Source organism: Streptomyces antioxidans, from assembly GCF_000968685.2.
Lineage (GTDB): Bacteria > Actinomycetota > Actinomycetes > Streptomycetales > Streptomycetaceae > Streptomyces > Streptomyces antioxidans.
The window spans coordinates 1-57,671 of the sequence record NZ_LAKD02000118.1 but is presented as its reverse complement, the minus strand read 5'-3'; the positions used below and the strand labels follow the sequence as shown (position 1 = coordinate 57,671).

The following is a 57,671-nucleotide window of genomic DNA, read 5'->3' as shown; positions in this document are numbered from 1 at the left end:
GGAAGCTGGTGCCGCACAGCGGCAGCACATCCAGGTCGGCGATCAGCTCGTCCTGACTGATGCCGAAGGCCCGGGCGACGTCGGCGACGCGGGCGCCGGGGCGCTCACGCAGATACGTCACCAGGGAGAGCATCCGCCGGGTCTGGTCAATGGCGTTTCCGGCCATGGTGAAGTCGGTCCGTCCCCTCAGCCTTTGGCGACCGCGCGCAGCCGGTCCACGACATCCGCCCGCAGCTCCTCGGGCGCCAGTACGACCACGTCCGGGCCGAACTCCACGAGCCAGGCGTCCAGGCCATGCCCGTACGGAATCTCCAGTTCGTCCCAGCCGTCCCCGGCCGCCCGGGTGGACAGCGCCTTCGCCCGCAGCGGGTAGCCGTGGCCGGAGCGCAGCCGGATCCGGGCGGTGCCGTTGGCGGTCTCGCCCGCCCAGCTCTCCACCGTCTCCCGCACGGTGACGTGGTCGGGCACCTCGGCGGTGAACGCGCCGGACCGCAGCCGGACCCGGCCGGTGATCCGGGAGAGCCGGAAGACCCGCTCGGCGGCGCGCTCACGGTCCCATCCGGCGAGGTACCAGTGGCCGCGCCAGCACTCCAGGGTCCAGGGCTCGACCTGCCGCTGCTCGGGGCGCGCGGCGTTCGCCTTGCGGTAGTCGAAGGAGACGGGGCGGCGGTCGCGGCAGGCGAGCATCAGTGGCTCGAAGGCGCTCTCATGGACCGGGATGCGCGGCTCCAGCGCGCTGTGCCCGGGTGTGTCGTACGGATCCTCGGCGACCGGCATCCCGGCGGCGCGCAGCTTCTGCAGTGCGCCGCTGGCGGCGCCCGCGAGCCGGGCCTGCTGCCAGACCTTGGCGGCGAGGCCGAGGGCGGCGGCCTCCTCGGCGTCGAGGGTGATCGGCGGGAGGCGGTTGCTGTCCCGGCGGGCGAGGTAGCCGGTCTCGCCGTCGATGCCCTCCACCGTCTCGATGACCAGGCCGAGTTCGCGCAGATCGTCCTTGTCGCGTTCGAACATGCGGCTGAACGCTTCATCATTGGCCGTGCCGGTCTGGAGGTACGCCTCTATGGAGCCCCGCAACTCCCGTTTGGTCAGCGGTCGCCGCGTTCCCAGCAGGCACAGGGCCAGGTTCATCAGCCGCTCGGCCTTGGCAATCGCCATCGACGCCCCTTCTTCGTGACCTTACGAACGTGACCGTACCGCTACCGGGAGGCGCGGCAAAAGCCGAGGGCCCGCTCACCCGCAAAAGCCGAGGGCCCCTGCTCACCAGCAGGGGCCCTCGGTGCGACGGACGGCCGTCTCAGACGGAGACCAGGTCGCAGACGAAGATCAGCGTCTCGCCCGGCTTGATCCGGCCACCACCGGCGCCCCGGTCGCCGTAGCCGAGGTGCGGCGGGATGATGAGCTGGCGGCGACCGCCGACCTTCATCCCCTGCAGGCCCTGGTCCCAGCCGGTGATGACCTGGCCCACGCCGAGCTGGATCCGCAGCGGGGTGCCGCGGTTGTAGCTCGCGTCGAACTCCTCACCGGTGCTGAAGGAGACGCCCACGTAGTGCACGGCGATGTTGTCGCCGGCCTTGGCCGCGGGCCCGTCGCCCTCCCAGATGTCCTTGATCTCCAGCTCGGCCGGCGGCTCGCCGCCCGGGAAGTCGACCTCGGGCTTCTCGATGCTCACGAAATTGCTCCTTGTGACGTGGTGGGCAACCCGCACAGGCTACAGAACCGCCAGGATGTCCACGGAGAACACCAGCGTCGAGTTGGCGGGGATGCCCTTCTGCGCCGCCTTGCCGTAGCCCAGGTCCGGGGGCACGACGATCAGCACCCGACTGCCCACCTTCTTCCCCGTCAGCCCCTGCGACCAGCCCTTGACGACCTGCTGGAGCGAGAACTGGGCGAGCTCGCCGCGCTTGTAGGTGGAGTCGAACTCCTTGCCGCCGTCCCACAGCACGCCCTTGTACTGGACGAGCAGCGCGTCGGTCTTCTTGACTTCCTTGCCGTCACCCTCGATGACGTACTCGGAGACCAGCTTCTTCGGCGCGGACTTCTTGGGGACGGTGATGCTGGGCGCCTTGCCGTCGGTGTTGGCGGACACCTTGGGCAGGTCGGCGTCGGTCTGCTCCACCTTGCGGCCCTTGGCCGAGCTCTTGGCGTCATAGGCGCCGACGAGGTCGAAGACGAAGACCAGCGTGTCGGTGCCCTTGATACCGGCCTGCGGCTGGCCCTGCTTGCCGTACGCGTACGCGGGCGGGACGGCCATCTCCAGCCGGCTGCCGAGGTTACGGCCCAGCAGTCCCTGGTCCCAGCCCGGGAGGACCTGGCCCTTGCCGAGGGGGAAGGCGGCGGTCTTCTTCTTGTCGAAGGTGTTGTCGATGACCTTCCCGGTGTCCCAGATCTGCGCCAGGTAGCTGACCTGGAGCCAGTCGCCCTTGACCGTCTTCCTGCCGTCGCCCTGGCTGATCGTCTTGACCGCGAGGTCCTTCGGGGGCTTCCCCGTGCCCTTGGCGACCTTCGGCTTCTCACCGAACTTCTTACCGGCGGTGATGGCCGGCACCGGGCCGGAGACGATCTTGCCGGTGGGGGCCGGTGAGGGACTCTGGTTCGTCGGCTCCTGGGACGGCTTGGTCTTGTCGGACCCTGATTCTTCGTCACCGCAGCCCGCGAGTGTCAGCAGGCCCGCGGGCACGGCAAGGAGTACGGAGCGTCGACGCACGGAGTCCTCGTTAGGTAGATCTTGCGATGGCCAGTGCGCGTCACTCTACGACGTGACTCGGGCCCCGTCCGGAGAACGCACGGGGCCCGAGGGGAAGGTAAGCCGTACGCCGGTCACATACCGGCGATCAGCTTCTCCACGCGGTCGTCGACCGAGCGGAAGGGGTCCTTGCACAGCACGGTGCGCTGCGCCTGGTCATTGAGCTTCAGATGCACCCAGTCGACGGTGAAGTCGCGGCGCTGCTCCTGGGCCCGGCGGATGAAGTCGCCGCGCAGCCGGGCGCGGGTGGTCTGCGGTGGCACCGACTTGCCCTCGAAGATCTTCAAGTCGTTGCAGACCCGGGCCGCCTGACCGCGCTTCTCCAGCAGGTAGTAGAGCCCGCGGCGGCGGTGGATGTCGTGGTAGGCGAGGTCTATCTGGGCGATCCGGGGATGCGACATGGTGATGTTGTTCTTCGCCCGGTACTGCTCGATGAGCTGGTACTTCATCACCCAGTCGATTTCGGTGCCGATCCGGTCGAGCTCCTCGGTGCGGATCGCGTCCAGGGTGCGGCCCCACAGCTCGAGGACGCGCTCGACCATGCCGGTGCGGATGCCCCGGCGCTCGCAGAAGTCGACGGCCTTCTCGTAGTACTCCTGCTGCACCTCCAGGGCGGACGCCTCGCGCCCACTGGCGAGCCGCACCTTGCGCTGCCCGGTGATGTCGTGGCTGACCTCGCGGATCGCCCGGATGGGGTTCTCCAGGGTCAGGTCACGCATCACCGTGCCCGCCTCGATCATGCGGAGCACCAGGTCGGTGGCGCCGACCTTGAGCAGCATGGTGGTCTCGGACATGTTGGAGTCGCCCACGATGACGTGCAGCCTGCGGTAGCGCTCGGCGTCGGCGTGGGGTTCGTCGCGGGTGTTGATGATCGGCCGGGAGCGGGTGGTGGCGGAGCTGACGCCCTCCCAGATGTGCTCGGCGCGCTGGCTGACGCAGTAGACCGCGCCGCGGGGGGTCTGGAGGACCTTGCCCGCGCCGCACAGGAGCTGTCGCGTCACCAGAAACGGGATGAGAATGTCGGCGAGCCGGGAGAACTCCCCGTGCCGTGCCACCAGATAGTTCTCGTGGCAGCCGTAAGAGTTGCCCGCGGAGTCGGTGTTGTTCTTGAAGAGATAGACGTCGCCCGCGATTCCCTCCTCGTGCAGGCGGCGCTCCGCGTCCACGAGCAGACCTTCGAGAATGCGCTCGCCCGCTTTGTCGTGGGTGACCAGCTCGGTCACGTTGTCACACTCGGGTGTCGCGTATTCCGGGTGTGAGCCCACGTCGAGATAGAGGCGGGCGCCGTTGCGCAGGAAGACATTGCTGCTGCGGCCCCAGGAGACGACACGGCGGAAGAGGTACCGCGCCACTTCGTCAGGAGACAACCGGCGCTGTCCCCTGAATGTGCACGTGACGCCGTACTCGTTCTCCAGCCCGAAAATGCGGCGGTCCATGCCTGAACATTACGCCTGATGGCGTGCTCTGAAACCGGGTTCGGGGGCACGGTTGCGATCATTTTCCGTACGGGGTTCATCCGGTGTTCGGTACGAGGCCGGCTGGACGGCGGCGCGCGGCCCGTCCAGGAGGAACCGCTGGGCCGCCAGCAGCACCGCCAGGGCGGCCGCGCCACCGGCCGCGGGGACCGCGAATCCGGGGGCCACGCCGCCGAGCTGGACGGCGGGTCCGGCCACGGCGGTGCCGGCCGCGTTGCCCACCACGAAGGTGGTCACCAGCCAGGAGAACGCCTCGGTGACCGTGCCGGACGGGGCGTGGCGGTCCACGACGACGAAGGCGCAGGCGAGCGAGGGGGCGAGGAACACGCCCGCCACCCCGGCGAGGACGGTCATCGTGACGACGCCCGGCACCAGCGTCAGCGGCAGATAGCCCAGCGCCAGCGCGGCCACGAGCAGCCGCAGCCGCCGTTCGGGCGCGCCGGGCCAGGTCCGGCCGCCGTAGACGACGCCGCCGACCAGCGCGCCCACCCCGAGGGCGGAGAGCAGCGCGCTGGAGACCGCGCCGCCGCCGTGCTCGTCGGCGTACGCCACGGCGGCCACCGCGATGGCGCCGAGGGCGAGCCCGATGAAGAAGAACGAGCCCAGCAGCACCAGCAGCCCGGGCGAGCGCAGCGCGCCCAGCCAGTGGGCCTCGCGCGGCGCGGAGCGCCACTGCCGCGAGGGCCGCGAGACCACGACGGAGAGCGCGCCCGCGACCCCGATGGCGTTGATGACCAGCAGCGCGGCCGCCTCGGACCACATGGCCACGGACAGGGTGACCAGCAGCGGGCCGACGGCGAACATCACCTCCTGGGCCACGGCGTCCAGCGCGTACGCCGCGTGCACCTGGTCCTCGCGCCGCAGCACGGTGGGCCACAGCGCCCGCAGCCCGCCCTCCAGCGGCGGGGTGAACAGCCCGGCGATCAGCATCGCGGCATACGCCACGGGCAGCGGCTCGAGCCCGACGACGGCCAGCAGGACCATGCCGAGCGCGGAGACCACGGCGGCGGGGAGCATCACCCGGGGCTGGCCGAGGCGGTCCACGGCCCGGCCGAGCAGCGGCTGGCCCACCGCGTTGGCCGCGCCGTAGACGGCGGACAGCGCCCCGGCGAGGGCATAGCTGCCGCCCTCTGCGCGGGCGAAGAGCAGCACGGCGAGTGCGGCGGTGGCGTTCGGCAGCCGTCCCATGAGCGTGCCGGTGAGCAGCCGTGCCGCGTGCGGGGTGCGCAGCAGTTCCCCGTAGCCAGCCGCCATTGCCTGCCCCTTCCTGCGGATTCTGGTGAGTGCCGGTCCGCCGGGTTGTCGCGAGCGAGTCGCGGGTCGTGATCGACGTTGTACGTATAACGTCTGGCGTCATACGTACCATGGCCGCGGTCGCGGGTCCACCGCTCGCGTACCGAAGGCAGACCCGGAGGCGGACGGAAAGCGGACCGGAAACGGACCCGGAAACGGACCGGAGACAGACCGGAGACGGACCGGCCGCAGACCCGGAAGCGAACCCGGAAGCGGACCGGAATGAGCGAGCAGCCTGCGGCGAGCCGTACGGCGACCGAGGGGAGCCGAGGCAATGGCGGCAAGCACGGACCGCCCCCACCCGACGGGCGACCCCAACGGGAACGCCCCCGGGGCCACGAGGCCGCACGGCGGGCGGGGTGGCGGGGCCGCCGCCAGCGGGGCTCCGGGCGGTGAAGCCGCGGCCCACGGTGGCGGGACGCCGCCGGGCGGCGGCGAGACGGCCGCGGGCAGCGGGACCACGGTCGACGGGGCGGGTGGCGAGACGCCCCCAGGCGAGGAGACCGCAGCGGGCGGGGGCGGGACACCACCGGCGACGAAGCTCCGGCGGGCAGCGGCGGGGTTCCGGACGGTGGGGCCGCGGCAGGCAGCGGCGGGGCGGGGCCAGGTGGCGGGGGCGCAGCTGGAGGCAGCCGGACGCCCCCAGTCAGCGAGCCCCCAGCGGAGGGCGGCGGGATGACTCCCGGTGGCGGGGCGACCGCGAGTGGCGGGGCCGCAGGCGGCAGTGGGACGCCCTCAGACGGCGGGGCCGCAGCGGGCAGCGGCCCGGGCCGCGGCGGAACGGGCGCGGGTAGCGCGGCCGCAGGCGGCGGGACGGCTCCGGGCAGCGGGGCGGGTCGCCCGGGCGCGGGGCGGGCTACTAGCCGGGACGTGGCGCGGGCGGCGGGCGTGTCTCAGGCGACCGTGTCCCTCGTACTCGGGGAGAAGTGGCCCGGACGGGTCTCCGAGCGCACCGTGGCGGCCGTGCGCGCCGCCGCGCGGGACCTCGGCTACCGCCCCAATCTCGCGGCCCGCAGCCTCCGCCTGGGCCGCACCAGGACCGTGCTGCTGGTGGTGCCCGCCCTGACGACCGAGTTCTTCGCCCGCGTCTACACCGGCGCCGAGCGGGTCGCCGCCGACCACGGCTTCGGTGTGGTGCTCTATCCGTCCCCTGAGGGCGTGGGCCCGGCCCGGGATCCGTTCGACTCGGCGCGCGCCTCGCTGGACGGGGTGATCGCCTCCTCCATGGCGGCCGACGCGCTGGTCGCGGTGCGCGGCGGCGGACTGCCGCTGGTGATGCTCGACAGCGACCCGGACGACGCCGCCGCGGCGGCCACGGTCAACCTCGACATCGCGGACGGGGCACGGCAGGTGGCCGAGCATCTGCTGGGACTCGGGCACCGCCGGGTGGCCCATCTCGCGGCGGCGGTGGACTCCTGGACCTTCCGGGTCCGCGCCCGGGCCCTGAGCGAGGCGTTGGACGGGGTCCAGGGCGCCGCGCTGAGCGCCGAACCGGCGGGGCTGAGCGTCGAGGAGGGCCGCCGCGCCGCCGAACGCGTCCTGGCCCGCCCAGGCCCCCGGCCGACCGCCCTCGTCTGCGACGACGACATCCTGGCCGCGGGCGCCTGCAAGGCGGCCCGGCGGCTGGGGCTGCGGATCCCGGACGACATCTCGGTGACGGGCTTCGACGATCTGGCCCTGGCCACGGCGGTGGAACCGGAGCTGACCACGGTGCGGCTCTCGGCGGAGGCGGTGGGCGCGGCGGGTATGCGGGCCCTGATGACGCTCCTGGACGGCGAGTCACCCCAGGCCACCGTGCTCCCCGTCACCCTGCTCCCCCGAGGCTCCACGGCCCCTCCCCCACGACCCTGACCCAGCCCGGGTCCGGTCCACCACCCCCACTGCCCAAGCGAGCACGAAGGACCCTGCGGCCCCCTTCGGGCGTGGCCGCACGCCGGGGCCCACCGGCCAGGCCAGGTCGTATCCGTAGGCACGGCCTCCGGCCGGGCCGGGTGTGCGCGCCACCGGACTGCCAGCCTCAAGAAACGGGCCCGCGTATGCCCGCGGTCCGTGACCGCGGCCTACGCGGGCACGGACTGGCTCCGGACCGGCCCCACAGGCCGCTGCCCAGGACACCGACCCACCAGCCAAGGGCACGCCATTCCCGGCCAGGACACGCCCCTGGCCAGGCCGAGTGCGCGCCGCCGCACGGCCAGCAGCGAGGGGCGGGCCCGCGTGTGACCCTCGTCCGCCACCGCGCCCCCACGGCCCTGGCCCGCCCCCAGGTCCGCCACCGCGACCCGCGCGGACACGGACTGACCGCGGAGCGACCACCGCAGCCCGTTGCAGACCCGACCGCACGACGGGGGCACCCACCCACCGGCCAAGTCCCGCCGGGCCCCGCCGGACCCGGTCGCAAGCCCGGTGTGTGCGCCGGTGTGCGTCAGGTGCCAGGGGCCGTCTCGCTCTCGTGGTCCATAACGTCACCGCCGCCCCGATGAGTGCGTGGGCCGGGGCGGCGGTGGCGGGGAGAGCGGGAGGCGGGTGGGTCAGTCCTCGGAGTCCGAGGAGGGCTCCTCCGGGGACTCGGGCGACGCCTCCGCGTCGGCGCCGCCCTCTCCGGGCTCCATGAGGCGGGAGAGCTGGCCGCCCAGGACGCGCTTGAACTTGCGCTTCTGGGGGCGGGTGCGGTCCAGGACCGCGACCTCGAGATGCTCGGCGGTGAGGCTGCGCTCCCCGCCGTTGTTGTCACGGGAGAGCGAGTCGACGGCCAGCTTGAGGGCCTCGGCCAGGGTCATGCCGTCCCGGTGGCGCTGGTCGAGATAGCTGCTGATCTGGTCGGCGTTCCCACCGACGGCGACCGAGCCGTGCTCGTCCACGATGGAGCCGTCGTGCGGAAGCCGGTAGATCTGGTCGTCCTCGGGGCCCTCCCCGACCTCGGCGACGATCAGCTCCACCTCGTACGGCTTCTCGGCGGCGCTGGAGAAGATCGTGCCCAGGGTCTGGGCGTAGACATTCGCCAGCCCGCGGGCCGTGACGTCCTCGCGGTCATAGGTATAGCCCCGCAGATCGGCGTAGCGGACACCGCCGATGCGCAGATTCTCGAATTCGTTGTACTTACCGACCGCCGCGAAGGCGATCCGGTCATAGATCTCGCTGACCTTGTGCAGCGCACGGGACGGGTTCTCCGCAACGAAGACGATGCCGTCGGTGTACTGCAGCACGACCACGCTGCGGCCGCGCGCGATGCCCTTACGGGCGTATTCCGCGCGGTCGGCCATAGCCTGCTGAGGAGAAACATAGAACGGCGTCGTCACCGGCTGTCCGTCCCTTCTGTCATTGGCGAATGCATTCCGGTTGGACCGTCCTGATCAGAGCAGGGCGGCGCGCGGGCCGTCCGGCTCTTCGAGGCGCCGTTCATGGATGGCGCGGGCGAGTTCGGACACCTCGTCCTCGCTGAACCTCTTGAAACCGTCCTCGGTGAGGGAGGTGATGATCGGATAAATACGGCGGGCGAGATCCGGCCCTCCGGTGGCCGAATCGTCGTCGGCGGCGTCATAGAGCGCCTGGAGAACGGCCGTGGCGGCCTGCTCCTCGGTCGAATCCTCGCGATAGAGCTTCTTGAGCGCGCCCCGGGCGAACATCGAGCCCGAGCCGGTGGCGGCGAAGCCGCGCTCCTCCGAACGCCCCCCGGTCACGTCGTAGGAGAAGATGCGGCCCTTCTCCCGGTCGACGTCCCACCCCGCGAAGAGCGGGACCACGGCAAGGCCCTGCATCGCCATGCCGAGGTTGCCGCGGATCATGGTCGACAGCCTGTTCGCCTTGCCCTCGAGCGAGAGCACCGTGCCCTCGACCTTCTCGAAGTGCTCCAGCTCCAGCTGGAAGAGCTTGACCATCTCCACCGCGATACCGGCGGTCCCCGCGATCCCGACCGCCGAGAACTCATCGGCCGGGAAGACCTTCTCGATGTCACGCTGTGCGATGACATTGCCCATGGTGGCGCGGCGGTCACCGGCGAGCACCACACCGCCGGAGAAGGTCACCGCCACGATGGTGGTGCCGTGGGGGGCCTCGACGGCGCCCTGCACCGGGGGCAGCGGGCGGTTCCCCGGAAGCAGCTCGGGCGAGTGATCGCCCAGGAAGTCCATGAACGACGAGGAGCCGGGCGTCAGGAAGGCAGCCGGCAGACGCCCTGTGCTACGAGTGTTGGCTTCCACACGTTTCCTTCCACCAGATCTTGAAATGATGCACGGACCATACCCCTGGCCATGGAAGTCATCCGTCCTGCGTCCCACCGCGGGGACGCAGGACGGAGGAGACGCGCCTTACTGCCCGCCCTTCTGGACGAAAGACCGCACGAAGTCCTCCGCGTTCTCCTCGAGCACGTCGTCGATCTCGTCCAGCACGGAGTCCACGTCGTCCGAGAGCTTCTCCTGCCGCTCCTTGAGGTCGTCCGCGGCCTGTGCGTCCTGCGTCTGCTCCTCGACCTCCTCGGTCGAGCGCGACGCCTTCTGCTGCCCGCCGCCGGTGTCCTTGGTCGCCATTTCCCTCACCCCGCTCGGTTCGCCCGCTGATTCGATCGGTCTCAAGATCAGACCCTACAAGGAGGGTCCGACATCGGCCTCCCACTCGCTACAACGCTCGGAGGCCACCTCGATGATTCCCGGCCCAGGGGCATTTCAGCCTCCGGACAGCACCCGGACCAGGTCCTCGGCCGTGCGGCAGCGGTCCAGCAACTCCTTGACGTGGTTGCGGGTGCCGCGCAGCGGCTCCAGGGTGGGAACCCGTTGCAGAGAGTCACGGCCCGGCAGATCGAAGATCACCGAGTCCCAGGAGGCCGCGGCCACGTCGTCCGCGTACTGCTCCAGACAGCGGCCGCGGAAGTAGGCGCGGGTGTCCTCCGGGGGCTTGTTCTGGGCCCGGGCGATGTCCTGGTCGTCCAGCAGCCGCTTCATCTTGCCGCGGGCCACCAGCCGGTTGTACAGGCCCTTGTCCGGGCGCACGTCGGCGTACTGCAGGTCCACCAGATGGAGCCGGGCCGCGTCCCACTCCAGGGCGTCGCGGCGGCGGTAGCCCTCGAGCAGCTCCCGCTTGGCGACCCAGTCCAGCTCGCCGGAGAGGCTCATGGGGTCGCGCTCCAGCCGGTTCAGCACGTCCTCCCAGCGGGCCAGGACGTCCCGGGTCTGCTCGTCGGCGTCCGCCCCGTAGCGGTCCTCGACGTATTTGCGGGCGAGCTCGAAGTACTCCATCTGGAGCTGCACCGCGGTGAGCGTACGGCCGCTGCGCAGCGTGACCAGACGGCGCAGCGTCGGGTCGTGCGAGACCTGGTGCAGGGTGCGCACCGGCTGGTCCACCGCGAGGTCCACGGCGATGAAGCCGTCTTCGATCATCGACAGCACCAGGGAGGTGGTGCCCAGCTTGAGGTACGTCGACAGCTCGGAGAGGTTGGCGTCGCCGATGATCACATGGAGTCGGCGGTACTTCTCGGCGTCGGCGTGCGGCTCGTCGCGGGTGTTGATGATCGGGCGCTTGAGCGTGGTCTCCAGGCCGACCTCGACCTCGAAGTAGTCCGCCCGCTGGCTGATCTGGAAGCCGTGCTCATGGCCGTCCTGGCCGATGCCGACGCGGCCCGCGCCCGTGACGACCTGGCGGGAGACGAAGAAGGGCGTCAGGTGGCGCACGATGTCCGAGAAGGCGGTCTCCCGCTTCATCAGGTAGTTCTCATGCGTGCCGTAGGAGGCGCCCTTGTTGTCGGTGTTGTTCTTGTAGAGGTGGATGGGCTGCCCGCCGGGCAGCTCGGCGGCGCGCAGCGCGGCCTCGGCCATGACGCGCTCGCCGGCCTTGTCCCAGAGCACCGCGTCCCGGGGGTTGGTGACCTCGGGGGCGGAGTACTCGGGGTGGGCGTGGTCCACATAGAGCCGCGCGCCATTGGTGAGGATCACATTGGCCAGGCCGATGTCCTCGTCCGTGAGCTGGCTGGCGTCGGCGGACTCGCGTGCGAGGTCGAATCCGCGGGCGTCCCGCAGCGGGTTCTCCTCCTCGAAGTCCCAGCGGGCGCGGCGCGCCCGGTGCATCGCCGCCGCGTAGGCGTTGACGACCTGGGATGAGGTGAGCATGGCATTGGCGTTCGGGTGCCCCGGGACGGAGATCCCGTACTCCGTCTCGATTCCCATTACGCGCCGTACGGTCATGCGGCCCTCCTTGCCCGGCGCCGCCCCCGGCTGGGATCGGCGCTCAAGTACCGCTGCGCTCCCGGTCCATCTGCGGCCTCCGATCCCCCGTGCCGCGATACTGCGGTACCAAAGAGCCTAGAGGGGCCAAGCGGTGCTGCGGAGATCATTACAGTCATTGCTCCGGTCGGGCTCGTAGGACTCGTACGAAGAATGCGGTCCGAAAAGCGCATCCGGCTGCGGATGCCCCGTCCAGGACATCCGCAGCCGGACCGCGGTGTTACAGGTACTGACCGGTGTTCGCCACCGTGTCGATGGAGCGTCCAGTGTCCGCGCCCTGCTTTCCGGTGACCAGGGTGCGGATGTACACGATCCGCTCGCCCTTCTTACCGGAGATCCGGGCCCAGTCGTCCGGGTTCGTGGTGTTGGGCAGGTCCTCGTTCTCCTTGAACTCGTCCACGCAGGCGGCGAGCAGATGGGAGACGCGAAGGCCCTTCTGGTTGTGGTCCAGGAAGTCCTTGATCGCCATCTTCTTGGCGCGGTCCACAATGTTCTGGATCATGGCGCCGGAGTTGAAGTCCTTGAAGTAGAGGACTTCCTTGTCGCCATTGGCGTAGGTGACCTCCAGGAAGCGGTTCTCCTCGGACTCGGTGTACATCTGCTCGACCACCGACTGGATCATCCCGCCGATCGCGGCCTTCGGCGATCCGCCGTGCTCGGAGAGGTCGTCCGTGTGGAGGGGCAGGGACTCCGTCAGGTACTTCGAGAAGATGTCCTTGGCGGCCTCGGCGTCCGGACGCTCGATCTTGATCTTCACATCGAGGCGGCCGGGGCGCAGGATCGCGGGGTCGATCATGTCCTCACGGTTGGAGGCGCCGATGACGATCACGTTCTCCAGGCCCTCCACGCCGTCGATCTCGGAGAGCAGCTGGGGGACGATGGTGTTCTCCACGTCCGAGCTGACCCCGGAGCCACGGGTGCGGAAGAGGGAGTCCATCTCGTCGAAGAAGACGATGACGGGCGTGCCCTCGCTGGCCTTCTCCCGGGCGCGCTGGAAGACCAGCCGGATGTGCCGCTCCGTCTCGCCGACGTACTTGTTGAGCAGCTCGGGGCCCTTGATGTTGAGGAAGAAGCTCTTCCCCGCGGGCTTGCCGGTGACCTCGGCGACCTTCTTGGCAAGGGAGTTGGCCACGGCCTTGGCGATCAGCGTCTTGCCGCAGCCGGGCGGGCCGTACAGCAGCACGCCCTTGGGCGGCCGCAGTTCGTGCTCCTTGAAGAGATCGGGGTAGAGGTACGGGAGCTCGACCGCGTCGCGGATCAGCTCGATCTGGTTTCCCAGACCGCCGATCTTGTTGTAGTCGATGTCCGGCACCTCTTCGAGGACGAGCTCCTCGACCTCGCTCTTCGGCACCACCTCATAGACATAGCCGGACCGGGACTCGAGCAGCAGGGCGTCACCGGGCCGGATGGTGGTGCTCAGCAGCGGCTCCGCCAGCCGCACCACCCGCTCCTCGTCGGTGTGCCCGATCACCAGGGCGCGCTCGCCGTCCTCAAGGACTTCCTTGAGGGTGACGATGTCCCCGGCGCGCTCGAACTCCATGGCCTCGACCACATTGAGCGCCTCGTTGAGCATGACCTCCTGGCCGCGCTTGAGGTCGTCGAGCTCGACGCTTGGGCTGACATTCACCCGGAGTTTACGGCCCCCGGTAAAGATGTCCGCCGTACCGTCCTCGTTCGCCTGCAGAAAGGCCCCGAAACCGGCCGGCGGCTGGGCGAGCCGGTCGACCTCCTCCTTCAGGGCCACGATCTGGTCGCGGGCCTCACGGAGTGTGTTCGCGAGCCGCTCGTTCTGTGCGGAGACTCCCGCCAGATTGGTCTGCAGCTCGACGATCCGCTCTTCGAGAATCCTCGTATGACGCGGAGAGTCGGCGAGCTTGCGGCGCAGGACGGCGATTTCCTGCTCGAGATAGGCAACCTGGCCGGCAGGGTCGTCAGACCCCCGCCCCGGCCGGATGCCGCGGTTGATGTCGTCGTCGTGGGCTGCCACGGTCCTCACCTCCTCCAAGGGGAGCTGGACGCTTCCTGACCCTACCTGGGCCGGTGCGGGTTGAAACCCCTAGATCACAAACCCGGTCGGCGTGTGTCCGATCTTCACCCTTGCGCACTCCCTCACGCCAGGTGAATACCCACCCAACAACATCGGAAAGCGAGCGGTTGTATCGTCGACACGGTCAACACCCGCCAGGGTTGGCGATATTTAGACAATGTTGAATGGCGTATCGAAGGAACAGGAGGGGGCACACCGTGCGGAACGAGGAGCTCGGCGGTCTTGAGGTCTGGATCGACCAGGATCTGTGCACCGGGGACGGAATCTGTGCCCAGTACGCTCCCGAGGTCTTCGAACTCGACATCGACGGTCTAGCTTACGTCAAGAGCGCCGACGATGAGCTGCTACAGGACAAGGGCGCGGCCGCCCCGGTGCCCGTGGCCCTGCTGACCGAGGTCAGGGATTCCGCCAAGGAGTGCCCCGGCGACTGCATCCATGTACGCCGCGTCACTGACCGGGTCGAGGTCTACGGACCCGACGCGGAGTGACCCACCGCGAGTGCGGAGTGACGCACCGCGAGTAACCGCTCACACACTCCCCGGGACCGGCAGCGCCTTAAGGACGAACTTTCCGTCCCGCCACTGCCAGTTGACCTTGCGCTGCAGATCCGGACAGCACCGCGGGACTTTGGCCGACGAGTATCCCAGCAAGGTGGCCGAAACCTTCTTTCCGCGCACCGCGAAATCGCTGATGCTCATCCCCTCCTTCGGATCCACGAAGGTGGCCACCACACGGGGCTCGGCGCCCGCGTGGCCGGCCGGCTGGGAGAGCACATAGACACCGCTGGGCGGGGTGCCGAAAGCGGTCGCGCAGCGCACCACGGCGACGGTCTCCGGCCGCCCGTCCCCGTCCAGGTCCGCGGAGCCCCGGTCGATGACGTCGGGCCGGGTCCGTCCGCACTTCATGGGATAGTCCGCGGCTCGGGGGTCGGGGGCCTCGGCGGCGGGGAGCCTCCCGGTGCCCGGTGCGGAGGCGGCGGTCGAGGTGGTGGCCTTGGCGTCGGAGGGCTGGAAGAACGACCCTCCGGCGATGACGGCGGCCACGGCGGCCGCGGTCGCCACCCAGTGCACCGGACGGGGTTGGGTGTGCGCGAGATCCGGGCCCAGAGGCTGCACGCGGGATGACTCCATGTGAGGGGCTGAGGCGGGAGGTGATCCGCATCGTGCCACATCTCACAGGGCGCGGCCACCGCCCTCACGCGGGAATTCGGTGGCCACGCCCAGCCGTTGTGGCGCCGGTCGGGGTCCCGGGAGGCCGCCGGACGGGCCCCGGGTGAGGCTGCCTGACGGCCGTCAGGCGTCGCCGGAGGGGGTGTCCTGGCCGCCGGAGGGGCGCCCGTCGCCTCCCGAGGCGCCCTTGGCGGTACCGGCGTCCCCGGCAGTGCCGGTGTCCCCGGCGGCACCGGCGTCCTTGGCGGTGCCCCAGCCCACGTAGTCCTCGCCGTACGCGCCCTTGGCGGGCCTGCGGCGGCGCATCGGGGGCTCCACACCATCGGCGAGCCGACGGGCGGTGAGCAGGAAGCCGGTGTGGCCGATCATGCGGTGGTCCGGCCGGACCGCCAGGCCCTCCACGTGCCAGGTGCGCACCATGGTCTCCCAGGCCGACGGCTCGTTGAAGGTGCCGTGCTCGCGGATGGCCTCCACGGTGCGGGCGAGCTGGGTGGTGGTGGCGACGTACGCGCACAGGATGCCGCCGGGGACGAGCGCCTTGGACACCGGCTCCAGGCACTCCCAGGGGGCGAGCATGTCCAGGATCACGCGGTCCACGTCGGTGTCGCTGAGGTTGTCCTGGAGGTCGCCGACGGTGAGCCGCCAGGCGGGGTGCGGGGCGCCGAAGTAGCGCTCGACGTTCTGCGCGGCGATCTCGGCGAAGTCGGCCCGGCGCTCGTAGGAGTGCAGCATGCCCTGGTCGCCGATGGCCCGCAGCAGGAAGGTGGAGAGCGAGCCGGAGCCGACGCCCGCCTCGACGACGCGTGCGCCGGGGAAGATGTCGGCCATCGCCAGGATCTGCCCCGCGTCCTTGGGGTAGACCACGGCGGCACCGCGTGGCATGGACAGGACATAGTCGGGGAGCAGGGGGCGCAGCGCGAGATACGCGACGTTTCCCGTGGTGCGCACGACGGTTCCCTCGGGGGCGCCGATCAGCTCGTCATGGGGGAAGGATCCCTTGTGGGTGTGGAAGTTCTTCCCTGACTCGAGCGTGAAGGTGTAGTGGCGTCCCTTGGGGTCGGTGAGCTGGACCTGGTCCCCGACCTGGAAGGGCCCGCGACGGCGGGCGGCACCGGTCGGTTCGGACATGTGAACAGCCTACCGGGCACTTCGCCGTGCCCGGACCACGCCCGGGGGCCTCAGGAGGGGCCCGAGGAGGTCCTGGCCATGGCCGCCACGAAGGCGCGCTCGACATCGGCCGTGGAGAGCACCCCGTAGATCTCGCCGGTCTCCTCGACCACCAGGTACTCGGTGGCGGGGGTGGCCCGCAGGGTGTCCAGCAGCTCCTCGCCGGTGAGCTCGGCGGAGACCCGCATGCCGTCCTTGAGGTCCTGGGCGAGACCGCTGACCGCGACCCACGGGCGGCGGTGCTCGGGGACCCCCACGATGGCCGCCTCCCGCACCACGGCGGTCGGGGCCCCATGGCCGTCCACCACGACCAGGGCCCGGGCCCCGGCCTCGTTCGCCCGGCGCAGCGCCTCCGAGAGCGGGGTGTCGGCCGCCACGGGGACGGCGCGCCGGGTGAGCGTACGGGCGCGCAGGTCCGGCAGCCGCTCCCGCAGCCGGGCCATCCGCAGGCTGTTGCCCGCGCCGGTCCAGATGATCGCGGCGAGTATGGCGGCCAGCAGCGCGTCGGTGAGCGAGTCGACGCTGCCGAAGCTCTGGGGCTCCTCGCCGAGCCCGCCCGCCTGGGTGAGCAGCGGCAGTCCGACGAGCACCGCGACGGCGAGCGCGCGGCCGCTCCAGGCGGCGGCGACGGTGCCGGTCATGGGTCTGCCGCTGAGCTTCCAGACGACGGCGCGCAGCATCCGGCCGCCGTCCAGGGGCAGCCCGGGCAGCAGGTTGAACGCGGCCACGATCAGGTTGGAGATCATCAGCCCGGCGAGCAGCACCCCGGGCACCGTGCCGGGCTCCACGACCATCATGCCGAGGTAGAACACGCCCGCCAGGACCAGGGAGAGCAGCGGGCCGACGAAGGCCAGCACGAACTCCCTGCCGGGGGTCTCGGTCTCCTTCTCGATCTCCGAGACCCCGCCGAAGAACTGCAGCTGGATCCGGCGCACCGGCAGCTTGAAGCGGAGCGCGGCCACGGTGTGGGCGAGCTCGTGCACCAGCACCGAGGCGTAGAAGGCCACCGCGAAGAAGAGCGAGACCAGATAGCGGGCGGCGCCGAGCTCGGGCAGCACCCGGTCGAGCTGGCCGCCGAAGACCCAGGTGATGAGGGCGGCGACCAGGAACCAGCTGGGCGAGACATACACGGGCACGCCGAAGGGGCGACCCATGAGAATGCCGCCGCCCACCTCACGCGGGCGCGGCCGCTTGCCGCCCTCGGGCTCGGTCGCGCGGTCCGATTCCCCGTTGTCGGACTGCCGCTGCCCGCTGTTGTCCACGGTGTCCCCTCGTCGGATGCTCGGTCGCACCCCTCTTTTTGGTACGTTCCCCACGATCATGCAGTGCCGGGGGCTCGAACGTCGATGGTATGCGTCCGGCTGTCGGTGGCGGGTCGTAGGGTCTTCGCCATGGGAACCACCACGGGAACCACCACCGGGAAGGCCGAACCCTCCGACGGGCCGCCGAAGTCCGGCCCCGCCGCCTCGTTGTCGCCCTCACGGGCGGCCGATTTCATGCGGTGCCCGCTGCTTTACCGCTTCCGAGTGATCGACAGACTGCCGGAGAAGCCCAGCGCGGCGGCCACCCGCGGCACGGTGGTCCACGCGGTGCTGGAGCGGCTGTTCGACGCCCCGGCCGCCGACCGCACCGCCCCGCGGGCCCGGTCGATGGTGCCGGGTGAGTGGGAGCGGCTGCTGGCGGCCAAGCCGGAGCTGGCCGAGCTGTTCCAGGAGGAGGACGGCGCTCCGGCGCCGGACCGGCTGGCCGAGTGGCTGACGGGGGCCCAGACGCTGGTGGAGCAGTGGTTCTCGCTGGAGGATCCGACCCGTCTGGAGCCCGCGGAGCGCGAGCTGTTCGTGGAGACGGAGCTCGAGTCCGGGCTGAGGCTGCGTGGAATCATCGACCGGATCGATATCGCCCCCACCGGTGATGTGCGGATCGTGGACTACAAGACGGGCAAGGCCCCCGCGCCGCAGTTCGCGGGCGAGGCCCTGTTCCAGATGAAGTTCTACGCCCTGGTGCTGTGGCGGCTGCGCGGGGTGATCCCGCGCCGGCTCCAGCTGGTCTATCTGGGCAGCGGGGACGTGCTGACGTACGACCCGGAGGAGCGGGATCTGCGGGCCGTGGAGCGCAAGGTGCTGGCGCTGTGGGAGGCGATCCGGCTGGCCACGGAGACCGGCGCGTTCGTGCCGCGGCAGACCAAGCTCTGCGGCTGGTGCGACCACCAGGCACACTGTCCGGAATTCGGGGGTACGCCGCCGCCTTATCCGCTGGCGGTGGTGCCCGTACAGAATTTGAGGCAGTCGCGCAGCGCCCCCTGAGGGTGGCGGTGGGAGACGGGCAAGAAGAGAGGTGCCGCGCAGCGCCCCCTGAGGGTGGCGGTGGGAGACGGGCAAGAAGAGAGGTGCCGCGCAGCGCCCCCTGAGGGTGGCGGTGGGAGACGGGCGGGCAGAATGGACGCGGTCTAGGAGAGGGAGTTCCCGTGGCGATCCGCGTCCTACTGGTCGATGATCAACCGCTGCTGCGCACCGGATTCCGGATGATTCTGGAGGCGGAGCAGGACCTGGCGGTCGTCGGTGAGGCCGGGGACGGTCTGCAGGCCCTCGATCAGGTGCGGGCGCTGCAGCCCGATGTGGTCCTGATGGACATCAGGATGCCGCGGATGGACGGTGTGGAGGCGACCCGTCAGATCACCGGTCCGGGGCGGGACGGCCCGGCCAAGGTGTTGGTGCTGACCACCTTCGACCTGGATGAGTACGTGGTGGAGGCGCTGCGCGCCGGGGCCAGCGGCTTTCTGCTGAAGGACGCGCCCGCCACCGAGCTGGTGCAGGCCATCCGGGTGGTGGCGGCGGGCGAGGCGATGCTGGCGCCCAGCATCACCCGCAGGCTGCTGGACAAGTACGCCGGGCATCTGCCGTCGGGCGACGAGCCGGTGCCGGACACCCTGCACACGCTGACCGAGCGCGAGGTCGAGGTGCTGAAGCTGGTGGCCCGGGGGCTGTCCAACGCGGAGATCGCCGCCGATCTGTTCGTCAGCGAGACCACGGTCAAGACGCATGTGGGCCATGTGCTGACCAAGCTGGGGCTGCGCGACCGGGTGCAGGCCGCCGTCTACGCGTACGAGAGCGGGCTGGTCCGCCCCGGCGCGCAGTAGGCGTCACCGGGGCGGCTCGGGCGGGGCGACCGGGCCATCAGCCGGTCGTCCGTCAGTCCCGTCAGCCCCGTCGGCCCGTCAGCCGCCGCTCGTCTTGCCGATCTCCCACAAGCGGAAGACCGTCGAGGAGTCCAGGGTCCACTGCAGCCCGGTGATGTCGTCCTGGGCCACCGCGTACTGCTTGCCCTGCCACAGCGGGAGCATCGGCACCTGGTCGGCGATGATGTCCTGGATCCGCTGGAAGTCCCCCACCGCGGCCTCACGGCTGGGCTGCTCGGCGGTGGCGGGGATGAGCTGCGCGGTCAGCCGCGGCGAGGTGTAGTGGTTGGACAGGACGTTCCCGGCGCCGAAGAACGGCGCGACGAAGTTGTCCGGGTCCGGGTAGTCGGGCACCCAGCCCTTGGAGAAGGCCAGGCCGTCCCTCAGGGTGCAGGAGTAGACCCTGCTGGTGCCGTCCTTGAAGGAGCACCTCTCCGCCGCCTCCGGCCGCGGTGTGGTGCTGCCCTTGGGGAAGCTCAGCAGCGACTGGAAGACGTCGTTGAAGAGCAGCCAGGAGCCCGGGTCGTGGCCGGACGCCGGGTCGGTGGCCAGCACCTCGTCCGACATCCCCATGACCACGTGCTCGCCGGAGCCCGCCGCGCCCCGTCCTCACTGCCGCAGCCGGTGAGCAGGGCGGCGGCCAGTCCCGCGCCGAGGGGAGCTGCCAGCCACTGTTCACGTTTCCTCAACGGTTGTTCCTCACACACTCGATGTCTGGCCGTCCAACCCCCGTAAGTGGTCCCCCGTGAGTGGTCCCCCGTGAGTGGTCCCCCGTGAGTGGTCCTCAGTCGCCCTTGCCGAGCTCCCACAGCTGGAGCATGGTCGAGGAGTCGAAGGCGTACTCGGCGCCGATCACGTTCCCGCGGGCGGCCACGTACGTATTGCCCTGCCACAGCGGAAGGTAGGGCACATCGCTGGCGATGGCGTTCTGGATCGACTGGTAGTCCTTGTCGGCGAGGCTGCGCTGGGCCTCCTGCCGGGTCTTGGGGATCAGCTCGTCCTGGATGGTGTCGTTGTGGTAGGGCGAGTTGAGGAAGTTGTCCTTGGTGAGGAAGGGCGCGATGTAGCTGTCGGGGTCCGGGAAGTCGGGCAGCCAGCCCATCCCGGAGACGGAGAACTGGCGCTTGATGAGCGCGGGGCGGAAGTCCCGCCACGGGTAGCCCTTGGTCGTGACGGAGAACAGTCCGCTGGCGTTGAGCTGCTTGCTCAGCTCCTTGAACTCCCCGGCCGTCTCCGGGCCGTAGTGGTCGGTGGTGTAGGCCAGCTTCAGCTTCACCGGGGTGCTGATACCGGCGTCCCGCAGCGCGCGCTTGGCCTCTTCGAGGTCCGGGTCGCCGTACTCGTTGTGGAACGAGTTGATGTGCGAGGAGATGCTGGTGGGGATCATCGAGTAAAGGGGCTCGGCGGTCCGCCTGTACACATCGCGCACCAGCGCCTGGCGGTCCACGAGATGGGCGATGGCCTGCCGGACCGCCTTGTTCTTCACCACCGGGTCGGAGGTGTTGAACACCAGATAGCGGATGCCCTGGCCGGAGGACTCGAAGAGGCGGACGCCCTTGACGTCGCCCTTCTTGAGCTTGTCGATCTGCTCCGGCGAGAAGCCGCGGTGGACCACGTCGATATCGCCCTTGACGAGCGCCTGCTCCATGGCAGGGGCGGAGTCGTAGAACCGCATCTCCACCTTGTCGCTCTTCGGCTCCGCAGCGCCCTTGTAGTGCGAGTTCTTGGTGAAGACGACCTTGACCAGGCGGTTGTCGCGCACCTCGGTCTTGGCGCTGTACGGGCCCGACCCGGTGGTCTCGAAGCCGTTGCGCAGCGCGTCCGGCTTGTACTCCTCGCTGTCCAGGATCGCGGCGGCCGGGGTGGTGAGCTTGGACGGGAACGTCGCGTCCGGCTGCGAGAGGTGGATGACGATCTCGCGGTCACTGGGGGTCTCGATCTTGTCCACGTTGGACAGCAGCGACTTGGTGCCGTTGGGGTCGTCGATGCGCAGCACTCGCTCGAGGGAGAACTTGACGTCCTTCGAGGTGAGGTCGTGGCCGTTGGAGAACTTCAGCCCGTTGCGCAGGGTGCAGCGGTACTGCTCGCTCTGTCTGTCCTGGAAGCCGCATTTCTCTGCCGCGTCGGGTATCGGCTCGGTTCCCGAGCGGGGCAGCCGCATCAGCGTCTGGAAGGTGTTGTGCAGCACGCTCCAGGACGCGAAGTCGTAGGCCAGGGCGGGGTCCAGCGGCGCGGGCGCCACCTTGGACGCCTCTATGCGGTCCGTGCTGCCCAGGACGAGCGTATTGCCGTCCGAGCCCGAGCCGTCGGCACCCCCGCACGCGGCGAGCGTGGAGATCAGGAGGCCGGCCACGGTCGGCAGCACCAGCGACTTGCGCGTCATTGTCGGGAGTCTCCCTGCCATCGATCAACACTCGCGACGAGATTAGTCCGCGGTGCCAGTAATGCTCAGACACAACGAAGTTGAGGCGATATCACGCACCGATAACGAGCGATCATTGACCGATATCCGGATGTGACCACGATTCGTACCCCATGCCACCAATCCGGACACAAGGGCATGCCCAAATCACACCAGACGGGACGCGCGACAGCCGGGCATCGCATCCGTCTACGGGATAATACAGTGATAAACATCACGCTCTGTTGTCGCCAACAGAACGTGAAAAGTACGCCCGAGCTATTCATTCTGCAATTTACAGAAATGCGCTCGGTGCGTGATCAGTGCACCGTCGTGACCAGAGTGCGCAGGAAATCGAGATCGACTTCTTCGAGCGAACCGATGACCGTACGCCCCGCCGCGGGCTCGATCGACACCACGGACGGCACCGCGATCACCCGGCACCCGGCCGCCTCCGCGGCCCGTACGCCCGTGTCGGTGTCCTCGATGACCACGCACCGCCCCGGCTCGGCGGCCAGCCCGGCCGCGGCGAGCAGATAGGGGTCCGGATGCGGCTTGGTCCGCTCGACATCGTCACCCGCGACCGTCAGGGCGAAGTGCTCAGGGCCGAGCGAGCGCAGCACGCGGTCCATCACCCGCCGGTGGGAGGCGGAGACCAGGGCGGTGGGGATGGAGTGCGCGGCCAGCTCGGTGAGCAGCCGGCGGGCGCCGGGCAGCAGCGGCACGGTGCCGTCGATCAGCTCGGTGAAGCGGCTGTTGAGCAGGCCGGTGAGCTCGGCGAGGGCGATCTCGGCGCCGGTGGCCTCGATCAGGAACTGGGCGCTGCGCGACATCGGACCGCCCACCACGACCTGGCGGTACTCCTCGGCGAGCGCGTGCCCGAGTTCGGCGAAGATGGAGACCTCCGCGTCCCACCAGATGCCCTCGGTGTCGACCAGGGTGCCGTCCATGTCGAGCAGAACGCCTTGCAGAGCCGAGCCTTCGGCCGTACGAGTGTCGACGGCGGGGATGCTGCTGGTCATCCAAACACCTCCGGATAAGGGGCACGAAGGCCGGCCCCCTTCCGCTGGTGGGAAGGCGACCGGCCTCTACCGGATCGACCAGTCTACGTCGCGCCGCGCCGATGCGCCTCGTGGCGACCGTAAGGCGCTCACGAACGGCCGCCCGACGGCTACCGCGCGTTGAAGTACTTCGCCTCCGGGTGGTGGATCACGATGGCGTCCGTGGACTGCTCGGGGTGGAGCTGGAACTCCTCCGAGAGCTTCACCCCGATCCGCTCCGGCCCCAGCAGATCGGCGATCTTCGCGCGGTCCTCCAGGTCGGGGCAGGCGCCGTAGCCCAGCGAGAAGCGCGCGCCGCGGTACTTCAGCGCGAACATGTCCTCCATCTCGCCCGGGTCCTCACCGGAGAAGCCCAGCTCGGCGCGGACCCGGGCGTGCCAGTACTCGGCCAGCGCCTCCGCGAGCTGGACGGACAGGCCGTGCAGCTCCAGATAGTCCCGGTAGGAGTCGGCGGCGAACAGCTCGGCGGTGGCCTCGCCGATCTTCGAGCCGACGGTCACCACCTGGAGCCCGACGACATCGGTCTCACCCGACTCCTCGGGCCGGAAGAAGTCGGCCAGACACAGCCTGCGGCCGCGGCGCTGGCGCGGGAAGGTGAAGCGGGTGCGCTCGCTGCCGTCCTCGTTCAGCAGGACCAGGTCGTCGCCCTTGGAGACACAGGGGAAGTAGCCGTAGACGACGGCCGCCTCGAGCAGGTTCTCGGTGTGCAGCTTGTCGAGCCAGCCGCGCAGCCGCGGACGGCCCTCGGACTCCACCAGCTCCTGGTAGCTCGGCCCCTCGCCGGTGCGGGCCTGTTTGAGCCCCCACTGGCCCTTGAACAGCGCGCCCTCGTCCAGCCAGGAGGCGTAGTCGGCCTGCTGGACGCCCTTGACCACGCGGGTGCCCCAGAACGGCGGGGTGGGCACCGGGTTGTCGGTGGCCACGTCGGAGCGGGACGGGCCCTCCGGCTCCGGCTCGGTCACGGACACGTCCCGCTTGGGCACCCGGCGCTGCTTGAGCTCGGGCAGGGTGGCGCCGGGCACGCCGCGCTTGACGGCGATCAGGGCGTCCATGAGCCGCAGCCCCTCGAAGGCGTCGCGGGCGTAGCGCACCTCGCCCTCGTAGATCTCGTGCAGATCCTGCTCGACATAGGCCCGGGTGAGCGCGGCGCCGCCGAGGATCACGGGGAACCTGGCGGCCAGCTTGCGCTGGTTCAGCTCCTCCAGGTTCTCCTTCATGATCACGGTGGACTTCACCAGCAGCCCGGACATGCCGATCACATCGGCGGCGTGCTCCTCGGCGGCCTCAAGGATCGCGGAGACCGGCTGCTTGATGCCCAGGTTGACGACGTTGTAGCCGTTGTTGGACAGGATGATGTCCACGAGGTTCTTACCGATGTCATGGACGTCGCCGCGGACGGTGGCGAGCACGATGGTGCCCTTGCCCTCGTCGTCCGACTTCTCCATGTGCGGCTCCAGATGGGCGACCGCGGTCTTCATGACCTCGGCGGACTGGAGGACGAACGGCAGCTGCATCTGGCCGGAGCCGAACAGTTCGCCGACCACCTTCATGCCCTCGAGCAGCGTCTCGTTGACGATGTCGAGGGCGGGGCGCTCCTGCAGGGCCTCATCGAGGTCGGCCTCCAGGCCGTTGCGCTCGCCGTCGATGATGCGGCGCTTGAGGCGCTCCTCCAGGGGCAGCGCGGCCAGCTCCTCGGCCTTGCCCGCCTTGAGGGACTTGGCGGTGGCGCCCTCGAAGAGCCCCATCAGCTTCTGCAGCGGGTCATAGCCCTCGGCGCGGCGGTCGTAGATCAGGTCCAGGGCGGTCTGGACCTGCTCCTCCTCGAACCGCGCGATCGGCAGGATCTTGGAGGCGTGCACGATCGCCGAGTCCAGGCCCGCCTTGACGCATTCGTCGAGGAAGACGGAGTTGAGCACGATGCGGGCGGCCGGGTTGAGGCCGAAGGAGATGTTGGACAGGCCGAGGGTGGTCTGGACGTCCGGGTGGCGCCGCTTGAGCTCGCGGATCGCCTCGATGGTGGCGATGCCGTCCTTGCGGGACTCCTCCTGGCCGGTGCAGATGGTGAAGGTCAGGGTGTCGATGAGGATGTCCGACTCATGGATGCCCCAGTTGCCCGACAGGTCGGCGATCAGCCGCTCGGCGATCTCCACCTTCTTCTCCGGCGTGCGGGCCTGGCCCTCCTCGTCGATGGTCAGCGCGATGAGGGCGGCGCCGTGCTCGCGGGCGAGCTGGGTGACCTTGGCGAACCGGGACTCCGGGCCGTCCCCGTCCTCGTAGTTGACGGAGTTGATGACCGCGCGCCCGCCGAGCTTCTCCAGCCCGGCCCGGATGACGTCGACCTCGGTGGAGTCCAGGACGATGGGGAGGGTGGAGGCGGTGGCGAACCGCCCGGCCAGCTCCTCCATGTCCGCGACGCCGTCCCGGCCCACGTAGTCCACGCACAGGTCGAGCAGATGGGCGCCCTCGCGGATCTGCTCGCGGGCCATCTCCACGCAGTCGTCCCAGCGGCCCTCCAGCATGGCCTCGCGGAACTTCTTGGAGCCGTTGGCGTTGGTGCGCTCGCCGATGGCCAGGTACGAGGTGTCCTGGCGGAACGGCACGCTCTGGTAGAGCGAGGCGGCGCCGGGCTCGGGGCGCGGGGTGCGCTCGGTGGGGGTCAGCTCGCGGACCCGCTCGACGACCTGGCGCAGATGCTCGGGCGTGGTGCCGCAGCAGCCGCCGACCAGGGAGAGCCCGTACTCGCGGACGAAGGTCTCCTGGGCGTCGGCCAGCTCGCCGGGGGTGAGGGGGTAGTGGGCGCCGTCCTTGCCCAGCACCGGCAGGCCGGCGTTGGGCATGCAGGAGAGCGGGATCCGGGAGTGGCGGGCGAGGTGGCGCAGGTGCTCGCTCATCTCGGCGGGGCCGGTGGCGCAGTTGAGGCCGATCATGTCGATGCCGAGCGGTTCGAGGGCGGTGAGCGCCGCGCCGATCTCGGAGCCGAGCAGCATGGTGCCGGTGGTCTCGACGGTGACCGAGCAGATCACCGGGAGGCTGGCACCGGTGGCGTCGAGGGCGCGGCGGGCGCCGATGATCGAGGCCTTGGTCTGCAGCAGGTCCTGGGTGGTCTCCACCAGGAGGGCGTCCGCGCCACCGGCGATCATGCCTTCGGCGTTGGCCTGGTAGGCGTCGCGGAGGGTGGTGTACGGGGCGTGGCCGAGGGTGGGCAGCTTGGTGCCGGGGCCCATGGAGCCCAGCACCCAGCGCTGGCGTCCGTCGGCGGCGAACTCGTCGGCGACCTCACGGGCGATCCGGGCGCCGGCCTCGGAGAGCTCGTGGACGCGGTGGGGGATGTCGTATTCGCCGAGCGCCGCGTGGTTGGCACCGAAGGTGTTGGTCTCGACGCAGTCCACGCCGACGGCGTAGTACGCCTCGTGGACCGAGCGGACGATGTCCGGGCGGGTGATGTTGAGGATCTCGTTGCAGCCCTCGAGCTGTTGGAAGTCGTCGAGACTGGGCTCCTGCGCCTGGAGCATCGTCCCCATCGCGCCGTCGGCGACCACCACGCGGGTGGCCAGCGCTTCGCGGAGCGCGTCGGCTCGGGCGGCGGATGTGGGCGATGGCGTATGAGAGGCCATGGATGTGCTCCCTGGGGTGCGACGGCTGTCGGCTTTGCGCCCTCCCCCGGGGACGGCGCACCACGCCAGGGTAGCTGCCAGTGGTCATTTCACGATGGTCGGTCCATCAGCCGGGATGGGCACGGCCGATCGGGTCGCGGCGAATCCATCGACCGCCGACACATAGCTGCCAGGTACCAGCAGTCGACATGGACCGATAGTGTTCAGCATTGTCGAACCGCAGTCAGGAGGTTGGCGATGGCCCGGAACATCCAGTCGCTGGAGCGCGCCGCCGCGATGCTACGCCTGCTCGCCGGTGGTGAGCGACGTCTGGGACTGTCCGACATCGCCTCCACCCTGGGACTGGCCAAGGGCACGGCGCACGGCATATTGCGCACCCTCCAGCAGGAGGGCTTCGTCGAGCAGGACGAGGCCTCGGGGCGCTATCAGCTCGGCGCGGAGCTGCTGCGCCTGGGCAACAGCTATCTGGACGTCCACGAGCTGCGCGCCCGGGCCCTGGTGTGGACCGACGACCTGGCCCGCTCCAGCGGCGAGAGCGTCTACCTGGGCGTGCTGCACCAGCAGGGCGTGCTGATCGTCCACCATGTCTTCCGGCCGGACGACAGCCGCCAGGTGCTGGAGGTCGGCGCGATGCACCCGCTGCACTCCACGGCCCTGGGCAAGGTGCTCTCCGCCTACGACCCGGTCGCGCACAGCGAGGTGACCGACGGCGACCGTAAGGCGTTCACGCCCCGCACGGTCACCGGGGAGCGCGAGTTCGAGGGGGTGCTGGACCTGACCCGGGCGCGCGGCTGGGGCTGCGACGTGGAGGAGACCTGGGAGGGCGTGGCATCGGTCGCGGCGCCCATCCACGACCGGCGGCGGCTCCCCGTGGGCGCGGTGGGGATCACGGGCGCGGTCGAGCGGGTGTGCGAGAGCGGGGAGCTGCGCTCGGAGCTCGTGGCCGCCGTGAGGGATTGCGCGCGGGCCGTCTCCAGGGACCTGGGCGCCCTGCGTTTCTGAATCGCGCCAACGCATGGGGATCTGCTCCCATATCCCCGCATGACCTGCTGCATCACGGTTTCACATACCAGCGATTTTTCCTTCACACGACCCTTGACGGGGTCTTCGGCGTGAAGAAAACTGCCGTTCATCGGTCGGCATTGTCGAACACCTGACGACAATTTTCGCTATGGTGGACTCGCCGCGGGCCGACCAACGCCCTCCCACGAGGGCGCGGACCACCGGAGAGACCCGGGGGTTCGCCTTCCCCTGGACGAAGGACAAAGGAGTCGCGGGTGTCCAGCTCCGACATCTTCATCGGCGAGACCATCGGTACCGCCGTTCTCATTCTGCTCGGCTGCGGTGTCGTCGCCGGCGTTGTCTTGAAGCAATCCAAGGCGTTCGCGGCCGGATGGGTCGCCATCACCCTCGGGTGGGGCTTCGCCGTGCTCACCGGCGCGTATATCTCGGCACCGCTCTCGGGTGCCCATCTGAACCCGGCGGTGACGCTCGGCCTGGCCATCGAGGGCGGCACCGAGTGGAACGATGTGCCCGTCTACATCCTCGGCCAGATGCTCGGCGCCGTGATCGGCGCGTCGCTGGTGTGGGTCGCCTACCTCGGCCACTTCCACGCCCATCTCACCGATCGTGAGATCGTCGGCGGCCCGGGCGCCCAGGACACGGTGGCGGCGGACAAGCAGCAGGCCACCGGCGCAGGTCCGGTGCTCGGCATCTTCTCCACCGGCCCCGAGATCCGGAACACCGCGCAGAACCTGGCCACCGAGATCGTCGCCACGACCGTGCTGGTGCTCGCCATCCTCACCCAGGGGCTCAACGGCGACGGCAAGGGCCTGGGCGTCATCGGCATCATGATCACCGCCTTTGTGGTGGTCGGCATCGGTCTCTCGCTCGGCGGCCCGACCGGTTACGCCATCAACCCGGCGCGTGACCTCGGTCCCCGGATCGCCCACGCCCTCCTGCCGCTGCCCAACAAGGGCGGCTCGGACTGGGGCTATGCCTGGATCCCCGTCGCCGGCCCGCTCATCGGCGGTGCCATCGCGGGCGGGATCTACGAGATCGCCTTCGCCTAGTCCACCCCACCACCCGCAGGAGAGCAGCAGATCATGACCGACACCCACACCACCAGCGCCTCGTCCCACGGCCAGGGACCGTTCATCGCGGCCATCGACCAGGGCACCACCTCCAGCCGCTGCATCGTCTTCGACCGCGACGGCCGGATCGTCTCGGTCGACCAGAAGGAGCACGAGCAGATCTTCCCCAAGCCCGGCTGGGTGGAGCACAACGCCACCGAGATCTGGGAGAACGTCAAGGAGGTCGTCGCCGGCGCCATCGCCAAGGCCGGGATCACCGCCAAGGACGTCAAGGCGATCGGCATCACCAACCAGCGCGAGACCACCCTGCTGTGGGACCGCAAGACCGGTGAGCCGGTGCACAACGCCATCGTCTGGCAGGACACCCGCACCGACGCCCTCTGTCGCGAGCTCGGCCGCAACGTCGGCCAGGACCGCTTCCGCCGCGAGACCGGCCTCCCGCTGGCCTCCTACTTCGCCGGTCCCAAGATCCGCTGGCTGCTCGACAACGTCGAGGGGCTGCGCGAGCGGGCCGAAGCGGGCGACATCCTCTTCGGCACCATGGACTCCTGGGTCATCTGGAACCTGACCGGCGGGGTCAACGGCGGCGTGCACGTCACCGACGTCACCAACGCCTCCCGCACCCTCCTGATGAACCTCCACACCCTGGACTGGGACGAGAAGATCCTGTCCTCGATCGACATCCCGGCCGCCGTGCTGCCGCGGATACGCTCCTCCGCCGAGGTCTACGGGCACACGGCCGAGGGCGTCCTGGCGGGCGTGCCGGTCGCCTCCGCGCTCGGCGACCAGCAGGCGGCCCTGTTCGGCCAGACCTGCTACTCCGAGGGCGAGGCCAAGTCCACCTACGGCACCGGCACCTTCCTGCTGATGAACACCGGCGAGAAGCCGGTCAACTCCTACAACGGGCTGCTGACCACCGTCGGCTACCGGATCGGCGACCAGAAGCCGGTCTACGCCCTGGAGGGCTCCATCGCGGTCACCGGTTCGCTGGTGCAGTGGATGCGGGACCAGATGGGCCTGATCAACAGCGCCGCCGAGATCGAGACCCTCGCCAGCTCGGTCGAGGACAACGGCGGCGCGTACTTCGTGCCCGCCTTCTCCGGCCTGTTCGCCCCGTACTGGCGGTCCGACGCGCGCGGTGTGATAGCGGGCCTGACCCGCTACGTCACCAAGGCGCACATCGCCCGCGCCGTGCTCGAGGCCACCGCCTGGCAGACCCGCGAGATCGTCGACGCGATGACCAAGGACTCCGGGGTCGAGCTCACCGCGCTCAAGGTCGACGGCGGCATGACCTCCAACAACCTCCTGATGCAGACCCTCTCGGACGCCCTGGACGCACCCGTGGTGCGCCCGATGGTCGCCGAGACCACCTGCCTCGGCGCCGCCTACGCCGCCGGTCTCGCCGTCGGCTTCTGGCCGGACACCGACGCCCTGCGCTCGAACTGGCGCCGGGCTGCCGAATGGACCCCCCGAATGGACACGGACGTCCGCGACCGCGAGTACAAGAACTGGCTCAAGGCCGTGCAGCGGACCATGAGCTGGATCGAAGACGAGGAGTAATCAATGACCACCCTGCAGAGCGTTCCGTCCTCCCTCGGAACGCACCCGGCTGCCGGTTCGAACCCGAGCCGAGCCGAAACCCGGGAACAGCTCTCCAAGGCGACGTATGACCTCCTGGTGATCGGCGGCGGCATCCTGGGCATCACCACTGCCTGGCACGCCGCGCAGTCCGGACTGCGGGTGGCGATGGTGGACGCCGGTGACTTCGCCGGCGCCACCTCCTCGGCCTCCTCCAAACTGCTCCACGGCGGCCTGCGCTACCTCCAGACGGGGGCGGTCAAGCTGGTCGCCGAGAACCACTTCGAGCGGCGCGCGGTCTCCCGTACCGTCGCCCCGCACCTGGCCAACCCCCTCACCTTCTACCTGCCGGTCTACAAGGGCGGTCCGCACGGCGCGGCCAAGCTGGGCGCGGGCGTCTTCGCCTACTCGGCACTCTCCGCCTTCCGTGACGGCGTGGGCCATGTGATCGGCGCCGAGCGGGCCGCGCGCGACGTCCCTGAGCTGCGCACCGACGGCCTCAAGGCGGTCGCGGTCTACGGCGACGGGCAGATGAACGACAGCCGCATGGCCCTGATGACGGTCCGGGCGGCCGTCGAGGCGGGTGCCACCGTCCTCAACCACGCCGAGGTCCTCGGCCTGCGCAAGAACGACGGCCGGGTCGCCGGTGCCGAGCTCAGGGACCGCACCGACGGCACCGAGTTCGGGGTCAGCGCCCGTCTGGTGCTCAACGCCACCGGCCCCTGGGTGGACCACTTGCGCCGGATGGAGGACCCGGGCGCGGCGCCGTCGATCCGGCTGTCCAAGGGCGCGCACCTGGTCCTCAAGCGCACCTCCCCCTGGCACGCGGCGCTGGCCACCCCGATCGACAAGTACCGCATCACCTTCGCCCTCCCCTGGGAGGACATGCTGCTGCTGGGCACCACGGACGAGGAGTTCGAGGGCGACCCGGCCGATGTCGCGGTCAACGAGGCGGACATCTCCCAGATCCTGGACGAGGCCGCCTTCTCCATCCGCGACCAGCAGCTCTCCCGCGATCTGATCACCTACTCCTTCGCGGGCCTGCGGGTGCTGCCCGGCGGCCCGGGCGACACCGCCAAGGCCAAGCGGGAGACCGTGGTCACCGAGGGCAAGGGCGGGATGCTCTCCATAGCCGGCGGCAAGTGGACCACCTTCCGCCACATCGGCCGCACCGTGATGCAGAAGCTGGCCGAGCTGCCGGGCCGGCCGCTCGCCGACGACATGGAGCCGGTCAGGCAGCTGCCCCGGCACATGCCGCTGCCGGGCCTGGCCAATCCGCACGCCGTCGAGCACCGGTTGCTGGTGGACGGCGGCACCCCCGGCCCGCGCATGGCCGCCGACACCGCCCGCCATCTGGCGACCCACTACGGCTCGCTGTCCTTCGACATCGCCCGGCTGGCCGGCGGCGACCCGGCGCTCGCGGAGCGGATCCACCCGGACGCCCCGGAGATCTGGGCGCAGGTCGTCTACGCCCGGGACTACGAGTGGGCCCGGACGGCGGATGACGTCCTGCGCCGCCGCACCACCCTGACCATCCGCGGCCTGGACTCCGAGGACATCCGGGGCCGGGTCGAGGATCTGCTGGCCAAGCGACCCTGACCCCCGCGGGGCCGCCTCCCAGGTCCGGGCGGCCGGGTGAGAAGAAACGTCTTCTCACCCGGCCGCCCGGACTGCTAGTTTGAAGCGGCAATCATGTCGAGGAGCTCGATGAGGGGGTGAGCGCGCGATGTCCTTCCAGGAGCACGCCATCTCGCTCACCGCCCGCCGCCATATCGATCTGCACCGCGTCTCCAGCGCGATCTGTCAGGGCCGCTGACGGCTTTCCCGCCGCCCGGCCCTTTCTCTTTGCTCACATCTCTTTCGTACCTTTCTGCCTGGAGACCTCCCGATGCTCGGCTCACGCCGCGGTTATGCCGTTTTCGTTGCCATCACCGCCCTGTCCCTCGCCGCCACCGCCTGCTCCTCCTCCGGTGCGTCCGGCGCGGGCAGTTCCACCCCGCACTCCGGCGGCCAGCTGACCTTCGCCCTGGCCTCCGACCCGATATGCGTCGACCCGCAGCAGCAGGGCAACAACGACGCGATCTACCCCGCCCGGCAGTTGGTGGACTCCCTCACCGACCAGGACCCCAAGACGGGGAAGATCGTGCCGTGGCTCGCCAGGAGCTGGGAGGTGAACAAGGACGCCACCACCTTCACCTTCCACCTCCGCCGCGGCGCCACCTTCAGCGACGGCACCACGGTCGACGCCCGCGCCGTCAAGGACAACTTCGACGGCATCGTGCGGCTCGGGGCCAAGTCGGTGCTGGGCGCCAGCTATCTGGCCGGGTACGAGGGCACCACCGTGGTCGACAAGGACACCGCCCGGGTGCGGTTCAAGGAGCCCAACGCGCAGTTCCTCCAGGCCACCTCCACCTTCACGCTCGGCCTGCTGGCCCGGTCGACGACCCGGCTCCCGGCGGCGAAGCGCTGCACCGACCACATCGTCGGCTCCGGCCCCTTCACCCTCACCGACTACACCCCGAACAAGTCGGTCGAGGAGCGCCGCCGGCCGGGCTACGCCTGGGGCTCGTCGCTGTGGCGCAAGAAGGGCCCGGCCTATCTGGAACGGATCTCCTTCAAGGTGGTCCCCGAGTCCGGGGTGCGCACCGGCTCCCTCCAGTCCGGGCAGGCCGACGCCATCGGGGGCGTCGCGCCGCAGGACGAGGACGGGCTGAAGGGCACCGGCTTCACCCTGCTCAGCCGGGCCAACCCCGGTGTGCCGTTCGCCCTGACGGTCAACGCGGACCGCCCGCTCACCCGGGACGCGAAGGTCCGCGAGGCCATCCAGCTCGGGGTGAACCGCCGGGAGGTGGTCGACACCGTCCTCAGCCGCCGCTACGAGCCGGCCACCAGCTCGCTCGCGTCCACCACCACCGCGTACAAGAACCTCGGCGACCAATTGCGCCACTCCCCTGACCGGGCCCGGAAGCTGCTGGACGAGGCGGGCTGGAAGCCCGGGCCCGGCGGCATCCGGGTCAAGGACGGCCGGAAGCTCTCCCTCAAGGTCGTCTGGGCCACCAACTTCGGCCCCAACCAGACCGCGCTGGAGCTGATCCAGCAGCAGCTGAGGAAGATCGGGGTGCAGATCACCCTGAAGTCCAGTTCCATCGGCGACTATGTCGAGGTCCGGCAGAAGGGCGACTACGACTACGCCTGGGGCAACACCACCCGGGTCGACCCCGACATCCTGCGCACCTCATTCTCCGGCCACGGCCTCAACCTCTCCCGGCTGCACGACAAGGCGCTCGACTCCGTGCTCGACCAGCAGTCGGCCACGGCCGATCCGGCGCGGCGCGCCAAGCACGCCGCCCGCGCCCAGGCCCTGGTGGTGGAGAAGGGCTACCAGGTGCCGGTCTTCGAGCTCACCACCGTGATCGGCGTCGGGAAGAACGTCCACGACCTGGACTTCGAGGCGTCCTCCCGGCTCCAGTTCCACGACACCTGGCTCTCCTGAGCGCCGTCGTCCCTCCCGAAGAGCGCCGTCCCTCCCGAACGGCGCCGTCCAGAACCCTGACGAGCGAAGAGAAGCGAACCCATGCCGCGCTACCTTGTGCAGCGGCTGCTCCAGGCGGTCTTCGTGCTGTGGGCGGCCTTCACCACCTCCTTCGTCGTGCTCTATCTGCTGCCCGGCGACCCGGTGTCGATCATGGCTTCCGGGGGCGGTGACACCAACGATGTGAGCCCCGGGCAGATCGCCGAGCTGAAGCGGACCTACGGCTTCGACAAGCCGCTGATCGAGCAGTACGGCGACCGGCTGTGGCACGCCCTCCAGGGCGACTTCGGGATCTCCGTCCAGAACGGCGGCCCGGTCACCCGGCTGATCGCCGACCAGCTGCCCGCGACCCTCCAGCTCACCTCGGCCGCGCTGCTGCTGGCCACCGTGGCGGGCGCCGGCGTCGCCCTGGCGGCCACCTACACCCGGCGGCGCTGGCTGCGGCAGGCCCTGCTGTCGCTGCCCGCGCTGGGCGTCTCGGCGCCGACCTTCTGGGTGGGTCTGATCCTCGTCCAGGTCGTCTCGTTCCGCTGGGGACTGCTGCCCGCGATCGGCAACGAGGGGTTCCAGAGCCTGATCCTTCCGGCGATCACCCTGGCCGTGCCCGCCGCCGCCGTGATCGCGCAGGTCTTCGCCAAGAGCCTGCGCACCGCGCTGGCCGAGCCGTATGTGGAGACGGCGCTGGCGAAGGGGGCGAGCAGGCGGAGGGTGCACTTCGGACACGCGCTGCGCAACGCCGCCGCCCCGCCGCTGACCGTGGCCGGACTGCTGGTCGGCAATCTGCTGGCGGGCTCGGTGATCGTGGAGACGGTGTTCTCCAGGACCGGTGTCGGCCGGGTCACCGCCACCGCCGTGACCGCCCAGGACATCCCGGTGGTGCAGGGTCTGGTGGTCTTCGGCGCGCTGGCCTTCGTCCTCGCCAACCTGGCGGTGGACCTGGTCATTCCGCTGCTCGATCCGCGGATCACCGGCGCCGCGGCCCCGGCGGTGACCCGATGAGCCGCCGCCGCGCCGCCGCGCGGTACTGGGTGCGCAGACCGGGTCTGGTGGTGGCGGTGGCCGTGCTGGTCGCGATGCTCCTGGCGGCCTTCTTCCCCGGCCTGTTCACCGGGCGGGATCCGCTGTCGGGGGTGCCCGCCGAGCGTCTTCAGCCGCCCAGCCTCCACCATCTCTTCGGCACCGACCAGTTGGGCCGGGACCTGTTCTCGCGGGTGGTGCACGGCTCGGCGCTCTCGCTCAAGGCCACCTCGCTGGCGGTGGCGGTGGGCCTGGTCGCCGGTTCGGCGCTGGGGCTGACCGCGGGCTATGTGGGCGGGCTGCTGGACGACGCCCTGATGCGGATCGCCGACGTCCTGCTCGCCATCCCCAGCCTGCTGCTCTCCCTGGCCCTGGTGACCGCGCTCGGCTTCGGCACCGTCAAGGTGGCCGTCGCGGTGGGCGTGACCAGCGTGGCCGGGTTCGCCCGGATCATGCGGGCGGAGGTGCTGCGGGTGCGCGAGGCCGCCTATGTCGAGGCGGCCCGGTCCTCGGGTTCGCGCCCGCTGTCGGTGCTGCTGCGGCATGTGCTGCCGAACGCGTCCGGGCCCGTACTGGTCTACGCGGCCGTCGAGTTCGGCACCGTGGTGCTCGCCGTCTCCGCGCTCAGCTTCCTGGGCTACGGGGCCGAGCCCCCGGCACCGGAGTGGGGCTCCCTGGTCTCCGGCGGCCGTGACTACCTCGCCACGGCATGGTGGCTCACCACCCTGCCGGGCCTGACCATCGCCGCCACCGTGCTGGCCGCGGGACGGGTCTCCCGCGCGCTGGACGGCGAGGCCGAGGAGGCGTCCCGATGACCACCACCGCACCCCTGCTGTCCATCCGCGGGCTGAAGGTCTCGTACCGCACCGGCGGCGGCTCCCCGCCCGCCGTGCGCGGGGTGGACCTCGACATCGCCCCCGGTGAAGTGGTCGCCCTGGTCGGCGAGTCCGGCTCGGGGAAGTCCACCACCGCGCACGCGGTCATCGGTCTGCTGCCGCCCGGCGGCCGGGTGGACGGCGGCCGGATCCTCTTCGACGGCACCGACCTGGCCGCCGCGGGGGACCGTGAGCTGCGCGCCCGGCGCGGCCGTGACATCGGGCTGATCCCGCAGGACCCGATGGTCTCGCTCAACCCGGTGCAGCGGATCGGGCGGCAGGTCGCCGAGGTGCTGCTGATCCACGGCCTGGCGGACCGGGCGTCGGCCCCCGCCGAGGCCGTGACGATCCTGGGGCAGGCCGGGCTGCCGGATCCTGAGGTCCGGGCCCGGCAGTACCCGCACGAGCTGTCCGGGGGCATGCTGCAGCGCGTGCTCATCGCGATCGCGCTGGCGGCGCGCCCCCGGCTGGTGATCGCCGACGAGCCGACGAGCGCGCTGGACGTCACCGTCCAGCGGCGGATCCTGGACCACATCGAGACGCTCACCAGCCGGGCGGGCACGGCCGTGCTGCTGATCACCCACGATCTGGGGGTCGCGGCCGACCGGGCCCGGCGGATCGCGGTCATGTCGGAGGGCGGGATCGTGGAGACGGGACCGGCCCGCGATGTCCTCACCGCGCCCCGCCATCCGTACACCCGGCGGCTGCTGGCGAGCGCGCCGAGCGTGACGACGGCACCGCCGCGGACACGGGAGGCGGCCCCTGCGGAGACTCCCGAGGCCGCCGATCTGGTCACGGTGGAGGGCCTGGTCAAGGTGTTCGCACCGCGCGGCCGGGCGGCGGTCCGCGCCGTGGACGGAGTGGACTTCCGGATCCGGCGCGGTGAGAGCTTCGCCCTGGTCGGGGAGTCCGGTTCGGGGAAGTCCACCACGGCCCGCATGGTAGCCCGGCTGACCGACCCCACCGAGGGCCGGATCCGGTTCGACGGGCAGGACATCACCGGGCTCTCGGGCCGTGGGCTGCGCCGGCTGCGGCGCCGGGTCCAGCTCGTCTACCAGAATCCGTACTCCTCGCTCGACCCCCGCCGGTCGGTGGCCGACACCGTCACCGAGCCGCTGCGCGCCTTCCGGGTGGGCGACCGGGCGGCCCGGCTGCGGCGCGCGGCCGAGCTGCTGGACCGGGTGGCGCTGCCCGCGGCCACGCTGCGCCGCAGACCGGGTGAGCTCTCGGGCGGCCAGCGGCAGCGGGTGGCCATCGCCCGGGCCCTGGCCCTCAGCCCCGATCTGGTCATCTGCGACGAGCCGGTGTCGGCCCTGGACGTGTCGGTGCAGGCGCGCATCCTGGAGCTGCTGGCGGAGTTCCAGCGCGATCTGGGGCTGAGCTATCTCTTCATCTCCCATGACCTCGCCGTCGTACGGCAGATCGCCGACCGGGTGGGGGTGATGCGCGACGGGAAGCTGCTGGAGACGGGCACGACGGATGAGGTCTTCGCCTCGCCCTCCCATCCGTACACCGGGGAACTGCTCGCCGCGATCCCCGGCGGGCGCCATGCGGTCTCCGTCCGATCCGCCTGAAGCCCGATCCGCCCGACGCTGGAAGGACACCATGAAGTTCTCCGTACTCTCGCTGATCAGCCACGCCCCGCATCCCCTGACCGGTGAACTGCCCTCCGCCGCCGAGCGGTTCGAGGACGTCGTGGAGACGGGGGTGGCCGCCGAACGGCTCGGCTTCGACGCGTACGCCGTCGGCGAGCGGCACGCCGGGCCGTTCCTGTCCTCGAGCCCGACGGTGGTGCTGGGCGCGCTCGCGGCCCGCACGTCCCGGATCCGGCTGCTCACCGGTGTGACCGTGGTGGCGATCCTGGACCCGGTGCGGGTCGCCGAGGACTACGCCACGCTGGACCAGCTCTCCCGGGGCCGGATCGAGCTGGTGGTGGGCAAGGGCGCGGAGGCCGGGCACTTCGACCTCTTCGGCCTCGACGAGGACCGGCAGTGGGACCTCCAGGCCGAGAAGTACGAGCTCCTGCGGCGGCTGTGGAGCGAGGAGAAGGTCACCTGGAAGGGAGAGTTCCGGCCGCCGCTGAAGGACGTGACGACCGTGCCGCGCCCCTACGACGGGCTCCCCAGGATCTGGCACGGCTCGGCCACCAGCCGCAACTCACCCGAGCTGGCCGCCAGACACGGCGATCCGCTGTTCACGGCGAACGCCATCCAGCCGCGCGAGGCGTACGCGGAGCTGATCCGCCACTACCGCGAGCGGTTCGAGGCGTACGGGCACGATCCGGCGACCGCGCGTGTGGCGGCCGGGTCCGGCGGGCTGTTCATCGCCGACACCACCCAGCGGGCGATCGACCAGTACAAGGACTACTATGAGGCGCGGGTGCGGCAGAACTTCAAACCCCATCTGACGGACAAGCCGGGCTACAACACCCCGTTCCGCACCATCGAGGACGCGATCGAGAACGGTCCTCAGCTCATCGGGAGCCCGCAGCAGATCATCGACAAGATCCTCGCCTATCACGAGCTGTACGGGCACGACCTCCAGTCGATCACGGTTGACGGGATCGGGCTGAGCCGGTCCCGGCAGATCGAGACCCTGCAGAGGTTCGCCGAGGACATCGCCCCGGTGGTGCGCAGGGAGGCGCCGAGCACGCTCTGGAGCTGACCGCGGATCCGCCCAACTCGCCGCGTGTGTCGGTCAGTTGGCGGACGGTCCACGGCGGCCGCGAACTTACCGACGCGTTAAAAATCTGCTGTATCGCTCTTGCCTTCTTCGGCGGTGCGCGCATCAATGACATCGCCCGTGGATGACGGGCGGGGACCTCCCCCACATATCAGCCGCACTTTCCCCCACTCCGGAAGGCAATCCCATGAGACGGTTCAAGCTCGGGATCAGCACGGCAATGGGAGCAGCAGCGCTGGCCGCCGGCGCCCTGGCGCTGGCCCCGACCGCGTCCGCGGTCGACCCCACGACCGCCACCCTGTCCGCCGAATGCGGAAGCTACGGCTCGGGCGAGGCCACCCTGACGGCCACGCAGAGCGGGACCGACGCGACCATCACCCTGTCCTCGGGGGCGATCAAGGCCCCGATCGACGTTCCGGCGGGCTCGGTGAACTCGACGCTGACGCTGTCGAAGAACGGCTCCGACACCACCACCTTCACCGGGAACTCCAACCCGGCGATCCCGACCGGCTCCGATGTGACCACCGGCCCGCTCAACGGCACGGTGGCCTCGGGTGACGTCCTGGAGGCCAAGTCGCTCAAGCTGGTCATCTTCGGCCTGATCACGGTCGACTGCACCGCCACCTCGGCGCAGTCCCCAGGGCCGTTCACCTTCTGAGCCATCCGATGAACCGGCGCTGAGCCCGCTTTCGGGCTCTTCCGGCAGAAGGTCACAGCGGACCGGCGGCGTCCTCGGCAGACGCCGCCGGTTCGCGCACGTCATACGTCATAATGGAGCCCTGATACATCGGATGTTTGGCCTGGGGAGGTCCACCATGGCGGTCACCGACGAGGCGATCGAAAAAATCAAGGGCATGATCGTCTCCGGCGCGCTCCGCCCCGGTGACCGGCTCCCCAAGGAGAGTGAGCTGGCCGCCGATCTGGGACTGTCGCGCAATTCGCTGCGCGAGGCCGTCCGGGCGCTGTCGCTGATCCGGATCCTCGACGTACGCCAGGGCGATGGCACCTATGTGACCAGCCTCGACCCCCAGCTGCTGCTGGAGGCGCTGAGCTTCGTGGTGGACTTCCACCGCGATGACACGGTACTGGAGTTCCTGGCGGTGCGGCGGATCCTGGAGCCCGCGGCCACGGCGCTGGCCGCCACCCGGATCAGCCACGCCGATCTGGACCGGCTCCAGGAGCAGCTGGACGTGCTCGGGCAGGAGCCCTCGGTGGAGGAGCTGGTCGCCTGCGATCTGGAGTTCCACCGCGGCATCGTCCAGTCCTCGGGCAACTCGGTGCTCTGCTCGCTGCTGGACGGGCTCTCCGGGCCCACCACCCGGGCCCGGGTGTGGCGCGGTCTGACGCAGGAGGACGCGGTCAGCCGCACCCTCCACGAGCACCGGGCGATCCTGGCCGCGCTGCGGGACCGCGACGCGGAGGCGGCACGGTCCTGGGCGACGGTGCACATCGCGAGCGTGGAGCAGTGGCTGCGCTCCACGCTGTGAGCCCACCGGGGCCCGCCCCGGCCCCGCTGGGGCCTTCCTACGTTCCCAGGCTGGGGGCCTTCCCACGTTCCCAGACCGCAGACGCGGACCTTCCTAAGCCCCAAGACCGTAGGCGCGGGCCGCGTTGCCGCCGAAGACGGCGGCGCGCTCGTCCTCGGTGAGCCGGAGGGTGGCCCGGTCCGCGAGGGCCACCACCTCGTCGTAGCTCGCGGCCAGGACGCACACCGGCCAGTCGGAGCCGAACAGCACCCGGCCGGGCCCGAAAGCGTCCAGGACGTGCCGGGCGTACGGGAGCACCTGCTCGGGCTTCCAGCCGTCCCAGTCGGCCTCGGTGACCAGGCCCGACAGCTTGCAGTCGACGTTGGGCAGGGCCGCGAGCGCGGCCAGCTGCCCCGCCCAGGGGTCCCGCTCGCCGCTCGCCACCGGCGGCTTGGCGGCGTGGTCCAGGACGAAGCGCAGCTGGGGCAGCTCACGGACGGCGTCCAGGGCCGCGGGCAGCTCGCGCGGGGTCACCAGCAGGTCGTAGACCAGCCCCGCGTCGGCCACGGCGGCCAGCCCCCGGCGGGCGTCGGCGCGGCCCAGCCACCGCGGATCCGGCTCGTCCTGCACCTGGTGGCGCAAACCCACCAGCCGGTCGCCGCCGGGCCCGGCGGCCAGCTCCGCGAGCACCCCGCCCACCCCGGGGTCGGTGAGGTCGGCCCAGCCGACGACGCCCGCGATCCGGTCCGATCCGGCGGCCAGGGCGAGGAGCTCCCGGGTCTCCGCCACCGAGGAGCTGGACTGGACGACGACGGTCGCGTCGATCCCGTGCGCGTCCAAGTGCGGGGCGAGGTCGTCCGGAGTGAAGGTGTGGCGGATGGGCTCGGCCCAGGCGCCGTCCATCCACGGCTGCTCACGGCGGGTCAGGTCCCACAGGTGGTGATGGGCGTCGATTCGGCGCGGCGAAGGCATGCGGGCACTCCTTCAGGGGTTCAGACCGGCAGCGGGATGTCGTCGTCGAGCAGACCGCGCCGGACCAGGGCCTGCCACAGCTCACCGGGGATGTCGTGGGCGAACAGCTCGGCGTTGTCCCGGACTTCGGCCGGGGAGGCACAGCCCACCACCGCCGCGGCCACCGCGGGGTGGCCGAAGGGGAAGCGCAGCGCGGCGGCCCGCAGCGGCACCTGGAACTCGGCGCACACCTCGGCCAGCCGCCGGGCCCGCGCGAGGAGTTCGGGCGGCGCCTGCCGGTAGTCGTAGCGGGCCCCGGGCGCGGGGTCGGCGAGCAGCCCGGAGTTGTAGACCCCGCCGACCACCACGGAGGTGCCGCGCCGCTCGCACACCGGCAGCAGATCGTCGAAGGCGGTGCGCTCCAGCAGCGTCCAGCGCCCGGCGCACAGCACCACGTCCACATCGAAGTCGGCGACGAACCGGGCGAGGAGGTCGCTGTGGTTCATCCCGAAGCCGATGGCCTTCACGAGCTTCTCCCGCTTCAGCTCGGCCAGCGCCGCGAAGCCCGTCTCATGGACCTCACGGACGTGGTCCTCCGGGTCGTGGAGGTAGGCGATGTCCACGGCGTCGACCCCCAGCCGCTCCAGGGAGGACTCGAGGCTCGCGCGGATGCCGTCCCGGGTGAAGTCCCACTCCCGGACCCGGTCGGGGGTGTCGGCGAAACCGTCCGCCTGGACGGGCTCCCCGGGGGCGCGCGGCCGCAGCCGCCGCCCCACCTTGGTGGAGAGCGTGTACCCGGCGCGGTCGCGCCCGGCCAGCACCCGGCCCAGCCGCTCCTCGGACAGTCCGACCCCGTAGTGCGGCGCGGTGTCCATATAGGTGAGGCCGGTGTCGAACGCCGCCCTTACGGTGTCCAGCGCGCGCTCCTCCGGCACCGCCTGGTAGAGGTTGGCCAGCGGTGCGCAGCCAAGGCCCAGGGGTGGTACGCGCACCCCCGAGCGCCCCAGTTCGCGCGGGCCGCTGGGGACCCGTCCGCCGTTGACCGCCATGGCTTCCTCCCGGCTCTCAGTCCTGCTTCTCGCCGCTGGCGTAGCGGGAGATGATCAGCGCGACGATGATGATCGAGCCGTTGATGAACTGGTTCCACAGGGGTGGTACCCCGCCGAGGGTCATCACATTGACCACCAGCTGCAGCGTCAGTACGCCGGTGAGCGCGCCGAAGAGGGTGCCGCGGCCGCCCTTGAGGCTGATGCCGCCGATGACCGCCGCGGCGAACACCTGGAAGATCCAGCCGTTGCCCTGGGTCGCGGCGACGGAGCCGTAGTGGCCGGTGTAGAGGACGCCCGCGAAGGCGGCCAGCAGTCCGCCGACGCTCAGCACGATCCAGGTGATCCGGTCCACCCGGATGCCCGCGGCGCGCGCGGCCTCGGGGTTGCCGCCGATCGCGTACAGCGAGCGGCCGTGCCGCAGATAGCCCAGCGCCAGGCCGCCGAGTGCGTACAGCCCCAGGCAGATCCACACGGCGGCGGGCACGCCCAGCCACTCGGCCTTGCCGAGGTAGCGGAAGGACTCGGGGACGTTGACGATCGACTGGCCCTCGGCGACGCCGACCTGGAGTCCGCGCAGCATGGTGAGCATGCCCAGGGTCGCGATGAAGCCGTTGACGCGCAGCTTGAGCATCAGGAAGCCGTTGGCCGCGCCGATCAGCGCCCCGACCGCCAGGCACAGCGGTATCGCCGTCCACACCGGCAGCAGCCCCAGGCCCTCGAACCGCGCCCCGTGCTCGGGCAGCACGAACCACAGGGCGATCACCGGCGCCACGCCGATGGTCGACTCCAGGGAGAGGTCCATCCGCCCGCTGATCAGGATCAGCGCCTCGCCCAGCACCAGCAGCCCCAGCTCGGTGGACTGCTGGACGACCCCGATCAGGTTGTCCTGGGTGAGGAAGGCGGGCGAGACGATGAAGCCGATCACCCCGAGGACGAAGATCACGGGGACCAGCGACAGATCGCGCCAGCGCGCGAAGTCGATCCGCGGCCGGCCCCCCGCCGGGTCGTCAGCCACCGCCTCGGCGGTCCGCTGCCGTGCGGTATCGGTCATGTCTGCCTTCCTTCTGTGCGGTCTTCGGTATCCCCCGCCGTGCCGCCCGTGCCCGGCTCGGTCATGCCCTCCATGGCGGCCACGAGCTGACGGTCGCTCCAGCCGCTGCCGAACTCGGCGACCACCCGCCCGTGGAAGAACGCCAGGATCCGGTCGCAGACCCGCAGATCGTCCAGTTCGTCGGAGACGATGACGGCGCCGCTCCCGGACGCGGCCACGTCCCGTACGACGCCGAGCAGCGCGTCCTTGGACTTCACATCGACCCCGGCGGTCGGGCGGATCGCGACCAGGACGCTGGGCTCACGGGCCAGCGCCCGCGCGATGACGACCTTTTGCTGATTTCCGCCGGACAAACCAGAAACCGGCTGCGAAGGGCCGGAGGTCTTGATGTCCAAGGAGGTGATCATCCGCTGGGCGAAGGCGCGGGTCCGGGAGGGCAGCACCGTGCCGTAGGGACCGAGCTGGTCGGTGACGGTCAGGGTGGCGTTCTCGGCCACGCTGCGGCCCAGGACCAGGCCCTGGTCGTGGCGGTCCTCGGGCACGTAGCCGATGCCCGCGTCGATGGCGTGCGGCACGCTGCCGGGGCGCACCGGCCGCCCCCGCACCGACAGCCGCCCGCCGGCCGGTTTGCGCAGGCCCACCAGGGTCTCGCCGACCGCCGTGTTGCCGCTGGCCGTGGCCCCGGCCAGGCCGAGCACCTCGCCGGGGCGCACCACCAGGTCCAGCGGGTCGAACTCGCCCTCCAGGGCGAGCCCTTCGGTGCGCAGCACCGGCTCCCCGGCCGGGTCGGCCTCCTTATGGGCGACGGGAGCGCGGACGACGGCCCGGGAGTCGCCCCCGGGTGCCCCGCCGCCGTCCCCGGTCATCGCCGCCACCAGCTCCTCCTTGGGGAGGCCGGCGACCGGGGCGGTCAGCACATGGCGGGCGTCGCGGAAGACGGTGACGGTGTCGCAGAGTTCGTAGACCTCTTGCAGATGGTGCGAGATGAACAGGAAGGCGACCCCCTGCCGACGCAGCTCGAGCAGCTTGGCGAAGAGCCGGTCGATCCCGCCCGCGTCGAGCTGGGCGGTGGGCTCGTCGAGGATGATCAGCCGGGCGCCGAAGGAGAGCGCGCGGGCGATCTCCACGAACTGCCGCTGCTCGACGCTGAGGTCCTTCGCCCGCCGCTGCGGATCCACCGCCACGCCGTACTCGGCCAGCAGCGCGCGGGCGTCCTCGCGCAGGGCGCGCCAGTGGATGCGCCCGGCGCCCGGGAAGCGGTTGAGGTAGAGGTTCTCGGCGACCGTGAGGTCCGGGACCACCATCGACTTCTGGTAGACACAGGCCACCTTGCGCTGCCAGGCGGCGGTGTCGCCGTAGCCGGGCGCGGGCTCGCCCGCGAAGGTGACCTCGCCCTCGTCCGGGCGCTCCATCCCGGTCAGGACGGACACCAGGGTGGACTTGCCCGCCCCGTTGCGCCCGACGAGCGCGTGGGCCTCCCCGGGCCGCACCGCCAGCCGGGCGCCGTCCAGCGCGACGGTGGGCCCGAACCGTTTGACGATGCCCCGGGCGCGTACGACGGCGGGCTGTTCGGCTTCGGCCATGGTCACTTCTTCTCGAGCTGGTTGGCCCACAGCTTCTTGTCGTCGACGTTCTCCTTGGTGACCAGTGGCGCCGGGAGTTGGTCCTCCAGGCCGTTCCCAATCTTGACGATCTTGGAGTCATGACCGGTGGGGCCGGGTTTGAACGTCTTGCCGTCCAGAGCGGCCTTCGCGTAGTTCAGGGCCCACTGGGCGTAGAGGTCGGCGGGCTGGGAGAGCGTGGCGTCGATCTTCCCTGAGCGGATCGCGTCCAGCTCCTCGGGTATCCCGTCATTGGAGATGATCGTGATGTGCTTGGCCGAACCGGCGGGCTTCAGCAGCCGCTTCTGCTCCAGCAGCGCCAGCGTGGGCTGCAGGAAGACGCCGCCCGCCTGCATGTAGATGCCGTTGACGTCCTTGTGCTGGGCCAGCAGGCTCTGCAGCTTGGCGGAGCCCACGTCGCCCTTCCAGTCGGTGGGCAGCTCATGCACCTTGATGCCGGGGTACTTCTTCTTCATGCAGGAGGCGAACGCCTGCGAGCGGTCCCGGCCGTTGATGGAGCTGAGGTCGCCCTGGAGCTCGGCGACCCGCCCCTTACCGCCCAGCTTCTCGCCGAGGTATTCGCACGCCTTGGTGCCGTACGCCCGGTTGTCGGCGCGCACCACCATGTAGACCTTGCCGGAGTCGGGCCGGGTGTCCACGCTGACGACCGGGATCTTCTTCTCCTCCAGCCGCTCCAGGGTGGAGGAGATGGCCCCGGTGTCCTGGGGCGCCATGATGACCGCCTTGGCGCCCTGGTCGGTGAACGCCTGGACGTTGGCGACCAGCTTGCCGATGTCGTTCTGCGAGTTGGACAGCGGGAGCGCGGAGACCGTGCCCTTGTCGACGCCCTTCTCCAGGTACTGCTGGTAGGAGTTCCAGAAGTCGGTGTCCGTCCGCGGCATGTCGATGCCGACCTTGCCGCCGCCGGCGCCATTGCTCTCTCGGTTGCAGCCGGTGAGCGCTGCGGCGGCCAGCAGCACGGCGCAGGCGGCGGTGGCGGTGGTGCGGAGTCTCGTCATCGAGTCCCGTCCTTGGTCGTTCCTGGGTCGAGTGGTGCGGAGGGTGCGAAGCGGTCCGGCGGTGGTGCCGTCCCGTCAAGCGGCCGGGCGGGCGTCTCAGGAGGAGGCGGGGCGCAGCCGCAGCCCCTGCATCCCTCCGTCGACGGCCAGCGCGGTGCCGGTGACGGCCGCGGCGGCGGGGCTGGCGAGGTAGGCGACGGCGGCCGCCACCTCGTCGGCGGAGACCAGCCGTCCGGTGGGCTGACGGGCCTCCAGGGCGGCGCGCTCGGCCGCCGGGTCGGGGGCCCGGTCGAGCAGCCGGCCGACCCAGGGGGTGTCCACGGTGCCGGGGTTGACGCAGTTGACGCGCACCCCCTCGCGGATGTGGTCCGCCGCCATGGCGAGGGTCAGCGACAGCACCGCGCCCTTGCTGGCGCTGTAGGCGGCGCGCTGCGGGAGCCCGGCGGTGGCGGCGATCGAGCAGGTGTGGGTGATGGAGACGGCTCCGGGCCGGTCGGCCGCGGCGGCCCGCAGATGGGGCAGCGCGGCCCGCGCGGTGCGGACCAGGCCCAGCACATTGATGTCCAGCACCCGGTGCCACTCCTCGTCGGAGTTGTCCTCGACGCTGCCGATCGCGCCGATCCCCGCGTTGCCGACGACGGTGTGCAGGGCGCCGAACTCGGCCACGGCCGCGTCCACCGCGGTCCTCACCCCCTCGTCGGAGGTGACATCGGCCTTGAGCGGCAGCGTGCCGTCCGGGGCGCCGGACGGATCGCGGTCGAGGACGGCGACCCGCGCGCCCCGGTCGCGCAGCGCGGCGGCGATGGCGGCGCCGATGCCGGAGGCGCCGCCGGTGACAAGCGCGGCCAGCCCTTCGAAGTCGCCGGTGGTCACTGGTGGTCCTCCTGAGGCGGTGCGGATGCGGACGGTGCCGGTACGGGCGGAACCGGCGCGGGCCGAGCGGGTGCGGGCCGTGCGAGGCGGGCCTGCCATTCGGGCCCGTCCGGATAGCGGTAGGCGGCGATCGACTCTGGGTACATACGGGCGGAGAAGCCCGGCGCGGTCGGAGCCCGGTAGCGGCCCGACTCGACGACAGCGGGATCGGCGAAGTGCTCGTGGAGGTGGTCGACATACTCGATGACCCGGCCCTCCCAGCTGCCCGAGACGGCCACGTAGTCGAACATGGCCAGGTGCTGGACGAGTTCGCACAGCCCGACGCCGCCCGCGTGCGGGCACACCGGGCGTCCGTACTTGGCGGCGAGCAGCAGGATCGTGAGGTTCTCGTTGACCCCCGCGACCCGTGCCGCGTCGATCTGGACGAAGTCCACCGCCCCCGCCTGGAGCAGCTGCTTGAAGACCACGCGGTTGGCGACGTGCTCGCCGGTGGCGACCTTGACCGGCTGTCCGGCGCGGATGGCGGCGTGGGCGAGGACGTCGTCCGGGCTGGTGGGCTCCTCGATCCAGTGCGGGTCGTACGGCGCGAGGGCGCTCATCCAGCGCACCGCCTCCGCCACGTCCCAGCGCTGATTGGCGTCCACGGCGATGCGCACGTCCGGGCCGACCGCCTCGCGGGCGAGCCGCATCCGTCTGAGGTCCGCGTCCAGATCGGACCCGACCTTGAGCTTGATCTGGTCGAAGCCGTCGGCGACGGCCTCCTGTGCCAGCTTGATCATTTTCTCATCGGAGTAGCCGAGCCAGCCGGGCGAGGTGGTGTAGGCGGGGTAGCCCCGCTCGCGCAGCCGCGCGGCCCGCTCGGCGCGGCCGGGCTCGGCGGCGCGCAGGATGGCCAGCGCCTCCTCCGGGGTGAGCGCGTCGCTGAGGTAGCGGAAGTCGACAAGCCCGACCAGTTCCTCGGGCGACATCCCGGCGAGGAACTGCCACAGCGGCTTTCCGGCCTGCCGGGCGGCGAGGTCCCAGGCGGCGTTGACCACCGCGCCCGCGGCCATGTGCATGACGCCCTTCTCGGGCCCGAGCCAGCGCAGCTGGGAGTCATGGGTGAGCTCACGGTGCAGGGCGGCGAGATCGGCGGCCGTCAGGGGCGCGGGGCGGCCCACCACATGGGGGCGCAGGGAGCGGATGGCGGCAGCGGTGACATCGTTGCCGCGGCCGATGGTGAAGACGAAGCCGTGCCCCTCGGAGCCCGCCGCCCCCTCCCCCGCGTCGGTGCGCAGCACGACATAGGCGGCGGAGTAGTCGGGGTCCGGGTTCATGGCGTCCGAGCCGTCGAGCTGCTCCGAGGTGGGAAACCGGATGTCATGGACCTCGAGCTCGGTGACGGAGGGACGCTGACTCAATGGGGACTCCCTGAAACGATGCGCGAGAGAGAACATCGGACCTTTCGCGATGATCCGATGTATAGCGCTGCCCTAAGGGTTACGTCCAGAGGTGTGTCCGAACTTTCGAAGGACAGATCGGATGAATCTCCTAGTACTCCCGGATGGGGGCTGCGGCCGGAGCCCCGGAAAGCCGTAGGCTTGGTGGGCACGCAATGGGAAACTGCAGCTGGAGGCGGCACCATCCGTCCGCCCCGGTCGGAAGGAGGCGCTGGGTGATCGAGCTTGAGGGGGTTCCCGAGCTGATCGACCCGGTCATGATCTGTGCCTTCGAGGGCTGGAACGACGCCGGAGACGCCGCCTCGACCGCGGTCGGGCACCTGGACCGGGAGTGGAAGGGCGAGGTCTTCGCCTCGCTCGACGCCGAGGACTACTACGACTTCCAGGTGAACCGGCCCACCGTGGCCCTGGAGGGCGGGGTGCGCAAGATCACGTGGCCGACGACCCGGCTCTCGGTGGTCCGGGCGGACACCGGGGAGAAGTCCCGGGACCTGGTGCTGGTGCGCGGTATCGAGCCGAGCATGCGCTGGCGGTCGTTCTGCAACGAGATCCTCGGCTACGCCCATGAGTTGGGCGTGGAGATGGTCGTCATCCTCGGCGCCCTGCTCGGCGACACCCCGCACACCCGGCCGGTGCCGGTCAGCGGGGTCACCTCCGACCCGGACCTGGCCCGCAGCCTCGATCTGGAGGAGACCCGCTACGAGGGCCCGACCGGGATCGTCGGGGTCCTCCAGGAGGCGTGCACCCACGCCGGTGTCCCGGCGGTGAGCCTGTGGGCGGCCGTGCCGCACTACGTCTCGCAGCCGCCGAACCCGAAGGCCACCCTGGCGCTGCTGAACCGCCTCGAGGACCTCATCGCGGTGCGCATCCCCCTCGGCGAGCTGACCGAGGACTCACGGGCCTGGCAGCTGGGCGTGGACCAGCTGGCCGCCGAGGACAGCGAGGTCGCCGAGTACGTCCAGTCGCTGGAGGAGGCGCGGGACACCGCCGAGCTGCCCGAGGCGTCCGGCGAGGCGATCGCCCGCGAGTTCGAGCGCTATCTGCGGCGGCGCGACGGCCAGCCCGGCCCCACCGGCGGCCATGCGACCGAGAGCGGCGGCCTGGAGGGCGGCACGGGAGCCCCGGGCGCCCCCTATCTGCGCGACCCCTCCAGCGGCCACGGGCGGCCGCGCAAGCCGTCCCCCAAGGACGAGGTGGCCAAGGACGACGAGGTCGCCAAGGAGGGCGACGCCGAGGAGACCCACGGCGCCGAGGGCACCGGCGGCGGAGCCGAGAGCGAGGCCAAGGACGCGGACGCGGCCAAGGACGAAGACGCGGCCACGGACGGCGCCAAGGGGGCGGACGACGGCCAGGGCGCCGAGGACCGGGATGGCTCCCCCCTCGACGGGGGCGGCGGGGACGAAGATTCCGGCTCCGACCGGTAACCACGCCCGCCGCACGCGCCCACGACGGCACGCCACACCCGCCACACCACCGCACGCCGCGCACCCCGCCACGTACTGCGTCGCGCACGGGAGAGCGAAGAGCCCGCGCCGGGACGACCCCGGCACGGGCTCATGCGTTCACCGTCGCGGCGCGGCGCCCCGACGAGGCGTCAGAGGGCCACGCCCAGCAGCGCGTCCACGGCGCGCGAGACCAGTCCTGGCGCCCCCTCGTCCGTACCGCCGGTGGCCGACTGCGCGGCGGCCCAGCGGTCCACGGCGGCCACGGCGGCCGGGGAGTCCAGGTCGTCCGCGAGCGCCTTACGGATCTCATCCACCAGGGCGTCGGCCGACGGCCCGTCGGGCCGCGAGACGGCGGCACGCCAGCGGTCAAGGCGCTGCTCGGCCTCCCTCAGCAGCGCGTCCGTCCACTCCCAGTCCGAGCGGTAGTGGTGGGCCAGCAGTGCGAGCCGTATGGCCGCCGGGTCGACGCCGTCGCGGCGCAGCGCCGAGACGAAGACCAGGTTCCCCTTGGACTTGGACATCTTCTCGCCGTCCAGGGCCACCATCCCGGCGTGGACGTACGTCTTGGCGAACGGCCGCTCACCGGTGAGGACCTGGGCGTGCGAGGCGCCCATCTCGTGGTGCGGGAAAGCGAGATCGGATCCGCCGCCCTGCACATCGAAGCCCATGCCGAGGTGGTCCAGGGCGATGGCCACGCATTCGATGTGCCAGCCGGGGCGGCCGCGGCCGAGCGACCCGCCGTCCCAACTCGGCTCGCCGTCACGGGCGGCCGTCCACAGCATCGGGTCCAGGGCGTTCTTCTTGCCCGGGCGCTCCGGGTCGCCACCGCGCTCGGCGGACAGCAGCCGCATGGCCTCGGCGTCGAGTCGGCTGACCGAGCCGAAGGAGGGGTCGGACTCCACGGAGAAGTAGGTATCGCCATCGAGTTCATAGGCGGCGCCCAGGTCACGCAGCCGCTCCACGAGCGGCACGATGCCCGGTATCGCCTCGACGGCGCCGATGTAGTGCCGCGGGGGCAGCATCCGCAGGGCCGTCATGTCCTCGCGGAAGAGGGCGGTCTCGCGCTCGGCGAGGGCGGTCCAGTCGTCGCCGTTCTCCCGCGCCCGCTCCAGCAGGGGATCGTCGACATCGGTGACGTTCTGGACGTAGTGCACCTGGCGCTTGGTGTCGAGCCATACGCGCTGAACGAGGTCGAACGCGTTGTAGGTCGCCGCATGACCCATATGGGTCGCGTCGTACGGGGTGATCCCGCAGACGTAGATGCGCGCGACGGGACCGGGGGTCAGGGTGATCCGTCCCCCGGTCGCTGTGTCGTGAATGCTCAGGTCGCGGCCACTGCCGGGCAGGGCGGGAACCTCAGAAGCGGGCCAGGCATACATGCAATGAGCGTAACCGGATGCAGCGTCCGTATACGAACCGGACCAGTGGTGTTGGGCGGTGTTGGCCGGATGGGTGGTCTTGCGCGGACGCCCACGAGCTGCTTGCGCCGCGCGATCCGCGATCCGCGATCCAGGGAGCCGCGATCCAGGTAACCGGCCCATTCGCTCAGACCGGCGGCCAGGGGATGGCGGGCCACTGGCCGCTGGGCTCGGGGTGCTTCCCCGTGCGCAACAGCGCGGCGACCCGGGCCCGCAGGGCCTCGATCTCGGCCCCGGTGATCAGCTCCGCCAGCCGGGCGCCCAGCGGGGCGCCGTCGGCCAGCTCGCCCGCCAGCCGTCGCAGCACCTCCAGCACGTCCTCCGGCAGCGGTTCCCCGGCCCAGCCCCACAGCAGGGTGCGCAGCTTGTCGTCGGCGTTGAAGGTCACTCCGTGATCAATCGCATAGAGCCGGCCACCGGCCGCGGGCAGCAGATGGCCGCCCTTGCGGTCGCCGTTGTTGATCACCGCGTCCAGGACGGCCAGCCTGCGCAGCCGTACGTCGTCGGCGTGGACCAGCAGCGCCGTACGGCCGCCGCCCACCTCGGCGTAGCCCACGGCCTTCCAGCCGGGGCCCGGTTCATCGCCGTCGACGAGCGCGAGCAGTTCCGCTCCCCCGGCCCCCTCCGAGCCGTCGCCGTCCGGTCCGCCATCCGCCCCGTCCGGCTCGCCCGTGGCCGTCTCGACCTCTACCCAGAGCTGGCACATCCCCTGCCCGTACGGCCCGTCGCGCAGCACCGTGGGCGGCACCAGGCCCCAGCCGGTGGCCTCGGAGATCTCGTACGCCGCGACCTCGCGCTGGGCGAGGGTGCCGTCGGGGAAGTCCCACAGCGGCCGCTCCCCGGCCACCGGCTTGTAGACACAAGGGGCGCTGTGGCCCTCGTACTCGACCGTGCAGTACAGCACCGCGTTGGACGCCTCCCGGACCCGGCCGCGCACCGTCAGCTCACCGAGGGCCAGCAGCTCGGCCGGGGGCACGAGGCGCGAAGCCTCCGTCGAGTGTGGCGGTGGGAGACGGGTGGGCGGCGTCAGGCTCCGCGGCGGTATCCGTTCTGGCGCGGACATACGTGTCCCTCCGGGTCGAGCGGCAGACTGCACAGCGGGCAGGGCGGCCGGCCGGCGTTGACGACCTCCAGGGCGCGCTTGGCGAACGCGCGCGCCTGCGTCCCGGTCAGCCGCACCCGCAGCATGGGCGGGCCGTTCACATCGTCCTGGAGCAGCCGCTCCTCGGCCTCGGCCAGGTCCTCCTCGGACTCGGCCTCCAACTCGACCAGGGCCTGCGCCTCGACGATCATCCGCTGCTCCTCGCCGTCCCAGGCGAGTGCCATGGTGCCGACCCGGAACTCCTCCTCCACGGGGACTTCCAGCGGTCCTGTGTCGCTGAGTTCGGTCGGCGCGACGGCGGGGACCGGGGCGTTTCCGCCGGTGCGCCGCACCACCTCGTCCAGCAGCTCATCTATCCGCTCGGCCAACGCGGCGACCTGCGTCTTCTCCAACGCGACACTGGTGGTCCGGCTACCGGCGGACGCCTGCAGGAAAAAGGTACGGCGACCAGGCAGCCCGACCGTACCGGCGACGAAACGGTCCGGCGGGTCATAGAGGAACACCTGACGGGACAACGTCCTGCTCCATTTGATTCGACTGCTCGGCTGACTGACTGCTGACCGCTGGGTGTCACGACCGCCCGGTCACGGCTGTCACGGCGCCCTCGCACCGCGGCACCACCCTACTGCGCACGGCGATCACGGTGCTCCCGCGTCGCCGCCCACCGCCGCGTCCCCGCCGCGGTCGCCGGTGTTCTCCTCACGCGGCGCCAGACCGGCGAAGTCCCCGGTGTCGCCGAGACGGACGAGGAAGGGCCGGGTCGGGGTGTACCGGATCGCGGTGACCGAGCAGGGCTCGACCGAGATCCGCTGGAACAGATCGAGATGGAGTCCGAGGGCGTCCGCGACCAGCGCCTTGATGATGTCCCCGTGGGAGCACATCAGATAGGCCGCGTCGGCGCCGTGCTCCCGCTCGATCGAGGCGTTCCAGTCGCGCACCGCCTCGACCGCGCGCGCGTGCATGGCGCGCATGGACTCGCCACCGGGGAAGGCGGCCGCCGACGGATGCTGCTGGACGATGTTCATCAGTGGTTCATCGGCGAGCTCGGCCAGCTTCCGGCCCGACCAGTCGCCGTAGTGGCACTCCCCGATCCGGTCGTCGGGGTGCAGCGGCAGTTCGGGGCGGGCGGCGAGCAGCGGGGCCAGTGTCTCCCGGCAGCGCTGCAGCGGGCTGGTGACGGCGGCGGCGAGCGGCACCCCGGCCAGTCTTCCGGGCAGCGACGCGGCCTGGGCCGTACCGCGCTCGTCGAGGGCGACACCGGGTGTCCAGCCCGCGAGGATGCCCGCGGTATTGGCGGTGGACCGGCCGTGCCGTACGAGGATCAGCATGGGCATGGCTGCCACCCTACGACCCCTCCGGCGGCGCTCAGCGGGGATCCGCACCGTTCCCGCACAGGGTCCCCCTGTGCCGATGGGCATCGCGCGAGGCACAATGCGCAGCGTGATCGTGGATTGTGCCATCTACCGGGACGGGGCCCGCTCCGAGGGACCCGCTGACTTCTCCGACGCCCTGGACGAGGCGCGGGCGCGTGGGGACGCCTTCTTGTGGATCGGTCTTCATGAGCCGACCGAGAAGGAGTTCGAGCTGGTCACCAGCGAGTTCGGGTTGCATCCGCTGGCCGTTGAGGATGCCCTGGGCGCCCATCAGAGGCCGAAGCTGGAGGTCTATGACGACTCGCTGTTCCTGGTGCTCAAGCCGGTGCAGTACGACGACAAGGCCGGGACCGTCACCGCGGGTGAGCTGATGGTCTTCGTCGGTGACTCCTTCGTGGTGACCGTAAGGCACGGCGAGGCCAATCCGCTCGGCTCGGTGCGCGACCGGCTGGAGAAGACGCCCGAGGTGCTGCAGCACGGCCCCACGGCGGTGATGTACGCGGTCTCCGACGCGGTCGTGGACCACTACCTGGACGTGGCCGACGCTCTCCACGGGGACCTGGAGGAGCTGGAGACGGAGGTCTTCGCCCCGAACGCGGGCGCCGGGCAGAACACCGCGGGGCGGATCTACGCCTTCAAGCGCGAGGTGATGGAATTCCGCCGCTCGACCGGGCCGTTGGGGGAGCCGATGGAGCGGCTCAGCGGCGCCGGGGTGCCGTTCGTGCACGAGGGCTCCCGGCCGTTCTTCCGCGATGTCAGCGACCATCTGACCCGGGTGAACGAGCATGTGGAGGGGCTGGACCGGCTGCTGTCCGACGTCCTCTCCGCCCATCTCGCGCAGATGGGCGTGCGGCAGAACGACGACATGCGGAAGATCTCGGCGTGGGCTGCCATGGCCGCGGTACCGACGATGATCGCCGGGATCTACGGCATGAACTTCACGCACATGCCGGAGCTCGAGCAGTCCTGGGGATACCCGGCGGTGATCGTGCTCATGGGCGGTGTGATCGCGCTGCTGTACCGCTGGTTCAAGCGGCGCGGGTGGCTCTGAGCCGTCCGTCGGCCTCAGACGAACTCGGGAGCCTCGGGGGCCTCGGGCGCCTCCGGGGCTCCTGGCGCGGCAGGAGCGCTCTTCGCGGGGCCGCCCAGGGCGTTCCGCCGCTCGGGCATCCGCAGGGACACCATGCGCCGCCAGCCGCCCAGCCGCTCGTATGTGTGCAGGGCCTGGATCCCCGCCTCGAGCAGCGCGGACTTCGGCCTGGGCCAGCCTAGGAGACGTCCCATATGGGCCATCACGGCCAGGCTGACGTCCCGGTAGACCTCCATCTCGGCGAGCGCGCTCTCCCGCAGGGTCCGCTGGATGGTCCGGCCGTACCCACCGGCGGCCAGGCGCAGCAGCTCCTCGTGGCAGTAGGCGAGGTGGTTGTCCTCGTCGTCGGCGATCATGCGCACCGCGCGGCCGAGGTCGGGGTGGTCGCCGAAGTACCCGCGCAACATCATCATCTGGGCGGAGGCGCGCTGTTCGGTGACCCTGCTGTGGGCGAGGTAGACCACGATGTCGTGCTCGGTGAGCGGTTCGTCGCGGCGCAGCTTGTCATGGGCGAGGCCGATGCCGCGGGCCTCGAGGAGCATCGTGTAGTCGGTCTCGGGGGGCACCTCCATGGGCTCCAGACCGCGCCTGCGGAGCAGGGCGTTGAAGATCCGGCCGTGTTTGTCCTCGTCGGCGCCATGGCGGGCGATCTTGGGCGCGAGGGAGCGGCTGCTCTCGGGCACGAGGGCGGCGATCCGGCCGTTCTCCCAGCCTCCCTGGGCCTCCCCGCTGGCCGCGACGGAGCAGAAGAGCCGGAACGACTCGTCGTTGTCGAGGATCTCCTGGAACACGCTTTTCGCCGAGAGCATCGCCGCCACCTCCGTGCGCTGGTCGTGCGCAGAAAAAGTCAACGGCCCGGTGGGGGCGGCGGCAACAGCTGGGGCATCCGGCTCGGCCGAACGGGGGATCCGTCCATACGCCGCGTCCGCGTAACCCCTGGGCGGCGGAGGCGTTGTGCTGGGTGACGGCCGTGGCGGGGAAGACCCCCGAGCCCCCACCACGGCCGCGGAAATCTCCCGGCTCCCCGGCTCTTTCGGGCGCCCGGCCTTCCCCGTCTCCCGGCTTCTCTGCTTCGCGGTCTCCCGGCCGCCGGGCTTCTCGGCTTCCCGGCTACTCGGCTTCCTGGCTTCCTGGCTTCTCGGCTTCCCGGCTTCCGGGCTTCCCGGCTTCTCTGCGCGGCGCCGTAGGGTCCGCTCCTCGTGCGTTACGCGAGCCCGGCCCGCTCCAGGGCCTCGACGCCCGCCCGCAGCCCGGCGAGCCGCTCCTCCAGCGTGAAGCCCGAGGGCGTGAGCGACAGGGTGGTGACCCCGGCCCCCGCGTACGCCTGCATGCGGTCGGCGATGCGCTCGACGGGGCCGAGCAGCGAGGTGGAGTCGATCAGCTCGTGGGGGACGGCCGCGGCGGCGCCCTCCTTATCCCCTGCGAGGTACTTCTCCTGGATCTCGGCGGCCTCCTTCTCGTACCCCATGCGCTGCGCCAGCTTGTTGTAGAAGTTCTGCTTGGCGCTGCCCATGCCGCCCACGTAGAGCGCGGTGTACGGGCGGAACTGGTCGGCGAGGGCGCGGACATCGTCGCCGAGTGCCATGGGGACGGTGGGCACCACGTCGAAGCCCTCGAGGTCCTTGCCCGCCTTCTCGCGGCCCGTGCGGAGCGCGCTGAGGGTGGTCGCCTCGGCGTGCTCGGGCGCGTAGAACAGGACCAGGGCACCGTCGGCGATCTCGCCGGTCTGCTCCAGGTTCTTCGGGCCGATGGCCGCGATGTAGAGCGGGATGTACTCCCGCACCGGGTGCACGGTGAGCTTGAGGGGCTTGCCGGGGCCGTCGGGCAGCGGCAGGGTCCAGTTCTGGCCCTCGTGGGTCAGCCGCTCGCGCGACATCGCCTTGCGGATGATCTCCACGTACTCGCGGGTGCGGGCGAGCGGCTTGTCGAACCGGGTCCCGTACCAGCCCTCGGACACCTGCGGCCCCGAGACGCCGAGCCCGAGGCGGAAGCGGCCGCCGGAGAGGGTGTCCAGGGTGGCGGCGGTCATCGCCGTCATGGCGGGGGTGCGGGCCGGGATCTGGAAGATGGCGGAGCCGACGTCGATGCGCTCGGTCTGCGCGGCGACCCACGCGAGCACCGTGGCCGCGTCCGAACCGTAGGCCTCGGCCGCCCAGCAGACGGAATAGCCGAGCCTGTCGGCCTCGCGGGCGACCGCGAGGTTGTCCGCGTCCATTCCGGCACCCCAGTAGCCGAGGTTGATGCCGAGCCTCATACCGCACCCCTTACTGATCAGTAATGTCGCTCTTCCGGGGACTGTAGCGCGCATGGCCCCGATACGTCAGGGGTGGGTTATCCACAGGCTGCCACGGGGCGCTTCGCGGCCAGTAATCTCGACGTTCATGGAGCTAAGGCACCTCGGCCGCACGGGCCTGCGCGTCTCCCGGCTCGGGCTCGGCACGCTCACCTGGGGGCGGGACACCGACGAACACGACGCCGCGGATCAGCTCAAGGCGTTCTGGGAGGCGGGCGGGACGCTCGTCGACACCGCGGATGTGTACGCGGACGGCGGCGCCGAATACCTCCTGGGGCAGCTGCTGGAGGGGCTGCTGCCCCGGCGCGACCTCCAGATCGCGACCAAGGCCGGTAGCGTGCCCGACCCCGACCGCCGCTTCGACGCCTCGCGCGGCCATCTGCTGGCCGCGCTGGACGCCTCCCTGGAGCGGCTGGGCACGGACTATGTCGACCTGTGGCAGGTGCACGCCTTCGACCCCTTCACCCCGCTCGAGGAGACCCTTCAGGCGCTCGACATCGCGGTGAGCAGCGGGCGGGCCCGCTATGCGGGGGTGTCCAACTTCAGCGGCTGGCAGCTCGCGAAGGCCGCCACCTGGCAGCTGGCCTCCTCGGGCGCGCACACCCGGCTGGCCAGCACGCAGATGGAGTATTCGCTGCTCCAGCGCGGTGTGGAGCGCGAGGTGCTGCCCGCCGCGCTCGACCTGGGCGTCGGGCTGCTGCCGTCCTCGCCGCTGGGCCGCGGTGTGCTCACCGGCAAGTACCGCCATACGACGCCCGCCGACTCGCGCGGCGCCTCCGAGCTCGCGGCGTTCGTCGAGCCGTATCTGGACGAGGAGGCGAGCCGGATCGTCGAGGCGGTCGCCATAGCCGCTGACGGCCTGGCGACCACCGCGCTCAATGTGGCCCTGGCCTGGGTCCGCGACCGCCCGGGCGTCACCGCCCCGATCGTCGGCGCGCGCAACGCCCAGCAGCTGAGGGCGGCGTTGTCGGCGGAGGCCCTTAGTCTTCCGGACGAGATCTGCCAGGCGCTCGACGATGTGTCGGCGCCCGTGCACCGCTATCCCGATCAGGACTGGAGCACGCTGTGAGCACCGACCGCCTCACCGGCGACGCCGCACCCGCGCCCGAGGAGGCCGCCCCGGGGTCCCCAGAGCAGACGGCACCACCGGTGGCAGCGGGATCCCCCGGCGCCCCCGCGGGGGCGGCCACGGCCGCCGGACAGGGCGGGACCGATGAGGCAGAGGCCCCCGCCGGGGAGGGCACGTCCGGCCGACGAACAGGCCAGGGCGGCGCGGAGGCGGGCGGCGACACGGAGGCAAGCGGCGAGGCGGACGCGGGCAACGGCGCCCCGGCACCCGACGGACACGACACGGCCGGGGGCCCCGAGAGCTC

General features: G+C 70.9%; 49 protein-coding genes and 2 pseudogenes (1 of these 51 running past the window's edge). 20 read left to right on the top strand and 31 right to left on the bottom strand.

The annotated features are described in order from the left end of the window. From VT50_RS32650 to VT50_RS32625, 6 genes are all read right to left on the bottom strand, one after another. Nucleotides 1-166: the beginning of a helix-turn-helix transcriptional regulator gene (locus VT50_RS32650; RefSeq protein ID WP_046088114.1), read on the bottom strand. Its footprint begins 794 nt before the window's first position; only the first 166 of its 960 coding nucleotides appear in the window; the start codon lies at nt 164-166; the stop codon falls past the left edge of the window. Between the two features lie 20 nt (nt 167-186). Further along, the gene (locus VT50_RS32645; protein WP_046088113.1) at nt 187-1,152 is read right to left on the bottom strand and encodes a helix-turn-helix transcriptional regulator; all 966 of its coding nucleotides are present in this window, start codon (nt 1,150-1,152) and stop codon (nt 187-189) included. A 139-nt stretch (nt 1,153-1,291) separates the two neighbouring features. Then, nucleotides 1,292-1,666 carry an FKBP-type peptidyl-prolyl cis-trans isomerase gene (locus VT50_RS32640; RefSeq protein ID WP_046088112.1) on the bottom strand — a complete coding sequence of 125 codons (375 nt, stop codon included), beginning with the start codon at nt 1,664-1,666 and terminating at the stop codon, nt 1,292-1,294. 39 nt (nt 1,667-1,705) lie between these two features. Next, nucleotides 1,706-2,701, bottom strand: coding sequence for an FKBP-type peptidyl-prolyl cis-trans isomerase (locus tag VT50_RS32635; RefSeq protein WP_046088111.1), 996 nt, complete (start codon nt 2,699-2,701; stop codon nt 1,706-1,708). A gap of 113 nt (nt 2,702-2,814) precedes the next feature. Next, the gene (gene pafA, locus VT50_RS32630) at nt 2,815-4,176 is read right to left on the bottom strand and encodes a Pup--protein ligase (RefSeq protein WP_044577878.1); all 1,362 of its coding nucleotides are present in this window, start codon (nt 4,174-4,176) and stop codon (nt 2,815-2,817) included. Between the two features lie 9 nt (nt 4,177-4,185). After that, a complete protein-coding gene (locus tag VT50_RS32625; protein ID WP_046088110.1) occupies nt 4,186-5,469 on the bottom strand; it encodes an MFS transporter in 1,284 nt (427 codons plus the stop codon). A 909-nt stretch (nt 5,470-6,378) separates the two neighbouring features. On the opposite strand from VT50_RS32625, the gene VT50_RS32620 reads away from it, so the two are divergent. After that, nucleotides 6,379-7,359: a LacI family DNA-binding transcriptional regulator gene (locus VT50_RS32620; protein ID WP_046088109.1), complete on the top strand. Its 981-nt coding sequence runs from the start codon at nt 6,379-6,381 to the stop codon at nt 7,357-7,359. A gap of 677 nt (nt 7,360-8,036) precedes the next feature. On the opposite strand, the gene prcA is transcribed toward VT50_RS32620, so the two are convergent. From prcA to arc, 5 genes are all read right to left on the bottom strand, one after another. Then, nucleotides 8,037-8,804, bottom strand: a complete 768-nt coding sequence (gene prcA / locus VT50_RS32610; protein WP_046088108.1) for a proteasome subunit alpha — start codon at nt 8,802-8,804, stop codon at nt 8,037-8,039. A gap of 54 nt (nt 8,805-8,858) precedes the next feature. Continuing rightward, nucleotides 8,859-9,704: a proteasome subunit beta gene (gene prcB, locus VT50_RS32605; RefSeq protein ID WP_046088107.1), complete on the bottom strand. Its 846-nt coding sequence runs from the start codon at nt 9,702-9,704 to the stop codon at nt 8,859-8,861. Between the two features lie 108 nt (nt 9,705-9,812). Then, nucleotides 9,813-10,031: a ubiquitin-like protein Pup gene (locus VT50_RS32600; RefSeq protein WP_020872584.1), complete on the bottom strand. Its 219-nt coding sequence runs from the start codon at nt 10,029-10,031 to the stop codon at nt 9,813-9,815. 135 nt (nt 10,032-10,166) lie between these two features. Further along, the gene (dop, locus tag VT50_RS32595) at nt 10,167-11,678 is read right to left on the bottom strand and encodes a depupylase/deamidase Dop (RefSeq protein ID WP_075200441.1); all 1,512 of its coding nucleotides are present in this window, start codon (nt 11,676-11,678) and stop codon (nt 10,167-10,169) included. Nucleotides 11,679-11,937: 259 nt separating this feature from the next. Continuing rightward, nucleotides 11,938-13,704, bottom strand: coding sequence for a proteasome ATPase (gene arc, locus VT50_RS32590; RefSeq protein ID WP_046088120.1), 1,767 nt, complete (start codon nt 13,702-13,704; stop codon nt 11,938-11,940). A 224-nt stretch (nt 13,705-13,928) separates the two neighbouring features. Here arc and VT50_RS32580 point away from each other — a divergent pair, with 224 nt between their 5' ends. Then, nucleotides 13,929-14,252: a ferredoxin gene (locus tag VT50_RS32580; protein WP_046088105.1), complete on the top strand. Its 324-nt coding sequence runs from the start codon at nt 13,929-13,931 to the stop codon at nt 14,250-14,252. 39 nt (nt 14,253-14,291) lie between these two features. Here VT50_RS32580 and VT50_RS32575 read toward each other — a convergent pair whose 3' ends face one another. The 3 genes from VT50_RS32575 to VT50_RS32565 form a co-directional block, all read right to left on the bottom strand. Next, nucleotides 14,292-14,879, bottom strand: coding sequence for a hypothetical protein (locus VT50_RS32575; protein ID WP_107424934.1), 588 nt, complete (start codon nt 14,877-14,879; stop codon nt 14,292-14,294). Nucleotides 14,880-15,056: 177 nt separating this feature from the next. Further along, complete coding sequence (locus tag VT50_RS32570; protein WP_046088103.1) at nt 15,057-16,061, bottom strand: tRNA (adenine-N1)-methyltransferase; 1,005 nt, start codon at nt 16,059-16,061, stop codon at nt 15,057-15,059. A gap of 50 nt (nt 16,062-16,111) precedes the next feature. Further along, on the bottom strand, nt 16,112-17,362 hold the full coding sequence (locus VT50_RS32565) for a site-2 protease family protein (RefSeq protein WP_046088102.1): 1,251 nt from the start codon (nt 17,360-17,362) through the stop codon (nt 16,112-16,114). Nucleotides 17,363-17,491: 129 nt separating this feature from the next. Here VT50_RS32565 and VT50_RS32560 point away from each other — a divergent pair, with 129 nt between their 5' ends. Beyond that, nucleotides 17,492-18,403, top strand: coding sequence for a RecB family exonuclease (locus VT50_RS32560; protein ID WP_046088101.1), 912 nt, complete (start codon nt 17,492-17,494; stop codon nt 18,401-18,403). Nucleotides 18,404-18,564: 161 nt separating this feature from the next. Then, on the top strand, nt 18,565-19,236 hold the full coding sequence (locus VT50_RS32555) for a response regulator (RefSeq protein ID WP_046088100.1): 672 nt from the start codon (nt 18,565-18,567) through the stop codon (nt 19,234-19,236). Nucleotides 19,237-19,632: 396 nt separating this feature from the next. On the opposite strand, the pseudogene VT50_RS41475 reads toward VT50_RS32555, so the two are convergent. The 4 genes and pseudogenes from VT50_RS41475 to metH form a co-directional block, all read right to left on the bottom strand. Further along, nucleotides 19,633-19,964: pseudogene (locus VT50_RS41475) on the bottom strand (ABC transporter substrate-binding protein); the annotation flags it as partial. A gap of 95 nt (nt 19,965-20,059) precedes the next feature. Continuing rightward, complete coding sequence (locus VT50_RS32545; protein WP_046088098.1) at nt 20,060-21,658, bottom strand: ABC transporter substrate-binding protein; 1,599 nt, start codon at nt 21,656-21,658, stop codon at nt 20,060-20,062. 338 nt (nt 21,659-21,996) lie between these two features. After that, the gene (locus VT50_RS32540) at nt 21,997-22,698 is read right to left on the bottom strand and encodes an HAD family hydrolase (protein ID WP_046088097.1); all 702 of its coding nucleotides are present in this window, start codon (nt 22,696-22,698) and stop codon (nt 21,997-21,999) included. Nucleotides 22,699-22,847: 149 nt separating this feature from the next. Next, nucleotides 22,848-26,351 (bottom strand): methionine synthase, encoded by a 3,504-nt coding sequence (gene metH, locus VT50_RS32535; protein WP_046088096.1) that lies wholly within the window; start codon nt 26,349-26,351, stop codon nt 22,848-22,850. Between the two features lie 237 nt (nt 26,352-26,588). Between metH and VT50_RS32530 the strand changes: the two genes are divergently transcribed. From VT50_RS32530 to VT50_RS32480, 12 genes are all read left to right on the top strand, one after another. Then, entirely contained in the window at nt 26,589-27,353 is a 765-nt protein-coding gene (locus tag VT50_RS32530) for an IclR family transcriptional regulator (RefSeq protein WP_046088095.1), read from the top strand. Nucleotides 27,354-27,628: 275 nt separating this feature from the next. Continuing rightward, nucleotides 27,629-28,423, top strand: coding sequence for an MIP/aquaporin family protein (locus tag VT50_RS32525; RefSeq protein ID WP_046088094.1), 795 nt, complete (start codon nt 27,629-27,631; stop codon nt 28,421-28,423). 33 nt (nt 28,424-28,456) lie between these two features. Then, a complete protein-coding gene (glpK, locus tag VT50_RS32520) occupies nt 28,457-30,004 on the top strand; it encodes a glycerol kinase GlpK (protein ID WP_046088093.1) in 1,548 nt (515 codons plus the stop codon). 3 nt (nt 30,005-30,007) lie between these two features. Beyond that, on the top strand, nt 30,008-31,621 hold the full coding sequence (locus tag VT50_RS32515) for a glycerol-3-phosphate dehydrogenase/oxidase (RefSeq protein ID WP_046088092.1): 1,614 nt from the start codon (nt 30,008-30,010) through the stop codon (nt 31,619-31,621). 127 nt (nt 31,622-31,748) lie between these two features. Then, the gene (locus VT50_RS41185) at nt 31,749-31,838 is read left to right on the top strand and encodes a putative leader peptide (protein WP_338058364.1); all 90 of its coding nucleotides are present in this window, start codon (nt 31,749-31,751) and stop codon (nt 31,836-31,838) included. A gap of 72 nt (nt 31,839-31,910) precedes the next feature. Then, nucleotides 31,911-33,515: an ABC transporter substrate-binding protein gene (locus VT50_RS32510; RefSeq protein ID WP_046090825.1), complete on the top strand. Its 1,605-nt coding sequence runs from the start codon at nt 31,911-31,913 to the stop codon at nt 33,513-33,515. 81 nt (nt 33,516-33,596) lie between these two features. Continuing rightward, complete coding sequence (locus VT50_RS32505) at nt 33,597-34,553, top strand: ABC transporter permease (RefSeq protein WP_046090824.1); 957 nt, start codon at nt 33,597-33,599, stop codon at nt 34,551-34,553. Continuing rightward, entirely contained in the window at nt 34,550-35,386 is an 837-nt protein-coding gene (locus tag VT50_RS32500) for an ABC transporter permease (protein WP_046090823.1), read from the top strand. The genes VT50_RS32505 and VT50_RS32500 overlap by 4 nt, the downstream gene beginning before the upstream one ends. After that, nucleotides 35,383-37,020 (top strand): dipeptide ABC transporter ATP-binding protein, encoded by a 1,638-nt coding sequence (locus VT50_RS32495; protein WP_046090822.1) that lies wholly within the window; start codon nt 35,383-35,385, stop codon nt 37,018-37,020. Before VT50_RS32500 ends, VT50_RS32495 begins: the two co-directional genes overlap by 4 nt. 31 nt (nt 37,021-37,051) lie before the next feature. Then, nucleotides 37,052-38,110, top strand: a complete 1,059-nt coding sequence (locus VT50_RS32490) for an LLM class flavin-dependent oxidoreductase (protein WP_046090821.1) — start codon at nt 37,052-37,054, stop codon at nt 38,108-38,110. Between the two features lie 205 nt (nt 38,111-38,315). Beyond that, nucleotides 38,316-38,786, top strand: coding sequence for a hypothetical protein (locus VT50_RS32485; RefSeq protein WP_046090820.1), 471 nt, complete (start codon nt 38,316-38,318; stop codon nt 38,784-38,786). 157 nt (nt 38,787-38,943) lie between these two features. Beyond that, nucleotides 38,944-39,615, top strand: coding sequence for a FadR/GntR family transcriptional regulator (locus tag VT50_RS32480; RefSeq protein WP_046090819.1), 672 nt, complete (start codon nt 38,944-38,946; stop codon nt 39,613-39,615). 93 nt (nt 39,616-39,708) lie between these two features. Here the strand turns inward: VT50_RS32480 and VT50_RS32475 are convergent, their stop codons facing one another. The 7 genes from VT50_RS32475 to VT50_RS32445 all read right to left on the bottom strand — a co-directional run bounded on the left by VT50_RS32475 (nt 39,709) and on the right by VT50_RS32445 (nt 47,454). After that, on the bottom strand, nt 39,709-40,566 hold the full coding sequence (locus VT50_RS32475; protein WP_046090818.1) for an amidohydrolase family protein: 858 nt from the start codon (nt 40,564-40,566) through the stop codon (nt 39,709-39,711). A 20-nt stretch (nt 40,567-40,586) separates the two neighbouring features. Further along, the gene (locus tag VT50_RS32470; RefSeq protein ID WP_206269522.1) at nt 40,587-41,594 is read right to left on the bottom strand and encodes an aldo/keto reductase; all 1,008 of its coding nucleotides are present in this window, start codon (nt 41,592-41,594) and stop codon (nt 40,587-40,589) included. Between the two features lie 16 nt (nt 41,595-41,610). After that, a complete protein-coding gene (locus VT50_RS32465; RefSeq protein WP_046090817.1) occupies nt 41,611-42,645 on the bottom strand; it encodes an ABC transporter permease in 1,035 nt (344 codons plus the stop codon). Beyond that, nucleotides 42,642-44,228: a sugar ABC transporter ATP-binding protein gene (locus tag VT50_RS32460; RefSeq protein WP_046090816.1), complete on the bottom strand. Its 1,587-nt coding sequence runs from the start codon at nt 44,226-44,228 to the stop codon at nt 42,642-42,644. Before VT50_RS32460 ends, VT50_RS32465 begins: the two co-directional genes overlap by 4 nt. 2 nt (nt 44,229-44,230) lie before the next feature. Then, nucleotides 44,231-45,265 (bottom strand): sugar ABC transporter substrate-binding protein, encoded by a 1,035-nt coding sequence (locus VT50_RS32455; RefSeq protein ID WP_046090815.1) that lies wholly within the window; start codon nt 45,263-45,265, stop codon nt 44,231-44,233. Between the two features lie 96 nt (nt 45,266-45,361). Beyond that, nucleotides 45,362-46,138, bottom strand: a complete 777-nt coding sequence (locus tag VT50_RS32450) for an SDR family NAD(P)-dependent oxidoreductase (protein WP_046090814.1) — start codon at nt 46,136-46,138, stop codon at nt 45,362-45,364. Beyond that, on the bottom strand, nt 46,135-47,454 hold the full coding sequence (locus VT50_RS32445; RefSeq protein ID WP_420822247.1) for an enolase C-terminal domain-like protein: 1,320 nt from the start codon (nt 47,452-47,454) through the stop codon (nt 46,135-46,137). Before VT50_RS32445 ends, VT50_RS32450 begins: the two co-directional genes overlap by 4 nt. A 338-nt stretch (nt 47,455-47,792) precedes the next feature. On the opposite strand from VT50_RS32445, the gene VT50_RS32440 reads away from it, so the two are divergent. Next, on the top strand, nt 47,793-49,001 hold the full coding sequence (locus tag VT50_RS32440) for a PAC2 family protein (RefSeq protein WP_075200587.1): 1,209 nt from the start codon (nt 47,793-47,795) through the stop codon (nt 48,999-49,001). 170 nt (nt 49,002-49,171) lie between these two features. Here VT50_RS32440 and mshC read toward each other — a convergent pair whose 3' ends face one another. The 4 genes from mshC to VT50_RS32420 all read right to left on the bottom strand — a co-directional run bounded on the left by mshC (nt 49,172) and on the right by VT50_RS32420 (nt 52,876). Next, entirely contained in the window at nt 49,172-50,401 is a 1,230-nt protein-coding gene (gene mshC, locus VT50_RS32435) for a cysteine--1-D-myo-inosityl 2-amino-2-deoxy-alpha-D-glucopyranoside ligase (protein WP_046090812.1), read from the bottom strand. A 166-nt stretch (nt 50,402-50,567) separates the two neighbouring features. After that, nucleotides 50,568-51,503 carry an SCO1664 family protein gene (locus VT50_RS32430; RefSeq protein ID WP_206269521.1) on the bottom strand — a complete coding sequence of 312 codons (936 nt, stop codon included), beginning with the start codon at nt 51,501-51,503 and terminating at the stop codon, nt 50,568-50,570. Then, nucleotides 51,467-52,057 (bottom strand): DUF3090 domain-containing protein, encoded by a 591-nt coding sequence (locus tag VT50_RS32425; protein WP_037956497.1) that lies wholly within the window; start codon nt 52,055-52,057, stop codon nt 51,467-51,469. The genes VT50_RS32430 and VT50_RS32425 overlap by 37 nt, the downstream gene beginning before the upstream one ends. A 123-nt stretch (nt 52,058-52,180) precedes the next feature. Further along, the gene (locus tag VT50_RS32420; RefSeq protein ID WP_046090810.1) at nt 52,181-52,876 is read right to left on the bottom strand and encodes a histidine phosphatase family protein; all 696 of its coding nucleotides are present in this window, start codon (nt 52,874-52,876) and stop codon (nt 52,181-52,183) included. Nucleotides 52,877-52,973: 97 nt separating this feature from the next. On the opposite strand from VT50_RS32420, the gene corA reads away from it, so the two are divergent. Beyond that, nucleotides 52,974-53,966: a magnesium/cobalt transporter CorA gene (gene corA, locus VT50_RS32415; protein ID WP_046090809.1), complete on the top strand. Its 993-nt coding sequence runs from the start codon at nt 52,974-52,976 to the stop codon at nt 53,964-53,966. A 14-nt stretch (nt 53,967-53,980) separates the two neighbouring features. Here the strand turns inward: corA and VT50_RS32410 are convergent, their stop codons facing one another. Both VT50_RS32410 and VT50_RS32405 read right to left on the bottom strand, forming a co-directional pair. Further along, on the bottom strand, nt 53,981-54,814 hold the full coding sequence (locus VT50_RS32410) for a hypothetical protein (RefSeq protein WP_046090808.1): 834 nt from the start codon (nt 54,812-54,814) through the stop codon (nt 53,981-53,983). A gap of 395 nt (nt 54,815-55,209) precedes the next feature. Then, nucleotides 55,210-56,259 carry an LLM class F420-dependent oxidoreductase gene (locus tag VT50_RS32405; RefSeq protein WP_046090807.1) on the bottom strand — a complete coding sequence of 350 codons (1,050 nt, stop codon included), beginning with the start codon at nt 56,257-56,259 and terminating at the stop codon, nt 55,210-55,212. A gap of 127 nt (nt 56,260-56,386) precedes the next feature. On the opposite strand from VT50_RS32405, the gene VT50_RS32400 reads away from it, so the two are divergent. Continuing rightward, nucleotides 56,387-57,367 carry an aldo/keto reductase gene (locus VT50_RS32400; protein WP_046090806.1) on the top strand — a complete coding sequence of 327 codons (981 nt, stop codon included), beginning with the start codon at nt 56,387-56,389 and terminating at the stop codon, nt 57,365-57,367. Then, nucleotides 57,364-57,671, top strand: a pseudogene (locus VT50_RS32395) (SRPBCC domain-containing protein); the annotation flags it as partial. The gene VT50_RS32400 and the pseudogene VT50_RS32395, both read left to right, overlap by 4 nt.

Coding starts and splice junctions, on each gene's coding strand:
- VT50_RS32645 (WP_046088113.1), bottom strand. CDS start 1,152: ATGGCGATTGCCAAGGCCGAGCGGCTGATGAACCTGGCCCTGTGCCTG.
- pafA (WP_044577878.1), bottom strand. CDS start 4,176: ATGGACCGCCGCATTTTCGGGCTGGAGAACGAGTACGGCGTCACGTGC.
- VT50_RS32625 (WP_046088110.1), bottom strand. CDS start 5,469: ATGGCGGCTGGCTACGGGGAACTGCTGCGCACCCCGCACGCGGCACGG.
- VT50_RS32600 (WP_020872584.1), bottom strand. CDS start 10,031: ATGGCGACCAAGGACACCGGCGGCGGGCAGCAGAAGGCGTCGCGCTCG.
- dop (WP_075200441.1), bottom strand. CDS start 11,678: ATGACCGTACGGCGCGTAATGGGAATCGAGACGGAGTACGGGATCTCC.
- VT50_RS32580 (WP_046088105.1), top strand. CDS start 13,929: ATGGCGTATCGAAGGAACAGGAGGGGGCACACCGTGCGGAACGAGGAG.
- VT50_RS32570 (WP_046088103.1), bottom strand. CDS start 16,061: ATGTCCGAACCGACCGGTGCCGCCCGCCGTCGCGGGCCCTTCCAGGTC.
- VT50_RS32560 (WP_046088101.1), top strand. CDS start 17,492: ATGGGAACCACCACGGGAACCACCACCGGGAAGGCCGAACCCTCCGAC.
- VT50_RS32545 (WP_046088098.1), bottom strand. CDS start 21,658: ATGACGCGCAAGTCGCTGGTGCTGCCGACCGTGGCCGGCCTCCTGATC.
- VT50_RS32540 (WP_046088097.1), bottom strand. CDS start 22,698: ATGACCAGCAGCATCCCCGCCGTCGACACTCGTACGGCCGAAGGCTCG.
- metH (WP_046088096.1), bottom strand. CDS start 26,351: ATGGCCTCTCATACGCCATCGCCCACATCCGCCGCCCGAGCCGACGCG.
- VT50_RS32530 (WP_046088095.1), top strand. CDS start 26,589: ATGGCCCGGAACATCCAGTCGCTGGAGCGCGCCGCCGCGATGCTACGC.
- glpK (WP_046088093.1), top strand. CDS start 28,457: ATGACCGACACCCACACCACCAGCGCCTCGTCCCACGGCCAGGGACCG.
- VT50_RS32515 (WP_046088092.1), top strand. CDS start 30,008: ATGACCACCCTGCAGAGCGTTCCGTCCTCCCTCGGAACGCACCCGGCT.
- VT50_RS41185 (WP_338058364.1), top strand. CDS start 31,749: ATGTCCTTCCAGGAGCACGCCATCTCGCTCACCGCCCGCCGCCATATC.
- VT50_RS32510 (WP_046090825.1), top strand. CDS start 31,911: ATGCTCGGCTCACGCCGCGGTTATGCCGTTTTCGTTGCCATCACCGCC.
- VT50_RS32505 (WP_046090824.1), top strand. CDS start 33,597: ATGCCGCGCTACCTTGTGCAGCGGCTGCTCCAGGCGGTCTTCGTGCTG.
- VT50_RS32500 (WP_046090823.1), top strand. CDS start 34,550: ATGAGCCGCCGCCGCGCCGCCGCGCGGTACTGGGTGCGCAGACCGGGT.
- VT50_RS32495 (WP_046090822.1), top strand. CDS start 35,383: ATGACCACCACCGCACCCCTGCTGTCCATCCGCGGGCTGAAGGTCTCG.
- VT50_RS32490 (WP_046090821.1), top strand. CDS start 37,052: ATGAAGTTCTCCGTACTCTCGCTGATCAGCCACGCCCCGCATCCCCTG.
- VT50_RS32485 (WP_046090820.1), top strand. CDS start 38,316: ATGAGACGGTTCAAGCTCGGGATCAGCACGGCAATGGGAGCAGCAGCG.
- VT50_RS32480 (WP_046090819.1), top strand. CDS start 38,944: ATGGCGGTCACCGACGAGGCGATCGAAAAAATCAAGGGCATGATCGTC.
- VT50_RS32475 (WP_046090818.1), bottom strand. CDS start 40,566: ATGCCTTCGCCGCGCCGAATCGACGCCCATCACCACCTGTGGGACCTG.
- VT50_RS32470 (WP_206269522.1), bottom strand. CDS start 41,594: ATGGCGGTCAACGGCGGACGGGTCCCCAGCGGCCCGCGCGAACTGGGG.
- VT50_RS32465 (WP_046090817.1), bottom strand. CDS start 42,645: ATGACCGATACCGCACGGCAGCGGACCGCCGAGGCGGTGGCTGACGAC.
- VT50_RS32460 (WP_046090816.1), bottom strand. CDS start 44,228: ATGGCCGAAGCCGAACAGCCCGCCGTCGTACGCGCCCGGGGCATCGTC.
- VT50_RS32455 (WP_046090815.1), bottom strand. CDS start 45,265: ATGACGAGACTCCGCACCACCGCCACCGCCGCCTGCGCCGTGCTGCTG.
- VT50_RS32445 (WP_420822247.1), bottom strand. CDS start 47,454: ATGAACCCGGACCCCGACTACTCCGCCGCCTATGTCGTGCTGCGCACC.
- mshC (WP_046090812.1), bottom strand. CDS start 50,401: ATGTATGCCTGGCCCGCTTCTGAGGTTCCCGCCCTGCCCGGCAGTGGC.
- VT50_RS32430 (WP_206269521.1), bottom strand. CDS start 51,503: ATGTCCGCGCCAGAACGGATACCGCCGCGGAGCCTGACGCCGCCCACC.
- VT50_RS32420 (WP_046090810.1), bottom strand. CDS start 52,876: ATGCCCATGCTGATCCTCGTACGGCACGGCCGGTCCACCGCCAATACC.
- corA (WP_046090809.1), top strand. CDS start 52,974: ATGCGCAGCGTGATCGTGGATTGTGCCATCTACCGGGACGGGGCCCGC.
- VT50_RS32410 (WP_046090808.1), bottom strand. CDS start 54,814: ATGCTCTCGGCGAAAAGCGTGTTCCAGGAGATCCTCGACAACGACGAG.
- VT50_RS32405 (WP_046090807.1), bottom strand. CDS start 56,259: ATGAGGCTCGGCATCAACCTCGGCTACTGGGGTGCCGGAATGGACGCG.
- VT50_RS32400 (WP_046090806.1), top strand. CDS start 56,387: ATGGAGCTAAGGCACCTCGGCCGCACGGGCCTGCGCGTCTCCCGGCTC.